53 protein-coding genes, 1 tRNA gene and 1 pseudogene (1 of these 55 cut by a window edge) are annotated in these 56,233 nt (G+C 73.0%); 26 read left to right on the top strand and 29 right to left on the bottom strand.

Annotated features, from left to right (window positions below):
- The 6 genes and pseudogenes from ACSNN7_RS12345 to ACSNN7_RS12320 all read right to left on the bottom strand — a co-directional run.
- Positions 1-613: the 5' portion of an LCP family protein gene (locus ACSNN7_RS12345; RefSeq protein WP_436680875.1), read on the bottom strand. 596 nt of this gene lie to the left of the window's left edge; 613 of the gene's 1,209 nt are visible here — the first part of the coding sequence; the start codon lies at positions 611-613; the stop codon falls past the left edge of the window.
- Between the two features lie 294 nt (positions 614-907).
- On the bottom strand, positions 908-2,137 hold the full coding sequence (locus ACSNN7_RS12340; protein WP_436680874.1) for an LCP family protein: 1,230 nt from the start codon (positions 2,135-2,137) through the stop codon (positions 908-910).
- A 78-nt stretch (positions 2,138-2,215) separates the two neighbouring features.
- Entirely contained in the window at positions 2,216-3,190 is a 975-nt protein-coding gene (locus ACSNN7_RS12335) for a UDP-glucuronic acid decarboxylase family protein (RefSeq protein ID WP_436680873.1), read from the bottom strand.
- Positions 3,191-3,304: 114 nt separating this feature from the next.
- Entirely contained in the window at positions 3,305-4,978 is a 1,674-nt protein-coding gene (locus ACSNN7_RS12330) for a solute symporter family protein (protein ID WP_436680872.1), read from the bottom strand.
- Positions 4,956-5,327, bottom strand: coding sequence for a DUF485 domain-containing protein (locus ACSNN7_RS12325; RefSeq protein WP_250793961.1), 372 nt, complete (start codon positions 5,325-5,327; stop codon positions 4,956-4,958). The genes ACSNN7_RS12330 and ACSNN7_RS12325 overlap by 23 nt, the downstream gene beginning before the upstream one ends.
- A gap of 174 nt (positions 5,328-5,501) precedes the next feature.
- Positions 5,502-6,044: pseudogene (locus tag ACSNN7_RS12320) on the bottom strand (flavin reductase family protein); the annotation flags it as partial.
- Positions 6,045-6,223: 179 nt separating this feature from the next.
- Here ACSNN7_RS12320 and ACSNN7_RS12315 point away from each other — a divergent pair.
- A complete protein-coding gene (locus tag ACSNN7_RS12315) occupies positions 6,224-6,478 on the top strand; it encodes a hypothetical protein (RefSeq protein WP_436680871.1) in 255 nt (84 codons plus the stop codon).
- A gap of 36 nt (positions 6,479-6,514) precedes the next feature.
- On the opposite strand, the gene ACSNN7_RS12310 is transcribed toward ACSNN7_RS12315, so the two are convergent.
- Both ACSNN7_RS12310 and ACSNN7_RS12305 read right to left on the bottom strand, forming a co-directional pair.
- Positions 6,515-8,203 carry an ABC transporter permease gene (locus ACSNN7_RS12310; RefSeq protein ID WP_436680870.1) on the bottom strand — a complete coding sequence of 563 codons (1,689 nt, stop codon included), beginning with the start codon at positions 8,201-8,203 and terminating at the stop codon, positions 6,515-6,517.
- Positions 8,188-8,952, bottom strand: coding sequence for an ABC transporter ATP-binding protein (locus tag ACSNN7_RS12305; RefSeq protein WP_436680869.1), 765 nt, complete (start codon positions 8,950-8,952; stop codon positions 8,188-8,190). The genes ACSNN7_RS12310 and ACSNN7_RS12305 overlap by 16 nt, the downstream gene beginning before the upstream one ends.
- Positions 8,953-9,094: 142 nt before the next feature.
- Between ACSNN7_RS12305 and ACSNN7_RS12300 the strand changes: the two genes are divergently transcribed.
- Positions 9,095-9,595: a SigE family RNA polymerase sigma factor gene (locus tag ACSNN7_RS12300; RefSeq protein ID WP_436680868.1), complete on the top strand. Its 501-nt coding sequence runs from the start codon at positions 9,095-9,097 to the stop codon at positions 9,593-9,595.
- Positions 9,588-10,454, top strand: a complete 867-nt coding sequence (locus tag ACSNN7_RS12295; RefSeq protein WP_436680867.1) for a hypothetical protein — start codon at positions 9,588-9,590, stop codon at positions 10,452-10,454. Before ACSNN7_RS12300 ends, ACSNN7_RS12295 begins: the two co-directional genes overlap by 8 nt.
- A 34-nt stretch (positions 10,455-10,488) precedes the next feature.
- Here the strand turns inward: ACSNN7_RS12295 and ACSNN7_RS12290 are convergent, their stop codons facing one another.
- Both ACSNN7_RS12290 and ACSNN7_RS12285 read right to left on the bottom strand, forming a co-directional pair.
- Positions 10,489-12,129, bottom strand: a complete 1,641-nt coding sequence (locus ACSNN7_RS12290) for a cation acetate symporter (RefSeq protein ID WP_436680866.1) — start codon at positions 12,127-12,129, stop codon at positions 10,489-10,491.
- 1 nt (position 12,130) lies between these two features.
- Positions 12,131-12,544: a hypothetical protein gene (locus ACSNN7_RS12285; protein WP_436680865.1), complete on the bottom strand. Its 414-nt coding sequence runs from the start codon at positions 12,542-12,544 to the stop codon at positions 12,131-12,133.
- Positions 12,545-12,778: 234 nt separating this feature from the next.
- Here ACSNN7_RS12285 and ACSNN7_RS12280 point away from each other — a divergent pair, with 234 nt between their 5' ends.
- Both ACSNN7_RS12280 and ACSNN7_RS12275 read left to right on the top strand, forming a co-directional pair.
- The gene (locus ACSNN7_RS12280; RefSeq protein WP_436680864.1) at positions 12,779-14,140 is read left to right on the top strand and encodes a hypothetical protein; all 1,362 of its coding nucleotides are present in this window, start codon (positions 12,779-12,781) and stop codon (positions 14,138-14,140) included.
- A gap of 184 nt (positions 14,141-14,324) precedes the next feature.
- A complete protein-coding gene (locus ACSNN7_RS12275) occupies positions 14,325-15,695 on the top strand; it encodes a hypothetical protein (RefSeq protein WP_436680863.1) in 1,371 nt (456 codons plus the stop codon).
- 182 nt (positions 15,696-15,877) lie between these two features.
- Here the strand turns inward: ACSNN7_RS12275 and ACSNN7_RS12270 are convergent, their stop codons facing one another.
- The 5 genes from ACSNN7_RS12270 to ACSNN7_RS12250 all read right to left on the bottom strand — a co-directional run bounded on the left by ACSNN7_RS12270 (position 15,878) and on the right by ACSNN7_RS12250 (position 21,356).
- Positions 15,878-16,534 (bottom strand): DUF5701 family protein, encoded by a 657-nt coding sequence (locus ACSNN7_RS12270; protein WP_436680862.1) that lies wholly within the window; start codon positions 16,532-16,534, stop codon positions 15,878-15,880.
- A gap of 63 nt (positions 16,535-16,597) precedes the next feature.
- Entirely contained in the window at positions 16,598-17,368 is a 771-nt protein-coding gene (locus tag ACSNN7_RS12265) for a LytR/AlgR family response regulator transcription factor (protein WP_436680861.1), read from the bottom strand.
- Entirely contained in the window at positions 17,365-18,588 is a 1,224-nt protein-coding gene (locus ACSNN7_RS12260) for a sensor histidine kinase (protein WP_436680860.1), read from the bottom strand. The genes ACSNN7_RS12265 and ACSNN7_RS12260 overlap by 4 nt, the downstream gene beginning before the upstream one ends.
- A 67-nt stretch (positions 18,589-18,655) precedes the next feature.
- Positions 18,656-20,227: a sugar transferase gene (locus tag ACSNN7_RS12255; RefSeq protein WP_436680880.1), complete on the bottom strand. Its 1,572-nt coding sequence runs from the start codon at positions 20,225-20,227 to the stop codon at positions 18,656-18,658.
- Between the two features lie 268 nt (positions 20,228-20,495).
- Complete coding sequence (locus ACSNN7_RS12250) at positions 20,496-21,356, bottom strand: Fpg/Nei family DNA glycosylase (protein ID WP_436680859.1); 861 nt, start codon at positions 21,354-21,356, stop codon at positions 20,496-20,498.
- Between the two features lie 135 nt (positions 21,357-21,491).
- Between ACSNN7_RS12250 and ACSNN7_RS12245 the strand changes: the two genes are divergently transcribed.
- Positions 21,492-22,748, top strand: coding sequence for a glycosyltransferase (locus ACSNN7_RS12245; protein WP_436680858.1), 1,257 nt, complete (start codon positions 21,492-21,494; stop codon positions 22,746-22,748).
- A gap of 55 nt (positions 22,749-22,803) precedes the next feature.
- Here the strand turns inward: ACSNN7_RS12245 and ACSNN7_RS12240 are convergent, their stop codons facing one another.
- The 4 genes from ACSNN7_RS12240 to ACSNN7_RS12225 form a co-directional block, all read right to left on the bottom strand.
- Positions 22,804-23,526, bottom strand: a complete 723-nt coding sequence (locus ACSNN7_RS12240) for a CDP-alcohol phosphatidyltransferase family protein (RefSeq protein ID WP_436680857.1) — start codon at positions 23,524-23,526, stop codon at positions 22,804-22,806.
- Positions 23,501-24,568, bottom strand: coding sequence for an iron-containing alcohol dehydrogenase family protein (locus ACSNN7_RS12235; RefSeq protein ID WP_436680856.1), 1,068 nt, complete (start codon positions 24,566-24,568; stop codon positions 23,501-23,503). The genes ACSNN7_RS12240 and ACSNN7_RS12235 overlap by 26 nt, the downstream gene beginning before the upstream one ends.
- Positions 24,556-25,287, bottom strand: coding sequence for a sugar phosphate nucleotidyltransferase (locus ACSNN7_RS12230; protein WP_436680855.1), 732 nt, complete (start codon positions 25,285-25,287; stop codon positions 24,556-24,558). Before ACSNN7_RS12230 ends, ACSNN7_RS12235 begins: the two co-directional genes overlap by 13 nt.
- Before the next feature lie 68 nt (positions 25,288-25,355).
- Complete coding sequence (locus ACSNN7_RS12225; RefSeq protein WP_334453596.1) at positions 25,356-26,126, bottom strand: hypothetical protein; 771 nt, start codon at positions 26,124-26,126, stop codon at positions 25,356-25,358.
- 321 nt (positions 26,127-26,447) lie between these two features.
- On the opposite strand from ACSNN7_RS12225, the gene ACSNN7_RS12220 reads away from it, so the two are divergent.
- From ACSNN7_RS12220 to corA, 3 genes are all read left to right on the top strand, one after another.
- On the top strand, positions 26,448-26,837 hold the full coding sequence (locus ACSNN7_RS12220; protein ID WP_436680854.1) for a CBS domain-containing protein: 390 nt from the start codon (positions 26,448-26,450) through the stop codon (positions 26,835-26,837).
- 165 nt (positions 26,838-27,002) lie between these two features.
- On the top strand, positions 27,003-28,097 hold the full coding sequence (locus ACSNN7_RS12215) for a PLP-dependent aminotransferase family protein (RefSeq protein ID WP_334453591.1): 1,095 nt from the start codon (positions 27,003-27,005) through the stop codon (positions 28,095-28,097).
- A gap of 441 nt (positions 28,098-28,538) precedes the next feature.
- Entirely contained in the window at positions 28,539-29,687 is a 1,149-nt protein-coding gene (gene corA, locus ACSNN7_RS12210; protein ID WP_436680853.1) for a magnesium/cobalt transporter CorA, read from the top strand.
- Between the two features lie 115 nt (positions 29,688-29,802).
- Here corA and ACSNN7_RS12205 read toward each other — a convergent pair whose 3' ends face one another.
- On the bottom strand, positions 29,803-30,636 hold the full coding sequence (locus tag ACSNN7_RS12205; RefSeq protein WP_436680852.1) for a hypothetical protein: 834 nt from the start codon (positions 30,634-30,636) through the stop codon (positions 29,803-29,805).
- 84 nt (positions 30,637-30,720) lie between these two features.
- On the opposite strand from ACSNN7_RS12205, the gene ACSNN7_RS12200 reads away from it, so the two are divergent.
- The gene (locus ACSNN7_RS12200; protein WP_334453586.1) at positions 30,721-31,251 is read left to right on the top strand and encodes a peptidylprolyl isomerase; all 531 of its coding nucleotides are present in this window, start codon (positions 30,721-30,723) and stop codon (positions 31,249-31,251) included.
- Positions 31,252-31,278: 27 nt separating this feature from the next.
- Complete coding sequence (locus ACSNN7_RS12195; protein ID WP_436680851.1) at positions 31,279-32,226, top strand: rhomboid family intramembrane serine protease; 948 nt, start codon at positions 31,279-31,281, stop codon at positions 32,224-32,226.
- Between the two features lie 8 nt (positions 32,227-32,234).
- Here ACSNN7_RS12195 and ACSNN7_RS12190 read toward each other — a convergent pair whose 3' ends face one another.
- The gene (locus tag ACSNN7_RS12190) at positions 32,235-32,666 is read right to left on the bottom strand and encodes a PH domain-containing protein (protein WP_436680850.1); all 432 of its coding nucleotides are present in this window, start codon (positions 32,664-32,666) and stop codon (positions 32,235-32,237) included.
- Between the two features lie 102 nt (positions 32,667-32,768).
- On the opposite strand from ACSNN7_RS12190, the gene ACSNN7_RS12185 reads away from it, so the two are divergent.
- The 8 genes from ACSNN7_RS12185 to ACSNN7_RS12150 all read left to right on the top strand — a co-directional run bounded on the left by ACSNN7_RS12185 (position 32,769) and on the right by ACSNN7_RS12150 (position 40,818).
- The gene (locus tag ACSNN7_RS12185; RefSeq protein WP_436680849.1) at positions 32,769-33,941 is read left to right on the top strand and encodes a thiolase family protein; all 1,173 of its coding nucleotides are present in this window, start codon (positions 32,769-32,771) and stop codon (positions 33,939-33,941) included.
- Positions 33,942-34,140: 199 nt separating this feature from the next.
- Positions 34,141-35,139, top strand: a complete 999-nt coding sequence (locus tag ACSNN7_RS12180; RefSeq protein WP_436680848.1) for a phosphotransferase — start codon at positions 34,141-34,143, stop codon at positions 35,137-35,139.
- 155 nt (positions 35,140-35,294) lie between these two features.
- Positions 35,295-36,215 carry a DUF1906 domain-containing protein gene (locus ACSNN7_RS12175; RefSeq protein ID WP_436680847.1) on the top strand — a complete coding sequence of 307 codons (921 nt, stop codon included), beginning with the start codon at positions 35,295-35,297 and terminating at the stop codon, positions 36,213-36,215.
- Between the two features lie 148 nt (positions 36,216-36,363).
- A complete protein-coding gene (locus tag ACSNN7_RS12170) occupies positions 36,364-37,311 on the top strand; it encodes a DUF1906 domain-containing protein (protein WP_436680846.1) in 948 nt (315 codons plus the stop codon).
- A 120-nt stretch (positions 37,312-37,431) separates the two neighbouring features.
- Positions 37,432-37,944 carry a hypothetical protein gene (locus ACSNN7_RS12165; protein ID WP_436680845.1) on the top strand — a complete coding sequence of 171 codons (513 nt, stop codon included), beginning with the start codon at positions 37,432-37,434 and terminating at the stop codon, positions 37,942-37,944.
- A gap of 69 nt (positions 37,945-38,013) precedes the next feature.
- Positions 38,014-38,706: a response regulator gene (locus ACSNN7_RS12160; protein ID WP_436680844.1), complete on the top strand. Its 693-nt coding sequence runs from the start codon at positions 38,014-38,016 to the stop codon at positions 38,704-38,706.
- On the top strand, positions 38,699-40,162 hold the full coding sequence (locus tag ACSNN7_RS12155) for a sensor histidine kinase (protein WP_436680843.1): 1,464 nt from the start codon (positions 38,699-38,701) through the stop codon (positions 40,160-40,162). Before ACSNN7_RS12160 ends, ACSNN7_RS12155 begins: the two co-directional genes overlap by 8 nt.
- A gap of 56 nt (positions 40,163-40,218) precedes the next feature.
- On the top strand, positions 40,219-40,818 hold the full coding sequence (locus ACSNN7_RS12150; RefSeq protein WP_436680842.1) for a hypothetical protein: 600 nt from the start codon (positions 40,219-40,221) through the stop codon (positions 40,816-40,818).
- 46 nt (positions 40,819-40,864) lie between these two features.
- Here ACSNN7_RS12150 and ACSNN7_RS12145 read toward each other — a convergent pair whose 3' ends face one another.
- Together ACSNN7_RS12145 and ACSNN7_RS12140 are read right to left on the bottom strand one after the other, a co-directional pair.
- A complete protein-coding gene (locus tag ACSNN7_RS12145) occupies positions 40,865-42,460 on the bottom strand; it encodes a ricin-type beta-trefoil lectin domain protein (RefSeq protein WP_436680841.1) in 1,596 nt (531 codons plus the stop codon).
- Positions 42,461-42,736: 276 nt separating this feature from the next.
- Complete coding sequence (locus tag ACSNN7_RS12140; RefSeq protein ID WP_436680840.1) at positions 42,737-44,944, bottom strand: hypothetical protein; 2,208 nt, start codon at positions 44,942-44,944, stop codon at positions 42,737-42,739.
- A gap of 123 nt (positions 44,945-45,067) precedes the next feature.
- Here ACSNN7_RS12140 and ACSNN7_RS12135 point away from each other — a divergent pair, with 123 nt between their 5' ends.
- Positions 45,068-45,775 (top strand): glycosyltransferase family 2 protein, encoded by a 708-nt coding sequence (locus tag ACSNN7_RS12135; protein ID WP_334453971.1) that lies wholly within the window; start codon positions 45,068-45,070, stop codon positions 45,773-45,775.
- Here ACSNN7_RS12135 and ACSNN7_RS12130 read toward each other — a convergent pair.
- Both ACSNN7_RS12130 and ACSNN7_RS12125 read right to left on the bottom strand, forming a co-directional pair.
- Entirely contained in the window at positions 45,761-46,654 is an 894-nt protein-coding gene (locus ACSNN7_RS12130; protein WP_436680839.1) for a transketolase family protein, read from the bottom strand. The genes ACSNN7_RS12135 and ACSNN7_RS12130 overlap by 15 nt on opposite strands.
- A 2-nt stretch (positions 46,655-46,656) precedes the next feature.
- Entirely contained in the window at positions 46,657-47,358 is a 702-nt protein-coding gene (locus ACSNN7_RS12125; protein ID WP_436680838.1) for a transketolase, read from the bottom strand.
- A 45-nt stretch (positions 47,359-47,403) separates the two neighbouring features.
- Between ACSNN7_RS12125 and soxR the strand changes: the two genes are divergently transcribed.
- Positions 47,404-47,868 carry a redox-sensitive transcriptional activator SoxR gene (soxR, locus tag ACSNN7_RS12120; RefSeq protein WP_436680837.1) on the top strand — a complete coding sequence of 155 codons (465 nt, stop codon included), beginning with the start codon at positions 47,404-47,406 and terminating at the stop codon, positions 47,866-47,868.
- Here the strand turns inward: soxR and ACSNN7_RS12115 are convergent.
- Complete coding sequence (locus ACSNN7_RS12115; RefSeq protein WP_436680836.1) at positions 47,855-48,832, bottom strand: NAD(P)H-quinone oxidoreductase; 978 nt, start codon at positions 48,830-48,832, stop codon at positions 47,855-47,857. The genes soxR and ACSNN7_RS12115 overlap by 14 nt on opposite strands.
- Positions 48,833-48,841: 9 nt before the next feature.
- Positions 48,842-48,994 (bottom strand): hypothetical protein, encoded by a 153-nt coding sequence (locus ACSNN7_RS12110; RefSeq protein ID WP_436680835.1) that lies wholly within the window; start codon positions 48,992-48,994, stop codon positions 48,842-48,844.
- 95 nt (positions 48,995-49,089) lie between these two features.
- On the opposite strand from ACSNN7_RS12110, the gene ACSNN7_RS12105 reads away from it, so the two are divergent.
- The 3 genes from ACSNN7_RS12105 to ACSNN7_RS12095 all read left to right on the top strand — a co-directional run bounded on the left by ACSNN7_RS12105 (position 49,090) and on the right by ACSNN7_RS12095 (position 50,796).
- A tRNA-Ser gene (locus tag ACSNN7_RS12105) sits at positions 49,090-49,176 on the top strand.
- Between the two features lie 62 nt (positions 49,177-49,238).
- The gene (locus ACSNN7_RS12100) at positions 49,239-50,138 is read left to right on the top strand and encodes a 2-hydroxyacid dehydrogenase (RefSeq protein WP_436680834.1); all 900 of its coding nucleotides are present in this window, start codon (positions 49,239-49,241) and stop codon (positions 50,136-50,138) included.
- Positions 50,139-50,262: 124 nt separating this feature from the next.
- Positions 50,263-50,796, top strand: a complete 534-nt coding sequence (locus ACSNN7_RS12095) for a YbhB/YbcL family Raf kinase inhibitor-like protein (protein ID WP_436680833.1) — start codon at positions 50,263-50,265, stop codon at positions 50,794-50,796.
- 78 nt (positions 50,797-50,874) lie between these two features.
- On the opposite strand, the gene ACSNN7_RS12090 is transcribed toward ACSNN7_RS12095, so the two are convergent.
- Positions 50,875-51,585 carry a class I SAM-dependent methyltransferase gene (locus tag ACSNN7_RS12090; protein ID WP_436680832.1) on the bottom strand — a complete coding sequence of 237 codons (711 nt, stop codon included), beginning with the start codon at positions 51,583-51,585 and terminating at the stop codon, positions 50,875-50,877.
- 209 nt (positions 51,586-51,794) lie between these two features.
- On the opposite strand from ACSNN7_RS12090, the gene ACSNN7_RS12085 reads away from it, so the two are divergent.
- A complete protein-coding gene (locus ACSNN7_RS12085; protein WP_436680830.1) occupies positions 51,795-53,621 on the top strand; it encodes a hypothetical protein in 1,827 nt (608 codons plus the stop codon).
- A gap of 6 nt (positions 53,622-53,627) precedes the next feature.
- On the opposite strand, the gene ACSNN7_RS12080 is transcribed toward ACSNN7_RS12085, so the two are convergent.
- Positions 53,628-54,407 (bottom strand): IucA/IucC family C-terminal-domain containing protein, encoded by a 780-nt coding sequence (locus tag ACSNN7_RS12080; protein ID WP_436680879.1) that lies wholly within the window; start codon positions 54,405-54,407, stop codon positions 53,628-53,630.
- Positions 54,408-54,692: 285 nt separating this feature from the next.
- Here ACSNN7_RS12080 and ACSNN7_RS12075 point away from each other — a divergent pair, with 285 nt between their 5' ends.
- Positions 54,693-56,195 carry a peptide deformylase gene (locus tag ACSNN7_RS12075; RefSeq protein WP_436680829.1) on the top strand — a complete coding sequence of 501 codons (1,503 nt, stop codon included), beginning with the start codon at positions 54,693-54,695 and terminating at the stop codon, positions 56,193-56,195.
- Positions 56,196-56,233 lie beyond the last annotated feature (38 nt).

Below are 56,233 nucleotides of genomic sequence, written 5' to 3'. Positions count from 1 at the left end.
CGGCGCCGTCGAAGCTGATCCCGGTCATGTTCTTGATGGTCTGGGCCATCAGCTGGGCGCCGCCCTCCCAGCCGCCGCCGTTGCGGGCGCCGGCCTGGAACGCCGCGTTGATCTTGTCGGTGCCGCCGCTGTAGCCGCTCTTCTTGAAGGCGGGGATCCGCGCCTCGGTGTCCCGGGGAATCGAGATCATGTACGCCTGGTCGTGGCTGGCCGGGATGTGCAGCACGATGATGCTGTCCGCCCGGACGTCGTCGGCGGCCCACCGCTCGCGGGCGTCGACGCCCAGCAGCAGCATGTCGATCGGGCCGTCCAGGTCGGCGCCGCCCTCGGCGTCGGTCTTGCCGGCCCCGCCCAGCAGGTTCTTCTGGGCGATGTTGCCGGTGGCCTGGCTGATCAGCGCCTTGCTGCCGACGATGGCGATGCCGCTGGTCATCATGAGCACGGCGCCGAAGATCACCGTGAGGCGGGCCCAGAGCGGGTCCTTGCGCTTGGTGCGCTTCTTGGCGCCGCCGGTGCGCTGACCGCCGCGACCGCCCTGGGACGGGATCGTCGACGACCGTGCGTACGGGTCGGCGTCCTGCGAAGTCGGGCGGGGGCTGGTCTGAACCGGCATGCGTGCTCCAGCTCGCGTTGTCGGGGGGCGGGACCACTCTACGTACCGCTTCCCGTCAAGGCGAGATCGTCAGGCGCTCAATTCTCAGATATCCCGACAGTTGCGACGGCATTTCAACCGAACGGATGAGTCAATGCATCTGGTCGGTGGTTGGCGACCGATGTTTGAACCAGACGTGAAAGCACCTCTGATGACGTCCGTCGAAACGTGCCGGCTGCCGCGGTCGCCGTCGGCGGCGCGGCGACCGGCCTCCGCAGGCGGCCGGGAGGCCCGGCCGCCTGCGGAGGAAGCGGGTCAGTTGCCCTTGGTGTCCGGGTCGTTGGCCGCCACCCAGGCCGCCATCGTGTCCGCCGACATGGCCTTGTACATGGCCAGCGCCTTCGTCCGGTCGGAGACCACCACCGACTCACCGTTGATCGTGTCGCTGCCCGTGTTCGGGCTGGTGAGGAAGGTCAGGTTCTCGCCACGCAGGTTGCGGAACTGCACGCCCATGTCGACCAGCGAAAAGCCGTTGTCCACGGTCACCGCGTCGGTGACCGACTGGAGGAACGCGTTCAGCTTCTTCGGATTGGCCAGCGTGCCCGTGCTCGCCGCCTTGTCCATCAGTGCCCGCAGGAACTCCTGCTGGTGGCGCATCCGGGCGAAGTCGCCGTCCGGGAACTGCTTGCGCTGCCGGATCCAGTCCAGCGCCGTGGCGCCGTCCATGTGCATGGTGCCCTTGGTGAACTTCCGGTACGGCTTGTGGATCGAGGTGATGCTCCGCTCCACCTTGAGGTCCACCCCGCCGAGCGCGTCGGTGACCTCCTTGAAGCCGCCGAAGTCGATCGCCATCACGTGGTCGATCCGGACGTCGGTGAAGCACTCCACCGTGCGGACCGCCAGCGGGAGACCGCCGAACGCGAACGCCGCGTTGATCTTCGCGCGCTGCCCGGAGCCGCAGTCCGCGCCGGCGCTCTCCGGGATCGGCACGTACAGGTCACGCGGGACGGAGACCAGGTAGGCGGACTTGTGGTCGGCGGGGATGTGCATGACGATGATCGTGTCGGCCCGCCACTGGCTCTGCTTGTCGACCGGCGCGTCCGGGTCCCGCGAGTCCGAGCCGACCAGCAGGATGTTCAGCGCCCCGTTCACCGCCTTGGCCGGCCGCCCGCCGGTGATCTCCGAGAACGGGTCGGTGCGGGCCAGGCCCTCGTCCAGGTTGTCGGTGTAGACCCACGCGCCCAGACCGCCGAGCAGCGCCAGCACCAGCACCGCCGCCCCGGCCACCAGGCCGATCCGCCCCCAGCGCGGGCGGGGGCCCCGCCGGCCGGGACCAGTCGGGCCACCCGGCCCCGGCGGTGTGCCGGGTCCGCCCGGGCCGCCGGGCGCGCCGGAGCGGGGTCCTTCCTCGTCGTACGACGGGTACCACTGCGCCTCGGACGGCCGGGCGCGCCCGGCGGCCCGGTCGGGACCGGGGACCGCGGCGCGTCCGGCGCTCCGGTGCAGGTACGGAAGCGGGACGCCGGCTGACGATGTGGCGGACATGCGATTCAGCGTACGTAGGCCGGTCGAGCGTTGCCCGAAGGCGATCGCCGCGTGGCGTCCCGGACGCCGGGCGGCAAGCTACCCTAGCCGCGCCCGGAAGTGGTCGATCGTGCGTCGCAGTCCGTCTTCGGGCGCCACGGTCGGCTCGTATCCCAGCAGCTCCCGGGCGAGCGTCAGATCGGGTCGCCGCATCTCCGGGTCGTCCGCGCTGCGGGTGATGTAGGTCACCTCGGAGCTGCTTCCGCACAGTGACACGATGGTCTCGGCGAGTTGCCGCATGCTCATCTCGTGCTCGGTGCCGCAGTTGATCGGCCCGGTCTCCGTCGAGTCGAGCAGCAGCAGGATGCCGCGCACCAGGTCGTCGACGTAGCAGATCGAGCGGGTCTGGTTGCCGGTGCCGTGCACGGTGATCGGCTCGCCGCGCAGCGCCTGGGAGATGAAGGTGGGGATGGCCCGGCCGTCGTCGGGGCGCATCCGCGGGCCGTACGTGTTGAAGATCCGTACGATCGCCGCGTCCAGCCCCTTGCTCCGGTGGTACGCCATGGTGGCCGCCTCGGAGAAGCGCTTCGCCTCGTCGTAGACGGCGCGTACCCCGATCGGGTTGACGTTGCCCCAGTACGTCTCGCGCTGCGGGTGCTCCTTCGGGTCCCCGTACGCCTCCGAGGTGGAGGCCATCAGGAACCGGGCGCCGTCGGCCAGCGCGCGCTCCAGCAGGTGCAGCGTGCCCACCGAGCCGACCCGGAGGATCTCCACCGGCAGCTTCTCGAAGTCCGTCGGGCTGGCCGGGGAGGCCATGTGCAGGATGGCGTCGAACCGCTCCGCCAGCGCCGGGTGGGCCGGCAGCCCGTCGGAGATGTCGGCCTCGACCAGGGTGAAGGACGGGTTGTCCAGCAGGTGGGCGACGTTCTCCTTCGACCCGGTGACGAAGTTGTCCAGCGCGACCACCGTGCAGCCACGGGCGATCAGCGCGTCCACCAGGTGCGACGGTACGAAACCGGCGCCGCCGGTGACGAGGATGCGGTGACCGGGTCCGAAGCGCGCAGCAACCTTCATGCGCGTCAGCCTACCGACCGTCCCGCCCCCGCACCCTCGGCCGCACCCCAGGCACGACGGAGGGGCCCTGTCCCGCAGGGCCCCTCCGGTGCGCCGGGGTCGGCGCGTCGTGACTCAGTGGGCGCCGGCGCCGGTGAGGGCGCGGACCTCCAGCTCGGCGTACTTCTCTTCGTTGCGCTCCTTGGAGATGACGGTGCCGAGCCAGCCGCACAGGAAGCCGAACGGGATCGACAGGATGCCCGGGTTGGACAGCGGGAACCACTGCCAGTCCTGGTCGGGGAACATCGAGGTCGGTGCCCCGGAGACCACCGGCGAGAAGAACACCAGGAACACGGCGGCCAGCAGCCCGCCGTAGATGGCCCAGACCGCTCCCGAGGTGTTGAACCGCTTCCAGAAGAGGCTGTAGAGGATCGCCGGCAGGTTGCCCGACGCGGCCACCGCGAAGGCCAGCGCCACCAGGAAGGCCACGTTCAGGCTCTGCGCGAAGATCGAGAGCACGATCGAGACCGCGCCGATGACCAGGGCGGAGACGCGCGCGACGGTCACCTCCTGCCGTTCCGAGGCCTGGCCCCGCTTCAGCACGTTGGCGTAGAAGTCGTGCGCCAGGCTGGAAGAGGAGGCCAGGGTCAGCCCGGCGACCACGGCGAGGATGGTGGCGAAGGCGACCGCCGCGATGATCGCCAGCAGGGTGGCCCCGCCGAGGTCGCCGCCGAGGAAGTCGATGCCGAGCGCCTCGGCGAGCTGCGGCGCCGCCGTGTTGCCCGCCTTGTCCTGGGCGGTGATCGCCTGACTGCCGACCAGCGCCGCGGCACCGAAGCCGAGCCCCAGGGTGAGCAGATAGAAGGTGCCGATGATGCCGATCGCCCAGAGCACGCTCTTGCGGGCCGCCTTGGCGGTCGGGACCGTGTAGAAGCGGATCAGGATGTGCGGCAGGCCGGCCGTGCCGAGCACCAGCGCGATGCCGAGCGACAGCAGGTCGACCTTGTTGTAGAACGTCTGGGTCGAGTTGCCGGCCACCTCGACGCCGTAGCGCAGCCCGGGTTCGAGGAAGGCGCTGCCCTTGCCGGAGGAGGCCGCGGCGTCACCGAGCAGCGACGACAGGTTGAACTTGTACTTCGCCAGCACCAGCAGGGTCATCACCAGCGCGCCGCCCATCAGCAGGAACGCCTTGACGATCTGCACGTAGGTGGTGCCCTTCATGCCGCCCACGGTGACGTAGATGATCATCAAGGCGCCGACCATGATGATGGTGGCGACCTTGGCGGTGTCCGCGTCCATGCCGAGGAAGGTCGTCCCCGGCTTGATGCCGAGCAGCAGCGCGACCAGCGCGCCCGCGCCCACCATCTGGGCCAGCAGGTAGAAGATCGACACCGTGATGGTGGAGACCGCCGCCGCGGTACGCACCGGACGCTGCCGCATCCGGAAGGCCAGCACGTCGGCCATCGTGTACCGGCCGGAGTTGCGCAGCAGTTCGGCCACCAGCAGCAGGGCCACCAGCCAGGCGACCAGGAAGCCGATGGAGTAGAGGAAGCCGTCGTAGCCGTAGAGGGCGATGATGCCGGCGATGCCGAGGAACGAGGCGGCCGACATGTAGTCACCGCCGATCGCCATGCCGTTCTGGAAGCCGGAGAAGGACCGGCCGCCGGCGTAGAAGTCGGTGGCGGTCTTGGTCTGCCGGCTGGCCCAGATGGTGATGGCCAGGGTTACCGCCACGAAGACCAGGAAGAGCGTGATGGTGAGGTTGCGGGCGGTGGTGCTGCCCGCCTCAGCCGCGAGGACCGTGTTCACGGGTCACCTCCCCGATCTCGGCGCGGATCCGGTCGGCGACCGGGTCGATCTTTCGGTCGGCGTACCGGGAGTAGAGCCAGGCGATCAGGAAGGTGGAGACGAACTGGAGCAGGCCGAAGACGAGGGCGACGTTGATGTTGCTGCCGAAGAGCTTCGTGCCCATGAAGTCCCGCGCGTACGCGGAAAGGATGACGTAGAGCGCGTACCACAGGAAGAACGCGACGGTCATCGGGAAGACGAAGCCGCGCAACGCGCGACGCAACCCGGCGAACTCGTCCGACCGTTGTACGGCGAGGTACCGCTCCGCCGCCGACTCGGCGGGCGCGGACGCGGGTGTGTCCGTGGACATCTGTGGATCACCACCTTCACAGGCGTGGGGAGTTTCGCGCACCGTAGAGAGCGCGCTTCCCACCACGGAAGGCCGAGATCGGGCCCGGTCGGCGGCTGCGCCGAACGGTCTACCGGCTGCGCCGAGTGACGCACGTCACTCCGACGAGCGGTAGGTCGGATGGCGGGCGGGCGGTCAGGTCAGCCCGTGGTACCGGCCCCGGTAGTGCAGCAGCGGCATGGTCTCCTCGGTCAGGTCGACCGCCTCGATGGTGGCCTCGACCAGCAGGCCCCAGCCGTACTCCCGGGCGGCGTCGAGCCGGCAACCGGCCCACCCGCCGGCGTCGGCGGGGACCGGGCCGTAGGGGGTGTCGAGCCACTCGCCGGTGGCGAAGAGCCCGCCCGGGGAGGGAAAGAGCCCGGCGAACCGGTCGGCGAGCTGCCGGTGCGGCGGCCCCAGCGGCGCCACCGCGAACCGCCCGGCCTCCTCCACCGCCGCCCACAGGTCCGACTCCGGGTCGACCAGTCCGAGCAGCCGGTCCGGCTCGCCCTCGGCGACCAGCGTGGACGAGACGGTCAGCCCCGCCGGACCCGGCGCCGTCCAGAGCGTCACCGGCGCCGCCAGCCGACCCCGCAACCGGCGTACGGGCGAGCGCTCCCCGACGGGCACGGCGAACGGATCGGTGTGGTGGATCTCGGCACCCGGCTCATGATTCACGTGAAACATTGTGCCGCTGCGGGGGTCAGCGCCGGGCGCGTCCTTGCGTGTCGGACGCTGGAGATGCCTGTCGCAACGAGCGACATGACTCAGAGGCATATTTATGACTCTGAGGCATCACGCTCACGGTCGTGTCCGCCTTCCCGACGCGACACGCCACGGGAACGGCACCCTCGCCCGGACGGCCTATCGTGCCGGGCATGGCCTTCGTGACGCCGCCGCAGCTCGCCCAGTCCCGTTCCATCGGCGCCGACTCGATCCTGCGGGGCGAGGTCGATCTGCGTGCCTATCCGTTCCGGCACCTGGCCGTCTCGGCCCGTCCCGGGTTCATGGGCAACCCAGTCACCCAGCTCATGGAGGCCGTCGAGCACCTGTCGAACTACGGCTGGGAGCTGGTCAACGTCGCCACCGTCACGGGCAGCCACTACCTCTTCGCCTTCATGCGCCGGGTCTGACCCCCGCATGATCCACCCGGTTTGCGGCGGCTCAGCTCAGCGGCGCGGGGTGACGGTGGCGAGCAGCTCCGGCGTCCGCCGGTCCAGCACGTCCCCGGCCAGGTACGAGCCGAGCAGCGCCGCCCCCAGCCCGTACGCCGCGCCGAGCGGCAGGGCCAGCCAGAGCCAGGCGTCCCCGAGCAGCGCCGCGGCCACCACCATCGGGATCGCGGCGGCCGCCGAGGCGACCATGGACAGCAGGGTGAGGAAGCTCTTCGCCACCCCCGCCCCGGTGTTCATCGCGAACGGGTTGCTCGTCTCCGGCAGCGAGTACGCGCCGAGCACCGACACGAACCCGTTGATCGCCAGCCCGGCCCCGTACGCGGCGAGCAGCGCGCCGGCGGCCACGCCGATCCAGCCCGGCTCGCCCATCACCAGGGCGATCAGCACCGACACCACACCGAGCATCGGCACCACGTACACCGAGAAGGCCGTCATCCGGGCGCGCAGCTCCAGCCGCCCAGGCACCCCGGCCACCACGTTCGCCGCGTACGCGCTGCCGTCGAAGCCGAACTGGTTGGCCAGCGTCACCGAGGCGAGCACCCCGACGAAGAGCATCGAGAGGCTGAGCAGGACCGGCGACGAGTTGCCGGCGGTGAGGTCCGGACCCTCCTCGGCGGCGAACTGCGGACCGCCGAGGTTCACCATCACCGGCACGAAGACCCCCACCACCGCGACGCTGATCAGGTTGGCCCGGCGCCGGGCGTCCCGCCACCAGTAACGGGCCTCCCGGGCGACCAGCGCGCCGAACCGGTCCCGGCCGGTCCAGGCCAGCACCCGGGGGAAGAGTTGCGCGACGGGTCCGCCCGCCGGCCCGCGCCGGCTCTTCGCGGGGGCGGCGCTAGCCGCGCCGACCATCGCCGACTCCAGCGACCGCGACCACCAGAGCAGCAGCAGACCGACGGTCACCGCCGTGATCAGCAACTTCACCGGTACGGCCCAGGCCCGTCCCTCGGCCACGTCCACGCCGACCGTCCAGGGTGCGCCGAACGGCGTCCAGCCCACCACCTCGGCCACCCCGGTGAGCCGGTCCCAGTCGGCCTCCCGGACCGCTGCCAGCACCGCGATCTGCAACGGCCCGAGCAGGGCGGCGACCACCGCGAGCAGCACGGCGGCCAGGTCGCGTACCCGGCGGGACCGCAGCATGGTGGCGAACGCGCTGGTCACCGCGCGGCTGGCGGCGACGCAGAGCAGCAGCCCCGCGACCACCCCGACGGCCGCGACCAGCCCGGCCGCCCAGCCGCCCAGCGCGGCGGCGGTGACGACCAGCCCGGAGACGGCGAGCAGCACCGCGAGCACCGGGACGCTGACCAGCGCCGCCGCGAACAGCCCGGCGACCAGGGTGCGGCGGGGCAGCGGCAGCAGCGCGAACCGGGCCGGGTCGAGGGTCTCGTCCACCCCGAAGAAGACCAGCGGCAGCAGCAGCCAGCCGAGCACCAGCAGGCCGCCGCCGAACGCGGCGGTCAGCAGCGCGTACCGTGGCTCGCCGGCGAAGCCCGGGGCGGCGAGCGCCAGGAAGCCGCCGGCGGCGAACCAGAGGCCGACCAGGACACCGGCGACGAACATCGCGATCCGCCAGCCCTGGCCCCGGAAGTTGTTGCCCATCACCCGCAGCTTGAGCCGGACGAAGTGCCGGGCGGAGACCCGCCGGACCGGCTCGGCCGCAACGGTCACCGGGACAGCCACGACAGCTCCTCGCCGGTCGCGGTGCGGCCACCGACCACCTCGACGAAGACCTCCTCCAGGGACCGCTCCCCGCGTACCTCGTCCAGCGTGCCGACCCGCTTGATGGTGCCCTCGGCGAGGATCGCCACGTGCGAGCAGAGCCGCTCGACGACCTCCATCACGTGGCTGGAGAAGACCACGGTGCCGCCGCCGGTGACGTACCGCTGCAGGATGTCGCGGATCAGCGCGCCCGAGACCGGGTCGACCGCCTCGAACGGCTCGTCCAGCACCAGCAGCCGAGGGCCGTGCAGCAGCGCACAGGCCAGGCCGATCTTCTTCTTCATGCCCGCCGAGTAGTCGACCACCAGGGTCCGGCCCGCGTCGGTGAGCGCCAGCACGTCCAGCAGCTCCGCGGCACGCTGGTCGACCACCGCCGGGTCCATCCCGCGCAGCAGACCGTGGTACGCCAGCAGCTCCGCCCCGCTGAGCCGGTCGAAGAGCCGTACCCCGTCCGGCATCACGCCGAGCAGCCGCTTCGCGCGCACCGGGTCGGCCCACACGTCGTGCCCGAGCACCCAGGCCTGGCCGTGGTCGGGCCGCAGCAGCCCAACGGCCATCGACAGGGTGGTGGTCTTGCCGGCGCCGTTCGGGCCGAGCAGCCCGTAGAAGGAGCCGGCCGGTACGGCCAGGTCGACCCCGGCCACCGCCACCTTGCCGTCGAACTGCTTCGCCAGGCCGCGCAGCGCCAGCGCGGGGTGCCCACCAGTCATGGGTCCGACCGTATCCGGGCCGGACCAGCCCATCGTCCGGCCGCAGGATGATCCCCGGTCATCCCCGCGACGTATCCGCGCCGGACGCAACCGGTCGACTGGCCGGCGGGTGACAGGAGCAGGACCGGGACGGGGAGGAACTGTGGACACAGACGACGGGTTCGAGGAGTTCTATCGGACCACCAGACACCGGGTCGTCACGGTGCTGTACGCGCTCGGCGGCGACCTGGCCGAGGCCCAGGACGCCGCGCAGGAGGCGTACGTGCGGGCCTGGCAGCGCTGGGACCGGATCAGCGGGTACGGCGACCCGGAGGCGTGGGTCCGCACCGTCGGCTACCGCCTGCTGGTCAACCGGTGGCGCAAGATCCGCAACGGGTTGACCGCCTACCGGCGGCACGGCCCCGACCCCGCCGTCGCACCACCGTCGGAGAACACCGTCGCGCTGGTGAGCGCGCTGCGCCGGCTGCCGGCCGAGCAGCGCCAGGCGATCGTCCTGCACCACCTGGCCGACCTGTCGATCGCCGAGATCGCCGCCCAGACCGACGCGCCCACCGGCACCGTCAAGGCCCGCCTCGCCCGGGGCCGCCGCACCCTGGCTGACCTGCTCGACACCACCCTCCCCGAGGAGGTTCGCAATGCCTGACCCGCTCTTCGCCGACCTGTACCGCGACACCGAACACCTGAGCTGGTCGCCCACCGAGCAGGTGCGGCGGCGCGGCCGGCAGCGCACCCGCCGTACCCGGATCGCGGCGTGCCTGGCGAGCGTGGTGGCCGTCGCCGTGGTGGCCGGTGGCGTGGCCGCCCTGGCCGGCGGCCCGGACGCCGCTCCGCTGCCGGTGACGCCGGGCACCGGTTCGCCCACCCCGACGTCCACGCCCACACCCACGCCGTCGATCACCCCGGGCCCGAACCGGTCGCCGAGCGCCCCGGCCCGCCCCGACGACGCGTCGTCCCGCCCGCCGCAGACCAGCTCCCGGCCGACCATCGCCTCCGCCGACCCGGCGATCCCGACGGCGGCGCTGCTGCAGAACGGTGACGGCCCGGCCGGCTACCGGGTGGCCGGCAGCGACATCGACGGTGACTGGAACCTCGCCTTCAGCGCCGCCGGTTGTGCCCGGGCGGACCACCCGCTGTTCCGGCTGGACGCCCGCGCGGAGCGGGGCCGCCGCCTGTCGGGCGGTCCCGACCGGATGGTGTTGCAGCGCGTCGAGCGCCTCTCCCCCCGCGACGCCGACCGCTACATCGGCCTGGTGCGGGACCGGGTCGCCTCGTGCGGCGGGGAGAACGTGACGCTGACCGTGGTCGCCGGCGGCTTCGCCGGCGAGGAGTCCGTGCTGGTCCGCGCCAGGTATGCCGGCGGCGGCGAGGCGCTGCACCTCTTCGTCCGCCAGGGCGACCTGGTCAGCGAGCTGTGGCAGAAGGGGCTGACCGGCCCGGCGGCGAGCCGGGAACTCGGCCGCGACGCCGCCCGTCGGCTCTGCGCCGGCACCGACGGCTGCTGACCCACCAGGGACGCACCGCCCCTCTGGTCAGGCGTCAGAGGCGGAGCGCCTCCGGGGCGTGCAGCCGGAGCATGGTGGCCCCGACGTCGGCCGGTGCCCGGCGGCGGGTCGCCATCGAGACGGCGACCATCACGGTGAAGGCGAGCGGCACCGTCCAGGCGGCCGGCTGCGCGATGAGCGTGGCCGGCCAGCCGGACAGCGGTGGCCCGAGCACGGTGACCAGGACGGCCGCGACGGCAGCACCGCCGCCGGCCAGCACGCCGGCCGCCGCGCCCAGGTCGGTCAGCCCGCGCCACCAGATGCCGAGCACCAGCAGCGGGCAGAAGCTGGACGCGGCGACCGCGAAGGCCAGCCCGACCACCTGGGAGACGTCCAGCCCGGAGACGTTGAGCGCGAGCACCGCCGGCACCCCGCCGGCGATCACCGTGGCCAGCCGGAAGCCGCGCACCGAGCCGCGCCCGAGCACGTCGGTCGAGATCACCCCGGCGACGCTGGTGAGCAGCCCCGACGAGGTGGAGAGGAAGGCCGCGAACGCGCCGGCCGACACCAGCGCGGCGAGCAGCCGGCTGGTCACCCCGTCACCGAGCGCCGCCCCGGGCAGCAGCACCACCACCGCGTCGGTCTGCCCGCTGACCAGCAGCTGCGGGGTGTAGATCCGGCCGAGCACGCCGTAGAGGGTGGGCAGCAGGTAGAAGACGCCGACGAGGGCGAGCACCACCAGGGTGGTGCGCCGGGCGGCCGCGCCGTCCGGGTTGGTGTAGAAGCGGACCAGCACGTGCGGCAGCCCCATGGTGCCCAGGAACGTGGCCAGGATCAGCGAGTACGTCGCGAAGAGGCCCCGGTCGTCGTCGCCGGCGGCGCTGGGCAGCAGCCAGTCCGCCGCGCCGGTGGCCACGCCGGACACCTCGGGCACCGGCTCGCCGGCGGCGAAGTCGAGGCGGTCGCCGGGGCGTACCTCGAGGATGGTGCCGTCGGCGAAGGTGAGGGCCGCGCGGTGCTCGACCACGACGGTGGTCGCGGTCCGGAACGCCGGCCCGTCGGGCGGGGTCACCGCCGGGCGGGCGTCGGCCTGCCACTGCAACGCCAGGAAGATCGCCGGTACGGCCAGCGCGGTCAGCTTCAACCAGTACTGGAAGGCCTGGACGAAGGTGATCGCCCGCATCCCGCCGAATGCCACGTTCGTGGTCACCACGGCGGCGACCAGCAGCGCCCCCACCGGGTACGGCGAACCGGCGACCGTGGCCAGGGTCAGCCCCGCGCCCTGCAACTGGGGCACCAGGTAGAGCCAGCCGATGAAGATCACGAAGACGGTGGCCAGGGTGCGCAGCCGACGCGAGCCGAGCCGCAGCTCGCAGAAGTCGGGCAGGGTGAACGCGCCGGAGCGGCGCAGCGGCGCGGCCACGAAGAGCAGCAGGGCGAGGTAACCGGCGGCGAAGCCCACCGGGTACCAGAGCACGTCCACGCCGTACTTGAGGATCAGCCCGGCCACGCCGAGGAAGCTCGCGGCCGACAGGTACTCCCCGCCGATCGCGGCGGCGTTCCACGTCGGACTCACCGCGCGTGAGGCGACCAGGAAGTCGGAGGTGGTGCGGGCCAGCCGCAGCCCGTAGAAGCCGATGCCGAGGGTGACCAGGGTGACCGCCACGATGGCCGGGACGACGTAGGCGTTGCCCATCTCAGCGCTCCGGCCGCTGGACCAGGTCGGTGAAGTCCTGCTCGTTGCGTTCGGCCAGCCGCACGTACGCCCAGCCGATCGCGATCAGGAAGGGGAAGGAGGCCACCCCGAGCAGCAGCCACGGCAGGTTGACGCCGAGGACGGTGACCCGCCCGACGGCCGGCGCGATCGCGAACAACCAGGGCAGGCCGCCGAGCCCGATCAGCACCACCAGGCTCATCCGCAGCGCGAGCGCCAGTTGTGCCCGGACCAGGCCCCGGACCAGCGCCTCGCCGACCTGGGTCTGCTGGGCCAGCTCGGCGCGGGTGCGTTCGGCCCGGTTGTCCCGGCGGGACACCTCTGCCAGCACGATCCGCGCCCGCCGGGGTGGCGGTGGCACCCGGGGGGCCGGTACGGGGTCGTCGGCGGCGGTCACCTGGGCAGTCTCGCCTGCTGGACGTGGATGTCAAGAGCCGTCCACCGGGGCTGTGGACAACCTGTGGAGAACGCTTCACCCCTGTGGACAACGCGCGAGTCGAACATTAAGACGGCATTAAGTCTCCATACGTTCACCGCTTGTGTCGTGTCGAGGTATGTCCTTGCCGGTATTGATCCCGCCCCCTACGCTGAGGCGGCAATTCCCTGTTTCCTCTTCTTCCACGGGGTTTCTATGCGCAAATTCCGCACTCTGCTCGGCGCGACTCTCGCCGGCGCATGTGCAATCACGGCGGTCCCGGGCGTCGCCTCCGCCGCTCCCGCCGCGCCGCAGTCGTCGGCCGCGCTGGCCGGCGAGGCCACCGGCACCTACTACCCGCTCGCTCCGGCCCGTCTGATGGACACCCGCGCGGGCCTCGGTGCGCCGAAGGCGAAGATCGGCGCCCAGTCCAAGGTCGACCTCCAGGTCACCGGCCGCGGCGGTGTGCCCAGCACGGGTGTCGGATCCGTCGTGCTGAACGTGACCATCACCGGTGCGACGGCGAACAGCTTCGTCACCACCTATCCCGCCGGCGAGCCCCTGCCGAACGCCTCCTCCGTCAACTTCGCGAAGGGCTGGCTGGGCTCGAACAGCGTCACCGTCAAGGTCGGCGCGGGCGGCAAGATCTCCGTCTACAACCGCAACGGCGCCACCGACGTGGTCGTCGACGTCGTCGGCTGGTACGCGGACGACACCTCCGCCGCAGTTGCCGGCGGCCAGTACCACCCGTTCTACCCCTCCCGGATGTTCGACACCCGCGAGCCCGGTGAGGGCAAGCTGCCCGCCGGCGCGTGGATCGACTACGCCATCGACTTCGGCGAGGAGAACCAGAACCTGCGCTCGCTGGTGCTCAACGTCACCGTGGCGGCACCGGAGAAGGCCGGTTTCGTGACCGTCTGGTCGGGCTCGGGCAGCCGGCCGACCGCCTCGACGGTCAACTACGGTGCCGGCAAGGTCGTGCCGAACCTGACCTACGTGAAGCCGCGGCCCTGCACCGAGGCCTGGTGCGAGGGTGCTCCGGTCTTCCGGGTCTACACGTCGGCGACCACTCACGTGATCACCGATCTGGTCGGTGCCATGTTCGACACCACCGTCCCGTACGGCCTGCGGTTCCAGCCGATGAGCCCGACCCGGATCGTGGACAGCCGGATCAACCAGGGGATCAGCGGCCCGCTCGGCGCCGGTTCGGTCCGCAAGGTCACCACGCCGGCTGAACTGATCACCGATGCGACGTGGGCGCTGGCGATGAACGTCACCGCCGTGCAGCCGACCAGGAACACCGTCATCACGACGTGGCCGGCCGACTACGCCGACCGTCCCAAGCCGGACGCCAGCAACCTCAACCCGGCGGCGGGCCAGGTGGTCTCCGGTGGCGTGCTCACCGAGATCGGCCCGTACAAGGCGTTCAACGTGCACAACCACAGCGGGAGCGTCAACCTGGTCGCCGACGTGGTGGGCTCGTTCTACCTGCCGGAGGTGACGGCCGCCGCGGGTCGGACCGCGAAGCCGGCCGCGACCAGCCCGCAGGTCGACACGCACAGCCGGCGCCAGCCGTAACGGCACGACGGTAAGGGTGCCCGACCGAAAGTCGAGGCACCCTTACCGTCGGGCGAGCCATTCCGGAACCCTGGCCCCGATACGCGCCCGATAACCCTGTCGGGCACGCGCTCGACGACCTTGCGAGTGTCGATATCCGCTCGTAGTCTGGGCCCGCCCATACTCACTTACCCACGGGGTTTTTATGCGTAAATTCCGCACTCTGCTCGGCGCGACCCTCGCCGGGGCATGTGCACTGGCCGTGGTGCCGGGTACGGCGTCCGCGGCTCCCGCCGCCGCGCCGCAGCAGGCGACGGCGGATCTCGCCGACACGACAGGGGCCTACTACGAGGTCTCCCCGGCCCGTCTGATGGACACCCGCGAGGGCCTCGGCGCGCCGAAGGCGAAGATCGGCCCGCTGGGCAAGGTCGACCTCCAGGTCGCCGGCCGGGGTGGCGTACCGGCCGCCGGTGTCGGCGCCGTCGTGCTGAACGTGACCATCACCGGCCCGACCTCGGACAGCTTCGTCACCGCCTACCCGGCGGGCGAGACCCGGCCCGACGCCTCCTCGATCAACTTCGCCAAGGGCTGGCTGGGCTCCAACAACGTCACCGTGAAGCTCGGTGCGGACGGCAAGGTCTCCGTCTACAACCGCAACGGCTACACCGACGTGGTGGTCGACGTCGTCGGCTTCTACGCCAAGGACAACTCGATGACCAACCGCAACGGTGGTCAGTACGAGTGGTGGGCGCCGGAGCGCTCGTTCGACACCCGCAACGACCCCGAGGGCAAGCCGCCGGCCGGCACCATCCTGGAGTACGCGCTGGACTTCGGTCCGGATCGAAACCCGCACATGCGGACCCTGGTCTTCAACCTCACCGCGGTGGCGCCGGCGAGCGCCGGCTTCCTGACCGCGTGGTCGGGTGCCACCGCCAAGCCGACCGCCTCCACGGTGAACTACGGCGCCGGCAAGAACGTGCCGAACCTGGCGTTCGTGCAGACCACGCCGTGCACCGGCAGCGAGCCGTTCGAGTGGTGCACCCCGGGCTCGCGGAAGTTCAAGGTCTTCACCTCGGCCGCCGCGCACGTCCTGGTCGACATGGTCGGCGCGGTCGACGACGGCTTCTCGGAGAGTGGCATGCGCTTCGCGCCGATGAGCCCGACCCGGATCGTGGACAGCCGCACCAACCTGGGCATCAGCGGTGCCATCCCCGCCAACGGGACCCGTCGCGCCGTGGTTCCGGGCTACACCGACGGCACCGGCGTGGCGGTCATGAACGTGACCGCGGTGAAGCCGACCAACAACACGGTGATCACCGTGTGGCCGGCCGACATCGCGGAGGTCCCGAAGCCGAGCACCAGCAACCTGAACCCCTACGCCAACCAGGTCGTGTCCAACGCCGTGCTGGGCATCGTCGAGCCGACCGGGGCGTTCAACGTGCACAACCTGAGCGGCACCACGCACGTGGTGGCCGACATGGTGGGCAGGTTCTACTACCCGGTCGCCCCGGCGGCCACGCTCGCCGGTGACGCCGGCAAGAGCAAGCCTCAGGTCGTGGGTTCCTCCCACCGCTGAGCACCTGCACCATGAAGGGCGCCCCGGCCGACGGCCGGGGCGCCCTCTCCTTCCGCGGACAGGCGGTGGCCGTGACGCGGGCGGGGGCGTCCCGGCCGTGGCCGGGGCGCCCGCACCCGCGCGAAGAGCAGCCGGGCGCCTGCGGGCCGGTGCGGATGCGGTCCCGCACCGGCCCGCACCCGTCAGTCCAGGCCCATCCGCACGGGGCGGGCGGTGGCGGAGCCGAGCCAGGTGTGCGGGTTGCCGTACCAGCACCAGCCGAGCTTCGGCGCGCCCTGACTGATCCAGAGTGCCGGGACCCGCTTGTCCCCGCAGCGGGAGCCGACCAGCGAGAAGCACCGGTTGCTGGCCAGCGCGGCGGGGAAGTGGGTGATGAAGGCGATCCCCTCGTCGATGGTGAGCGGCAGCCGCTGCTGGGCGGTCATCCGCTCCATCGCGGCGGCCGGAGCCAGGTTGCGGAACTCCTCGCCCCGGTCGACGTCGAAGAGCAGGTACGCCGGCCCGGCCGGGGCCTCCAGCTCCTTGATCGGGTCGAACCTGGGCAGGTCGTCGACGGGGAAGTTCCGGTCGAGGATGCCGGTCTTGCGCTTGCCGGCCAACGTGGTGAGCGCCAGCCGGTCGGTCACCGGGACCAGGTCGCGGGTGGTCACCAGCAGGAACGGCACCCGGGCCTCGGTCGGCGCGGGCAGCCCGGCCGCTCCCGTGGTCGCGGCGTCCCGCAGCGGGGTCACCAGCTCCCGGAAGGCGGCTTCGGAAAGCCCGGCGAGGGCCGGGTAACCCAGGTGGACCAGCCCGTCGAGCTGGCGGTCGAACTCGGTGGCGGGGTCGAACACGGTCACGGTTGGCCTCCCGTTGTCGTATGGCCTACCGTACAGTGTACGGGCAGACGGGATTATTCCCGCTCAGCGATTCCAGTCCTGCTTGGCCGCGCGCACCAGCTTGTCCTTCAACTCCCGGGTGTGCCGGCGGCTCACCGGCAGCTCGGTGGAGTCGATCACCACCACGTACCCGGAGTTGACCAGGCGCAGCTCGGCGATCAGCTTCAGCTGCACCAGGTGTGAGCGGTGGATCCGGACGAAACCGGCGTCGGCCCAGCGCTCCGCGAGCGTCGCCAGCGACACCCGGACCAGGTGCGAGCCGTCGGCGGTGTGCAGCCGGGCGTAGTCGCCCTGCGCCTCCACCCAGCGCACCGCCGACCGGGGCAGCATCCGCGTCGTCCCGGCCAGCTCGATCGGAATGGTCGGATCCTCCTCCGCCCGCGCGAGGGCCGCCGGGTGCGACGGCACCACCCGGGAGCCGATCACCCGGCGCAGCGACTCGGCCAGCCGGTCGGCGCGTACCGGCTTGCGGACGTAGTCGGTGGCGCCCAGGTCGAAGGCGTCCACCGCGCCGTCGTCGTACGCGGTGACGAAGACGATCGCCGGCGGCCGGGCGAACCGCCGCAGCACCCGGGCCAGCTCCATGCCGTCCAGGCCGGGCATCCGGATGTCCAGGAAGACCACGTCGACGTCGGTGTCGCGGAGCACCCGCAGGGCCTCGGTGGCGTCGCCCGCCGTGTGCAGCCGGGCCACCCGGGGATCGGCCCGCAGGTGGTACGCCAGCTCGTCCAGCGCGGGCGGCTCGTCGTCCACCGCCAGCACCCGGAGGAAACCGGTCGCCGCGTTCCCGGTCACGATCCCGCCCGTACGCCGGGATGGAACTTCGGCACCCGCAGGCTCACTTTCGTACCCGAGCCGGGGCCGGTCTCGACGACCAGGCCGAACCGGTCCCCGAAGACCGACCGGAGCCGCTCGTCGACGTTGGAGAGGCCGACGTGCTGGCCTTGGTCGTCGGTCGGGTCGCTGCCGGCGCGGGCCAACTCCGCGATGCCCGCGGTCAGCGTGGCCGGATCCATCCCCACTCCGTCGTCCTCCACCGTGATGTGACACTCCGCGCCCGCGTCCCGGGCCTCGATGCTCACCATGCCGGTGCCGGGCTTGCGGGACAACCCGTGCCGCACGGCGTTCTCCACCAGCGGCTGCAGGCAGAGGAACGGCAGTGTCACCGGCAGCACCTCCGGGGCGATCTGTAACCGCACCTGCAACCGGTCGCCGAACCGGGCCCGCTCGATGGTCAGGTAGCGGTCGATCGAGCGCAGCTCCTCGGCCAGCGTGGTGAACTCGCCGTGCGCCCGGAACGAGTAGCGGGTGAACTCGGCGAACTCCAGGATCAGCTCCCGGGCCCGTCCCGGGTCGGTGCGGACGAACGAGCCGATCGCGGTCAGCGCGTTGTAGATGAAGTGCGGGCTGATCTGGGCGCGCAGCGCGCGGATCTCCGCCCGGGCCAGCCGCTCCCGGGACGAGTCCAGCTCGGCCAGGGCGAGCTGGTTGCCGGCCCAGTGCGCGGTCTCCAGGGTGGCCTGCACCAGCCCCGGGGCGGGCGGGGCGTCGGCGATCGCCACCAGCGCTCCGAGCACCCGGCCCTGCGCGCTCAGCGGCACCACCACCGCCCCGCGTACCGGGCAGTCGACGCGGTCGCAGTGCAGCTCCGACTCGCCCAGCACGGCCGACCGGCCCGCCTCTACCGCCCGCCGGGCCGCCGCGAGCAGCTGGTCGCCGTGGTGCGTGCCGCGCCCGTCGAGGGCGAGCAGCGTGTCCCGGTCGGTGAGCGCCAGCCCGGCCGCCCCCACCAGGGTCCGCAGATGGCGTACGGCCTTGGCCGCGCCCGCCGGGGTCAGCCCGGCGCGCAGCGGCTCGGCGGCCAGGCCGGCGGTGTGCAGGACCTCGTAGGTGGCCCGCTGGGTGGCGGTGGCGATGCCCCGGCGGCCGCGCAGCCGCAGCACCGCCCAGAGCGCGGCGGCGAGCGCCGTGACCAGCGAGACGACGCCGACGACGGCGGAGAGGTTGCCACCCACGCAGCGATCCTTGCCGCTGCGGGCCGCCACGCCAAGCCCCGGCCGGGCCTGGTTCGGCGCCGGACCGCTAGTACGCGCCCTTGCGGGCCAGCACCACGCCGACGGTCCGCCACAGGATGCTCAGGTCGTACGCCAGCGACCAGTTGTCGACGTAGTAGAGGTCCAGCCGGACCGCCTCGTCCCAGGAGAGGTCGGAGCGCCCGGAGACCTGCCACAGCCCGGTCATGCCCGGCCGGACCAGCAGCCGGCGCCGCACGTCGCCCAGGAAGTCGCCGTCGTCGGCGGGCAGCGGACGCGGCCCGACCAGCGACATCTCCCCCCAGAGCACGTTGATCAGCTGGGGCAGCTCGTCCAGCGAGGAGGCGCGCAGGAAGCGGCCCACCGGGAAGACCCGGGGGTCCTGCTTCATCTTGAACAGCATGCCGTCGGTCTCGTTCTGGTCGACCAGCCCGGCCAGCCGGTCCTCCGCGTCGACGTACATGGTGCGGAACTTCCAGACCCGGAAGGTACGGCCCTCGTGGCCCACCCGGGGCTGCCGGAAGAAGACCGGCCCGGGGTCGGAGATCCGGATCGCCAGGGCGATGGCCACGAAGACCGGCGCCAGCAGCAGCAGGCCCAGCCCGGCGGCGGCCCGGTCCATCAGGCTCTTCATCAACAGCGCCGGGCCCGACAGGGTCGGCTCCTCGACGTGCAGCAGTGGCAGGCCCTCGATCGGGCGGATGTGCACCCGCGGGCCGGCGATGTCGGTCAGCTGCGGGGCGACCACCAGGTCGACGCCGGAGCCCTCCAGCTGCCAGGCCAGCCGGCGCAGCTCGCCGGGCTCGGCGCTGGCCGACCCGCAGACCGCGATGGTGTCGCCGCCGACCTCGCGGACCAGGGCGAGGACGTCCCGGCCGGCGTACACCGGAACCGGGGTCTGGATGCCCCGGGCGGCGGCGTACCCGTCGGTGATGTGGATGGCGACCGGCACCAGGCCGGCGCCCGGGTTGCGGGTGACCGCGGTGTAGACCTCCAGGCACTCCGGCAGCGTGCCGACCAGCACCATCCGGTGCCCGGCGTGCCCGGCGCGACGGCGCACCGCGTGCAGCGTGAAGCGGGCGAGCAGCCGGCCGACCAGGACCAGCGTCAACGCCCCGAGCAGGGCGAAACCCACCGTCCAACGGGAGAGGTCGGTCTTCGTCGCGAACGCGAGGAAGGAGACCGTCGCGGCGACCGCGACCCCACCCCGGATCACCCGCTTGAACTCGTCCGGCCCGAGACCCATGTAACGCCGGTCGTAGGCCCGGTTGCCCCAGAGGATGACCAGCCAGCCGAGCGGGAGCAGGACGAACGCCACGGTGTGGAACCAGGTCGGGTCCTTCTCCGCCTCGTAGAAGCCGGCCGCCGCCTGGTCGAAGATCTGGATGGCCAGGAGGCTCGCCAGCGCCGCGGCGGCGAAGTCGAGCAGCAGCAGAGCGACGGTGTACGGCCGGTGCCAGCGCGACACCCGGCGACGGGCCCGCGCCCACGCCGATCGGGGCACGCCGTTGTGCGACGGCGGTGTCGGCGGCTGGATCTCGAAGCTGTCGACGTGCCGCACGAGTTTGCTCCGGCCTGTGTTGGTTACCGGGCGCTGGAGGCTTGTCGTCACCTCACCCATGTCCTCCCGCATGACACGTGCCGCTCACTCGCCGTGAGGGGCCCGAGTCGCCCACCGTTCCAGTCTCCCACGCTGCCAATGGGCCGGACGCTCCCCGGAGGGACATTGCGTCTGGTGTTGCCAGCAGGGATCCGGCCGACTCCACGTCAGTTTTCGAAGCCGGGGACCGAGCCACTATACCGATGGATGGCGGCCCCGGTAGAGGCGCGGACGGGCAGGTTCCACGCGCTGGGGACGATTCCTCTCCGTAATCATCGAGTGCAATTACTCACCGTACGAGGCGGGACAACCGACGGTCAGCGAGTGGCTTGCCGCCGGTCTGGCAGGTCGGGCAGTACTGCAGACTCGAATCGGCGAAGGACACCTCCCGCACGGTGTCGCCACAGACCGGGCAGGGCAGGCCGGTGCGGGCGTGCACCTTCAGCCCGGAGCGCTTCTCGCCCTTCAGCTCCGCCGCCCGCTGGCCCAGCGAGCGGCCGACCGCGTCGCCGAGCACCGCCCGGGTGGCCGTGTGCAGCGCGGCGACCTGGTCGTCGGTGAGCCGGTCGGTGATCGCGAACGGCGAGAGCTTCGCCGCGTGCAGGATCTCGTCGGAGTACGCGTTGCCGACGCCCGCGAGCACCGACTGGTCGGTCAGCACCCCCTTGACCTGCCCCCGCCGGCTGCGCAGCCGTTCACCGAAGGTCGCCAGGTCCGCGCCGAGGGCGTCCGGGCCCAGCTTCGCCACCCCGGGCACCTGCGCCGGGTCGGTCACCAGGTAGACCGCCAGCTTCTTCTGGGTGCCGGCCTCGGTCAGGTCGAAGCCGGAGCCGTCGTCGAGGCGGACCCGCAGGGCGACCGGACCCTTGCCGGGGCGCAGCGGAGCGGTCGACGGAAACGCCTCCCGGTAGTGCAGCCAGCCCGCCCGGGCCAGGTGCACCACCAGGTGCAGGCCGCCGTCGACGACCACGTCGAGGAACTTGCCGTGCCGGCCGGCGTCCACCACCGCCCGGCCCGACAGCGCCGAGGGCGCCGGGTCGTACGTCTTCAGGGCGTTGATCGCGGCGACCTCGACCCGGTCGATCCGCCGCCCCACCGCGCGCTCACGCAGGTAGCCTGCGAGCGCCTCCACCTCCGGTAGTTCGGGCACGTCCCAACGGTAGCCTTCTTTCCCGTGGGCGCGAGGAACGAGCTCACGACTCCCCGCCGTGAGCGCGAGGAGTGAACTCGCGCGCCCCCTGTCGCGAGCAGAGCGCGGCACAGTCGCGAACGAGAGGCGAGCTCCGTGAGAATCGTGGTGGCGCACAACCGGTACCGGGAGGCTCAGCCCTCCGGCGAGAACACCATGGTCGACTCGGAGATCGTCCAGCTCACCGAGGCCGGCGTCGAGGTGCTGCCGTTCATCCGCAGCTCGGACGAGATCCCGTCGATGTCCAAGGCGGCCAAGGCGCTGCTGCCGATCTCCCCGATCTGGGCCCCGCGCGCCCAGGAGGACCTCGGCCGGCTGCTCACCGAGCACCGCCCCGACGTGCTGCACCTGCACAACCCGTACCCGCTGATCTCGCCCTGGGTGGTGCGCACCGCGCACCGGCACGGCGTGCCGGTGGTGCAGACGGTGCACAACTACCGGCAGGTCTGCTCCTCCGGGATCTACTTCCGCGACGGGAAGATCTGCCAGGACTGCAAGGGCCGGGCGCTGGGCGTGCCCGCGATCGTGCACCGCTGCTACCGCAACTCCCGCGCGCAGAGCGCGCTGATGGCGACCACCCTGGCCGTGCACCGGGGCACCTGGCGCTCGGTCGACCGGTTCATCGCGCTGACCTCCGCGATCGCCGACCACCTGCGGGACTACGGCATCCCGGACGAGCGGATCGTGGTCAAGCCCAACGCCGTGCCGGACCCTGGGCGGCCGGCCCCGCTCGGCGACGGATTCCTCTACATGGCCCGGCTCACCCCGGAGAAGGGCCTCGACCTGCTGCTGGAGGCGTGGCGCCGGCACCCGGTCGGCGCGCTGGGCACGCTGCGCGTCGCCGGGGACGGCGAGCTGCGGCCACTGGTCGAGGCCGCCGCCGCGGAACGCCCCGACGTGGTCTACCTGGGCCAGCTGGACCGGGCCGGGGTACGCGCGGCGGTCGAGGCGAGCGCGGTGGTGATCGCCGCCTCCATGTGGCACGACGTCCTGCCGACCGTGATCATCGAGGCGCTGGCCAGTGGCCGGCCGGTGCTCGGCTCGGCGCTCGGCGGCATCCCGTACCTGGTCGGGGCGGACGGCCCCCGCGAACCCGCCGGCACCGGGCCGGCCGAGACCGCCTCCGCCGTCCCCGGCGCGGGCGTCGCGCCACTGCCCGCCGGCGTGGTCACCGGTACCGCCGGTTGGGTGGTGCCGCCGGAGCCCGCCGCGATGGCCGCCGCCCTCCCGGTCGCCCGGGCGAACGCCGCCGCGCTGTCGGCACCGGCCCGCCTCCGCTACGAGCAGACCTTCCACCCCGACGTGGTCACCAAGCGCCTCCTAGACATCTACACCTCCCTCACCCACCCCTGACCCCCCGCGTGCGGCCAGGGAAGGGGCGGTCGCCGGGGGCGGGGAAGGGGGTGGGTCAGCGGAGGGAGGCGCGGGCGGAGAAGGCGATGCTGGCGAGGAGGAAGCCGCCGTTGACGACGGTGAAGGCGATGATCACCCAGAAGGTCAGGGCCGGGGCGACCATCAGCACCAGCGCGGCCACGAAGATCACCGCGCCGTAGTCGCGGATCAGCTTCACCAGGCGTACCGGCAGCGAGGTGGAGGTGACCATGCTGGCGGCGTTCGGGCCGGACTGCATCACCGAGGTCACCAGGTTGACCATCCAGGTGCCGGCGAAGGCCGCCACCAGCCAGGTCGGCGTCTCCGGCCGCTGCGCCACGGCGGTCGCCGACAGGGCGGCCACCAGTGCGATCTGGGCGGCCACGTCGCAGAGCACGTCCACCCGGGCGCCCGCCGCGCTGCCCTGCCCGGTCACCCGGGCGAGCTGACCGTCGGCGCAGTCCAGCGCGTACGCGACCTGCCAGCCGACCAGCGCAACCAGCCCGACCACCCAGGCCGGTACGTCGCCCGCGGCGACCCGGTCGGCGAGCGCCACCACGGTCACCGAGGCGGCCAGGCCGAGCACCAGGTTGGTGATGGTCAGCGCGGTCGGGCGCAGCCCGAGACGCTGGGCGACCAGCGCGAACACCGCGCCCAGCCACTGGCTGACCGATTCGCTGAACAGGCCGCCACCCCGGTTGACCCGGTGGAAGTCGGCGACGGTGGGACGGGGCTCAACCACAGTGGTCGCGGATTGCACCGGCGTAGTCTGCCAGCCGCTCCCGCGTCTCGGAAGGCGACATCGCCAGGTGTTCGAGGATGGTGTAGCGGTCCGGCCGGGTACGCGGCGCGAACTGCACCGCCTCGACGAACTGGTCGTCGGTCAGCCCCACGTCGGCGGGGAGGCGGGGCAGCTGGTGGCGGGCCAGGCAGGCCGACATCTCCGCGAAGCGCCGCCGGTCGCCCCGCAGCCAGGTGCAGAACAGCGCCCCGAGCCCGGCGAGTTCACCGTGCGAGGCGGTGTCGGGGAAGAGCGCGTCGACGGCGTGCATGATCTCGTGGCAGCCACCGCTGGCCGGCCGGCTGGTGCCGCAGACCGCCATCGCCAGGCCGCTGGAGATCAGCGCCTCGGCGAGCACGGTGACGAAGGCGTCGTCGGCCATGTCGCCCGGGTGGTTGAGCACCGCCTCGGCGCCCATCCGGGCCAGCGAGGCGGCCAGCCCGTCCACCGGTTCCCCCCGGACTTGCCGGGCCAGCTCCCAGTCGGCCAGCGCGCTGATGTTGCTCACCGCGTCGCCGATGCCCGCCCGGTTGTGCCGTTCCGGGCCGCTCTCCACGAAGTCCAGGTCGACGATGACCGCGATCGGGATGTGCACCCCGTAGGAGCCCTTGATCCCCTCGCTGATCAGGCTGGCGACCGGGGAGGCGATCCCGTCGTTGGCCAGGCTGGTGGCCACGGTGACCATGGGAAGTCCGCGCCGGGTGGCCGCGTACTTGGCGACGTCTATCGTCTTGCCGCCGCCGATGCCGACGACCGCGTCGTACGAGCGGGCCCGGAGCTTGCCGCCCAGGTCGTCGGCGGAGTCGAGGGTGCCACCGGCGACGGTGAACACGTCCGCCGAGCGCAGCGACGGGCGGATCAACTCGGCGATCTGCTCGCCCTGGCCGGGCCCCACCACCACCGCCACGTCGCCACCGGCGGAGATCCGGCCGTCGGCGAGGATCGCGGCGAGGTCCGCCACCGCCCCCCGCCGCACGTCGATGTGCAGCGGGGTGAGCACCGTACGGGCTAGTAGCGGCACGCGATCTCCCGCGCCCGGGCGAGATCGGCGTGGTTGTCCACCTCGACCCAGGAGACGTCGCCGATCGGCGCCGCCCGCACCTCGCCGCCGCGGTCGGCGAACTCCTGGTAGCCGTCCTCGTAGTAGAGGTTGGGGTCACGCCGCCAGGTCGCCTCCAGGGCGTCGGCGAGCGCGTCGGCCACCTGCGGCTCGATCAGGGTCGCGCCGATGTACTCCCCGTACGCCTCGCCCGGGTCCATCAGCTTGGTGATCCGGGTGAGCTGGCCGGCGGCGTCGAAGGTGGTCTTCATCTCCTCCTCGGCCAGCGCCTTGATCGTGTCGACGGCCAGCAGGATGCCCGGGCCGCGCTCGGCGAGCAGGGTCTTCTCCACGCTCACCGGGTGCACGGTGTCGCCGTTGACCAGCAGCACGCCCCGGGCGAAGTACTCCCGCGCCAGCCAGAGCGAGTACGCGTTGTTCCACTCCTCGGCCTTGTCGTTGTGCACGAGGGTGAGCCGGACGCCGTAGCGCTGCTCCAGCGCCGCCTGCCGCTGGACGACCGCGTCGGCGGCGTACCCGACCACGATGACGATCTCGTTGAGCCCGACCTCGGCGAGGTTGCGCAGCGCGATGTCCAGGATGGTGGTCTCACCGTCCACCGGCACCAGCGCCTTGGGCAGGGTGTCGGTGTACGGGCGCAGTCGGCGCCCCGCACCGGCCGCGAGCACCATCCCGATCATGCGGGGTCCTCCCTCGTACGACTCCAGGTCACCGTGGAGGATAGCCCCGCGTGACGGTGGGCCCGTCGTCAACCGGGCAGGGCGGCCAGGTCGGCCAGCACCGCCAGCCGCTCCTCGGCGGTGAGCGCCGCGTACGGGCCGGCCGCCCGGCGGTCCGTCTCCAGCTCGATCGCCTGCCGTTCGGGCCCCTCGGGCAGCTCGCTGACGCTCGACGCGGTGTGCCCGGCGGCGGTCCAGGCGGCGGCGTGCGCGTCGGCCCGGTGGTAACGCAGCGTGCCGAGCCGGTTCAGCAGGAGCACCCCGGGCGGGGTGCCGTCCGGCTCGTACGGCGGGGCCATGGTGGCGAACGCCGGCCCCGGCTCGGCGTCCGGTTCCCCGGCGAGCAGCAGCGCGTACGCCAGCAGCCGCCCGAACGCCTCGGCCAGCCGCAGCACCCGGTCGTCGTGACCGGCCCACAGCTCCTCGGTGACCTCGCCGTGCACCTGGTAGATCTCGGTGAGGAAGTCGGCGCCACGCTCGGTGGCGGCGAAGCCGCCGTCCGGCCGGCGGACGATCATGCCGTGCGCCACCTGTTTGTCCAGGGCGCGCTGGCAGGTGGCCGGGTCCCGGTAGCGGGTGACGGCGGCGAAGCCCGCCCCGTCGACGGCGCCGCCCGGCGCGGCGAGCCGGGTACGGAACTCGACCAGGAAGCCGGTGGCGGCCGGCCCGCCGTACCGCTGGCTCAGTTCGGCGCCGCCGCCGTCGCGGCCGGCGAGCATGCCCGCGACGAAGGTCCGGTCGACCGCCGGGGCGACCAGCCCGGCGAACCGGTGCGGCGCCAGCTCGACGCCGGAGTTCACGAACGGGTCGACCGCAGCGCGGCGGCGAAGGCGGGCGGGCGGTCGTCCCGCGCGGTGGCGGCGCCCTCGCCCGGTCCCGGATGGCCGTCGATGATGTCCCAGGGTGTGGGAGAAAGGCTCCGCTCGGGAGGCCGGTGCCGGAGCGGGAGGCGGCCGTCGTGGTCGTCGTTCAGGGCGCCTGCGCAGCGGAGAGGGGCGGGGGGCACGCCTCGACAGTAGCGAGCGGGCGCCGCGCGCGCCGATGCCCGGTCTTGTCCCGATCTGCCACGTGGGCCCACCATGTGGGTACCGGGTGCCGCCGTCCCAAAGGGGTGATGCGTGATGCAGGTTCGGGAAGCCATGTCCAACCAGGTGCTCATGGTCGGTCCGGAGCACACGCTCCGGCAGGCCGCTCAGATGATGTCGGCCCGTCGGGTCGGCTCGGCGGTGGTGATCGACCCGGACTCCGAAGGGGTCGGCATCATGACCGAACGGGACGTGCTCAACGCGATCGGGGCCGGGCTGGACTGCGACGTGGAGCGGACCAGAGCGCACGTGAGCTGGGACGTCGTCTACGCCGGTCCGGACTGGACGGTGGAGGAGGCGGCTGCGGCCATGGCCCGGGGCGGGTTCCGCCACCTGGTGGTCCTCGACGGTCGGGAGGTGGCCGGGGTGATCTCCGTACGCGACCTCATGCGGGTCTGGTCGCAGCAGCGACTCGCGGTGGGCTGACCCCGGCCGGGGGTCGTCCGCAGCTGCTGCGGCGGCCCCCTGACCGGCCGGAACTCCGCGCCGACGAGAGTTCCGCTCGCGTCTGCCGGTCGATCATCTGCCCGCATGTTGAACTTGGCGTGTATGCCGGTCGGAGCGGGCGGGACAGGCCCTAGGCTCGTGCGCATGACCGCCGAGCAGCTGATCTCGTTCGCCCGTGGAGCTCCCTCGCTGGACATCGTGGATGTCGAGGGTCTCAAGGCAGCCGCCGTCCGTGCCTTCGACGCCGACCCCGCCGGAATCACGGCGTACGGCACCTCCGTCGGGTACCCGCCCCTGCGGAAGTGGATCGCCGAGAAGCACGGCGTCGAGGCGGATCAGGTGCTGATCACCAACGGCTCGCTCCAGGCGGACGCCTTCCTCTTCGACCACCTGGTGCGCCGGGGCGACGCGGTGGTGGTGGAGCGCCCCACGTACGACCGCACCCTGCTCAACCTGCAGCGGATGGGTGGCGAGATCCACGGCGTGTCGATCCAGCCGGACGGCCTGGACACCGCCGAGCTGCGCAAGCTGCTGGAGTCCGGGGTGCGGCCCCGGCTGGCGCACGTCATCCCGAACTATCAGAACCCGGCCGGCGTGACGCTTTCGCTGGAGAAGCGCCACGAACTGCTCGACCTGGCCGCCGAGTACGAGTTCACGATCTTCGAGGACGACCCGTACGCCGACATCCGGTTCCGGGGCGAGGCCCTGCCGTCGATGCTCTCGCTGGACACCCGCAACGTGGTGGTGCACGCCTCCAGCTTCACCAAGACGGTCTGCCCGGGCGTCCGGGTGGGCTACCTGGTCGGGCCGGCGGACCTGATCGCCGACATCGCCAAGAAGGCGACCAGTCTCTACATCTCGCCCGGCATGGTCTCCGAGGCGATCGTGCACCAGTTCTGCGTCTCGGGGGACATCGAGCGGTCGATCGAGACCGTGTCGACCGCCCTCGGCGAGCGCGCCCGGGTGCTCGCCGAGTCGCTGCGCCGGCACCTTCCCGAGGCCAGCTTCGTGGAGCCGGACGGGGGCTACTTCCTCTGGGTGGAGTTCCCGGCGGACGTGGACGTGGCCCGGCTCGCGCCGGCCGCCGCCGAGCGGGGCGTCGCCGTGGTCAAGGGCAGCGACTTCATGGTCGACGGCGGGCGGCACGCGCTCCGGCTGGCCTTCTCCGCCGTCACCGCGGACCGGATCGACGAGGGTGTCCGCCGGCTCGCGGAGGCCGTGGCGGCTGTCCGGGGCTGATATATCTGTCGGGTTCCCGACAATTTGGCGATGTCGGCCGGCTCGGGGCACCCCCCGGGCCGGCCGGCGGCTCACAATGCTGCGAGCGTCGCTCACCTGCCCATGCGCGCCGGGCCAACCGGCCGCGCCCCGGGTACGCGGGCGACGCCGCTGCGCATCACCCCCGCCCCCACCGGCGTCGGGTGGGCCGTGTCGCCCCTCACCCCCCTGAAACGCGGCGCGGCCCGCCCGGCGCCACCCCCTTGCCGTGATCTTGCTTGCCGGGCGACGTCCGGCCGGGCGGTGTGACCGGTGCGACAGGGCGGGCCGGCACCGCGGCCCGATGATCTCCATCGCGGGGGACGGCAGGTCGGCCGGCGACGGGCGGCCCCACCGGCGACGGGCCGCACGGCCGGCGGGGGCGTAGCCTGCAAGCCGCAGCAGCGTGGGGAGGGGGACGCCATGACGGACCGGGTCCAGCGGGAGCGGTCGACGAACCAGCAGGCCGGGCGGGTGCTCAGCCCTCGTGCCTGGGCGGCGCCGGTGCGCGCGATGTCCCGCATCCTCAACGCCGACGGCACCCCCCGCATCCCGGCGCCGGCGGAGCCGGAACGCAGCGGCGTGGTCGACTGCGGTCTCTACGTCGACGGGGAACGCCGCCCCGGTCAGTGGCACTACGCCGACGCGCTGGAGGCCGCCCGCCGGGAGCGCAACGGCTTCGTCTGGCTCGGGCTGCACGAGCCGGAGCTGGCCGAGATGACCGCCATCGCCGAGACGTACGGCCTGCACGAGCTGGCGGTCGAGGACGCGGTCAAGGCCCAGCAGCGCCCCAAGCTGGAGCGCTTCGGCGAGGTCAGCTTCCTGGTGCTGCGTACGGCCCGCTACTGCGAGCACGCCGAGCTGACCGAGAACTCAGAGGTGGTCGAGACCGGTCAGGTGATGCTCTTCATCGGGCCGAACTTCCTGATCAGCGTCCGGCACGGTGACGCCTGCCGGCTCGCCCCGGTCCGGGCCGACCTGGAGGCCAAGCGGGAGCTGCTGCGGCACGGCCCGTGGGCCGTGGCGTACGCGATCACCGACCGGGTGGTGGACCTCTACCTGGAGGTGGCCGACCAGCTGGAGGACGACCTGGACGTGCTCGAGGCCGACGTCTTCGACCGGCAGAGCACCGGCCGGATCCAGCGGATCTACCAGATGAAGCGCGAGCTGGTGGAGTTCAAGCGGGCGGTCAGCCCGCTGCAACGGCCGCTGCTGACCCTCACCGCGCAGGTCAACCGGGAGGTGCCGGAGGAGGTGCGGCGCTACTTCCGGGACGTGCTGGACCACCTCAGCCGCACCGTCGAGCAGGTCAACTCCTACGACGACCTGCTCAACTCGATCCTTCAGGCGCGCCTGGCGCAGGTCACCGTCGACCAGAACAACGACATGCGCAAGATCGCCGCCTGGGCCGCCATCGCGGCGGTCTGGACCGCGTTCGCCGGGGTCTACGGGATGAACTTCGAGAACATGCCCGAGCTGAAGTGGACGTACGGCTATCCGGGTGTGCTGGCCCTGATGCTCGCCATCTCGCTGGCGCTGTACCGCTGGTTCCGCCGCAACGGCTGGCTCTGACCCCGCCGACCTGCCCGGCCGCTAGCGGCCGACGGTGGCCGGCCGGTGCGTTGGCCGGCCCCGGACACGCCGGTGGCGCGGGAGTCGCCTCCCGCGCCACCGGCGATCAGCCTGCTCAGCGACGGCTGCTGGACTTGGCGCCGTTCTTGCCGAGCGCCTTGCCGAGGTCGTCCGCCGGTCGGCCGGAGACGTCCGTGGCACCTTCGGCGACCGAGGGCACCTTGTCGTTGGGGTGGATCACCGGCTGGGTCCCGGGGGTGGTGGTCGAGGCGCTGTCGCCGCCGGCCACCGCCGAGCTGCCCGCGCCGGTGGGGCCACCGGCCGTGCCGGCGCCGCTGGACATCGTGGACGAATCGGTCACCTTGCCTCCGTTCGCGGACGGCGTCTGCACGACCAGGGTGTCCACCTCGTCGCGGACGGTCTCGACGCCCTGAGTCGGGTCGTACTCGGCCCATTCCTGCTGCTCGCGGCGGCGGCGCATGGCCATCGCGCCGGCCACGCCGGCGACCGCGCCCGCGGCCAGCAGACCGGTCATCATTGACCCGCTCTTCTTCTGCTTCTTCTTCGCGGCCTTCAGGTTCTTGGCCTTCGCCTTCTTGTTCACCGCCGCCTGCTTGGCGGCGGCGGCCTTGCGGCCGGTCACGACCTTGCCCGCCGTCTGCGCCTGGGCGTTACGAACGGCCAGGGCCAGCGGCGCGAGCGCCGCGACCGTCGACGCGAAACCGCTGGACGCCCGGTCCCGCACGATGACGGCGGTCGGCGCGACGACGCCACGGGCCGCCTGGACCCGCGGCCCCACCGTGGCACCGGCACCCTTCGCCGCGTACGTGGCGGCCTGCCTCAGGTGACCGATGCCCTGGTTGAGCTCGGCCTTCGCGAGCTGCCCCTGGGTCTTGCGCCGCCCGATTCCAAACACGGTCCCACCTCCTGGGAGTTGTTCCTTCGTCATCCTCCACCTTCGGATGCCTCCGCACTGCCAGATCGGGCACATGGGAGGATCCGCATGGAACTGACCAACGAGTGAGGAGTACCCGTGGCCGAGGCTGTCTACGCCACCTTGCACACCAACGCTGGCCCGATTCGGCTGGAGCTCTTCGGAAACCACGCTCCGAAGACGGTCCGCAACTTCGTCGACCTGGCGGAGGGCAACAAGGAGTACACCGACCCGCGGACGGGTCAGCCGGGCAGCGGGCCGTACTACGACGGCACCATCTCGCACCGGGTGATCAGCGGCTTCATGATCCAGATGGGCGACCCGACCGGCACCGGCCGGGGCGGCCCGGGTTACAAGTTCGGTGACGAGTTCCACCCGGAGCTGCGCTTCGACCGGCCGTACCTGCTGGCGATGGCGAACGCCGGGCCGGGCACCAACGGCTCGCAGTTCTTCATCACGGTGTCGCCGACCCCGCACCTGAACAACCGGCACACCATCTTCGGCCAGGTCGCCGACGAGCAGTCGGCGAAGGTCGTGGACGCGATCGCGAACACCCCGACCGGCCCCAGCGACCGGCCGCTGCAGGACGTCGTGATCGAGCGGGTCGAGATCGAGCGCACCCCGGCCTGATCGCCCGGGCGAGGTACCTTTGCACGCATGACTGAACGCCCCGGGCCGGCCGGCGACGCCCCCGGTGGGCCGGTGCCGACCACTCCGGTCTGCTACCGCCACCCCGGCCGGGAGACGTACGTCCGCTGCACCCGCTGCGACCGGCCGATCTGTCCGGAGTGCATGCGGGAGGCCTCCGTCGGCCACCAGTGCCCGGAGTGCGTGAACGAAGGACGCCGCAGCGTACGGCCGGCGCGTACCGCCTTCGGTGGCGGTGCCGCCGGCCGGCGCGGCCTCGTCACCCGCACCCTGATCGCGCTGAACGTGCTGGCCATGGTGCTGTCGATCCTCAGCGACCGGGGCGGCGACGCGATGGTCGGCGGCTCCGGCCTCGGCGGGCTGCTCGGTGGCGGCACCCCGCTGACCCAGTGGGGCGCGGTGCTGAGCTACGCCCCCTACGTCGACTTCGGCCCGGCGCACGGCGTCGCGGCCGGCGAGTGGTACCGCCTGGTCACGGCGATGTTCCTGCACTACGGCCTGGTGCACCTGCTGCTGAACATGTGGGCGCTCTGGGTGCTCGGGCGTGACCTGGAGGCGCTGCTCGGGCCGCTGCGCTTTCTCACCCTCTATCTGGTCGCCGGGCTCGGCGGCAACGTCGCGGCCTACCTGTTCAGCGCCCCGCACGCGGCGTCGGCCGGCGCCTCGACGGCGATCTTCGGGCTCTTCGCCGCCGTCTTCGTGATCATGCGGCGGCTCGGCCGGGACACCTCGGCGATCGTGCCGATCCTGGTGATCAACCTGATCTTCACCTTCACCGTGCCGAACATCTCCATCCCGGGGCACCTCGGCGGCCTGGTCACCGGCGCGGCGATGGGCTGGGTGCTGGCGTACGCGCCGCGGATGCGCCGGTCGTTCTTCCAAGCCGCCGGCACCGCCGTGATCCTGGTGGCGCTGCTCGGCCTGGTGCTGGTCCGCACCGTCGCGCTGACCGGCTGAGCCGCTGCTCAGTGGGCGGCCCGCACCGCCCGCAGCGTCTCGGCCACCTCGTCCGGCGGGGCGCCCAGGTCGTACCGGCCGAAGAGGTGCAGCGACTCCCCCGCGTCGATCTCCAGGGTCTCGGTGGAGAGCCCGAGCCGGGTCCGCCGGTCCACCGTGATCGCCTCGACCACCTGCCACGGCAGGTGGCGGCGGCCGGCGTACCCCTGGACGACGGTGACCCCCGCCGGGTCGGCGGCGAGGCGGACCGGGGCGAGCAGGTCGCGCAGCGCCCAGCCGAGCAGACCGGCGGCGACCGCCACGGTCAGCGCCACCTGGACCGGGTCGCCGTCGGAGAGCAGCAGGCCGAGCGCCACCAGCGCGACCGCGCCGACCAGCTTCACCACCGGCAGGGCAGGTGGCACCCGCCACTGGTGGGATGGGGACGATGGAGACTGCACGGGTCCAGCATGCCAGCCGGACGCGGTCCGTTCCCGGGGGCGGACGACAGCGGTCTCCGGAGGACGTAGTATCGACCGCAGCCAGGTTACCGGGGAGTAGACATGAGTGACGCAGTCATCGTTGGCGCGGTACGGACCCCGGTCGGGCGGCGTAAGGGCAGCCTGGCCACCGTGCACCCGGTCGACCTCTCGGCGCACGTGCTGCGCGCCCTCGCCGAGCGCACCGGCATCGAGCCCGGCCAGGTCGACGACGTGGTCTGGGGCTGCGTGTCCCAGGTCGGCGAGCAGTCCTGGAACATCGCCCGCAACGGCGTGCTCGCCGCCGGTTGGCCCGAGTCGGTGCCCGGCACCACCCTGGACCGGCAGTGCGGGTCGAGCCAGCAGGCGCTGCACTTCGCCGCCGCCGCGGTCGCCTCCGGCCAGGCCGACCTGGTGGTCGCCGGTGGCGTCGAGTCGATGACCCGGGTGCCGATGGGCTCCAGCGTGGGCGGCGGGATGCCGTTCAGCGACCAGCTCCGCGACCGTTACCGGGGGGTGGAGGGCTTCGCCGACGACGAGCCGCTGCCGTTCAACCAGGGCGTGGGCGCCGAGCTGATCGCCGCGCGCTGGCGCTTTTCCCGTACCCAGCTCGACGAGTTCGCCCTGGCCAGCCACGAGAAGGCGGCCGCCGCGCAGGACGCCGGCGCGTTCGACCCCGAGCTGGCCCCGGTGGCGCTCGCCGACGGCGGCAAGTTCGCCGCCGACGAGGGCATCCGCCGCGACACCTCGCTGGAGAAGCTCGGCGAGCTGAAGACCCCGTTCCGCGCCGACGGTGTGGTCACCGCCGGGTCCGCGTCGCAGATCTCCGACGGCGCGGCCGCGCTCGCCGTCACCACCAGCGAGTGGGCCAGCCGGCACGGCCTGCGGCCGCTGGCCCGCATCCACACCGCCGTGGTCGCCGCCGACGACCCGGTCACCATGCTCACCGCGCCGATCCCGGCCACCGCGAAGGCGCTGCGCCGCGCGGGGCTGGGCATCGAGGAGATCGGGGTGTACGAGGTGAACGAGGCGTTCGCCCCGGTCCCGCTGGCCTGGCTGGCCGAGACCGAGGCGGACCCGGAGCGGCTCAACCCGCGCGGCGGCGCGATCGCCCTCGGCCACCCGCTCGGCGCCAGCGGCGCCCGGATCATGACGACGATGCTCCAGCACATGCGGGACAACGGCATCCGGTACGGCCTGCAGACCATGTGCGAAGGCGGCGGCATGGCCAACGCCACCATCGTCGAGTTGCTCTGACGCCCCCCGGCCACGCCCCGGCGCCCCGTGGGCGCCGGGTGGCCGACGGGTGGGCGCCGCGGTTTGCGGCGTGTCGGGCTGTCCGGCCGCGCTGACACCCCGACACGCCGCAAGTCGCGTCCGGCTCGGCTACCCGACGCAAGGGGCGCGGCCGGAGTACGCGTGACGGCGTGACCGGCGACGCCCTAGATTCCCCGGCGTGACGGAGACCTCGACGCCCCGGGCCGACTGGGCCGACCCGCACTGGCAGGCGTCCGCCCTGGACTGGGTGGCCGACCAGCTCGGCCGGCAGGGCCGCCGGGTGACCGGCCCGGTGCAACCCCGGGTCCGGCCCTGGTCCCTGGTGTGGCGGGTGCCCACCGACACCGGGGACGTCTGGTTCAAGGCCAACAACCCTGGCACCCGGCACGAGGCGGCGCTCCTGGCCGAGCTGGCCCGGCTCACCCCGGGCCGGGTGCTCGACCCGATCGCCGTGGACGCCGGGCGCGGCTGGTCGCTGCTGCCCGAAGGTGGCCCGAGCCTGCGGGACACCCTCGCCGCCGAGCCGGACCTGACCCGCTGGGAGCGGCTGCTGCCCGGGTACGCCGCGCTCCAGCTCGCCGTCGCGCCGCACGCGCAGCGGCTCCTCTCCCTCGGGGTGCCCGACCACCGCCCGCAGGAGCTGCCGCAGCGGTTCGCGGTGCTGCTGGACGACGAGGAGGCGCTGCTGCTCGGCGCGGAGGGCGGGCTGGACCCGGAGCTGCACGACCGGCTGCGGGCGTACCGGGGGGAGTTCGAGGCGCTCTGCCGGCGGCTGGCCGACGTCGGGGTGCCGCCGAGCATCCAGCACGACGACCTGCACGACGGCAACGTCTTCGTGGCCGCGGACGGGTACCGCTTCTTCGACTGGGGCGACGCCTCCGTCGCCCACCCCTTCGGCACGCTGCTGGTGACGCTCCGCTCGGTGGCGTACGCCGGTGAACTGGCCGCCGACGACCCGGCGCTGCTCCGGCTGCGGGACGCGTATCTGGAGGCGTGGACCGACCGGTACGACCGGGCCGCGCTGCGCGAGGCCGCCGCGCTGGCGATGCGGGTTACCACGGTCAGCCGGGCGCTCTCCTGGCAGCGCGCCCTGGTGACCCCCGACCCGGCCCGCGCCGAGTACGCCGAGGCGGTGCCCGGCTGGCTCGGGGAGCTGTTCGCGCCCCTGCCTGTCTGACCGTCGGCGCCGCCTTCGTGTCCGGCGACGGTCCGAAACGGATGCCGACGGGGTGGACAGCCGCGCGGCGGCCCGGCAGGATTCCCCCGGTCGGTGTCGAGCGCGTGCCTACGCCCGCTCCGCCGGCCGACGACCTTCACCAGAACGGGGAATCCGTGACGATCGCCTCCGCTCCGTCGGGTCTGCGGCGGGCCGCCCGCCGGCTGCTGACCGCCACCGTGGCCGGGATGCTTCTCGCCACCGCGGCGGTCGCCGCACCGAGCGAGCCGGCGCAGGCCGCGGGCTACAACGGACCGCACCCGGGCACCTTCACCGGGCTGGGCTTCGACGCCTGCACCGCGCCGACGGACGCCCAGATGACCGCCTGGCTCCAGTCGCCGTACCGGGCCGTCGGCGTCTACATCGGCGGGGTCAACCGGGGCTGCCCCCAGCCCAACCTGACCCGGGAGTGGGTGGCGAGCCAGCAGGCGAAGGGCTGGCGGCTCTTCCCGCTCTACGTCGGCCTCCAGGCGCCCTGCACGACGTACCTGCGGCGGATCGACCCGGCGCAGGCGGCGGCCCAGGGCCGGGCGGCGGCCGACGACGCGGCGACGAACGCCCACAACCTCGGCATCGTCCTGCAGAGCACCATCATCCTGGACATCGAGTACTACCACGCGGGCGACGCCGCCTGCTCGGCCGCGGTGCTCTCGTTCAGCAGCGCGTGGAGCGCCCGCCTGCACGACCACGGCTACCTCTCCGGTCTCTACACCAGCACCGCCGGGGGCGGTCTCCAGGACCACGTGGCCGCCCACGGGAGGCCGGGACACGTCTCTCCCGACATGGTGGACTTCGCCAACTGGGACGGCGTGAAGACGGTGTCCGACCCCACCATCCCGGCGAGGTACTGGGTGAAGCGGCGGATGAAGCAGTACCAGGGCGACCACGACGAGACGTGGGGCGGCGTCACGATCAACATCGACAGCAACTACCTCGACCTGGAGCTGGCACCGACGCGGTACAAGTCCAGGGTGGTGACGCCGACCCGGCCCACCACCCGGACGGTGCGGCCCGGGTCGGTGCGCTCCACCCGCTGACGCCGGCCCGTCCCGGCGCCCGTCCACCGACGACGCAGTGGACGGAGGCGGGGTGGACAGCCGCGGTGCCGGCCGGGCAGGATTCCCCGGTCGGTGTCGCCCGTCGATGCCCGCTCCGACGACCTCACACACGCAGAACGGGGAACCCGTGACGATCAGCTCCGCTCCGTCGGGTCTGCGGCGGGCCGTCCGCCGGCTGCTGACCGCCGCCGTGGCCGGGATGCTCCTCGCCACCGTCGGGGTGGGCGCCACCGGCCGCCCGGCTCGGGCCGCCGGCTACACCGGGCCGCATCCGGGCACCTTCACCGGGCTGGGCTTCGACACCTGCGCCGCGCCATCCGGCGCGACGATGACGGCCTGGTTGCAGTCGCCGTACCGGGCGATCGGGATCTACATCGGCGGGGTCAATCGGGGCTGTGCGCAGGCCAATCTCACCAAGGAGTGGGTGGCGAGCCAGCAGTCCAAGGGCTGGCGGTTCTTCCCGCTCTACGTCGGCCTCCAGGCGCCCTGCTCGACGTACGAGCGGCGGATCGACCCGGCGCAGGCGGCGGCGCAGGGGCGGGCGGCGGCCGACGACGCGGTGACCAAGGCCCGGGGCCTGGGCCTCCCGCAGCGGAGCACGATCATCCTGGACATGGAGCGCTACCCCTCGGGCAACGCGGCCTGCTCGACCGCGGTGCTGAAGTTCAGCAGCGCGTGGACCGCCCGCCTGCACGACCACGGCTATCTGTCCGGCCTGTACACCAACACCCGCTCCGCCGGTCTCCCGGACCACGTCGCCGCCTACACCCAGCCGGGCCACGTCCGGCCGGACGTCCTGGACTTCGCCAACTGGGACGGCGTGCAGACGACGTCGGACCCGGCCGTCCCGGCGACCCACTGGGCGCCGAAGCGGCGGATGAAGCAGTACCAGGGCGACCACCACGAGACCTGGGGCGGCGTCCGGATCAACATCGACAGCAACTACCTCGACCTCGATCTCGAGGTGCAGATGACCCGGTACCGGTCGGCCACCGTGACGCCGACTCGGCCCACGTCACGCGCGGCCGGGTTCGGTCCGTTCCGGTCGACCAGCAGGACCGTCTCGACCCGCTGACCCGAGCCTTTCTCGCGTCCGTCCGTCTAACGACGGACAGGCGGTGCGACGGGCGACGTGGAACTTCCAAAAGTCGGTAGTGACCCACGTCACCCCAGGTCAAGGCTCGTTGGGCAGGTCATGGACGTCTTCTCCCGAACGTTCCTCCCGGCCGCCGCCGAGACCGGCCTGGCGGTCCAGACCGTGAGCCGGCACATGCCGATCTTCCGGCAGTGCGTCGGCTCCGGCGACGCCACCATCCTGGTCGCCCGGTGCGGCCGACCCGACCGGCCGGTGGCCGGCGAATACCTCCTCCTGCTGACCCACCGCCGGCTGGTGGTCACCCAGCAGACCCGGGTGCTGCACCGGCTCCGCCTGCACCTCAACACCGAGCTGCGCGAGCTGAGCAACGTCACCTGGAGCCCCGACCCGCGCGCCCAGTCCGTCGAGCTGGCCGCCACCGCGATCGACGGGGTCCGCGAGCGGTTCGTCATCCACACCCAGCACCCGAAGCAGGTGTGGCAGCTCGACACGCTGCTCAACCACGCGTTCCGCACCCGGCTGCGCACGCCGAAGGAGCGGGTCGTGGCCACCATCGGCGAGGTGCCCGCCACCGCCGGCGGCCCGACGCTGCGCCCTGTACCGGCCCGCTGAAGAGCATCCTTACCTGACCCGAACACGGCCACACCTCGCCGGTGACCGCCCGTCGGTCATCATGGGCCGGTGACCGCCGACGCCCCGCAACGCGGGCTGGTCCTCGTGGTGGAGGACGAGCCGGCCATCGCCGACCTGGTCCGGCTCTACCTGAGCCGGGACGGCTTCGGCGTACACCTGGAACGGGACGGCACGGCCGGCCTGGCCGCCGCCCGCCGGCTGCGTCCGGTGGCCTGCGTGCTGGACATCGCCCTGCCGGGCCTGGCCGGTACCGAGATCTGCCGCCGGCTGCGGGAGGCGGGCGACTGGACGCCGGTCATCTTCCTCACCGCCCGCGACGACGAGGTCGACCGGATCGTCGGGCTGGAACTCGGCGCGGACGACTACGTCACCAAGCCGTTCAGCCCCCGGGAACTCGTCGCCCGGGTCCGCGCGGTGCTGCGCCGCTCGGCCGGCGCGCCGGAGGGGGCCGAGCGCGCCCGGACGGTCGGCGCGGTCACCCTCGACCCGGCCCGCCGCACGGTCACCGCGCAGGGTGCCCCGGTCCAGCTCACCTCCACCGAATTCGACCTGCTCGCCCACCTGATGGCCCGCCCGGGTCGGGTCTTCACCCGGGAGGAACTGCTGGCCGGGGTCTGGGGGTACGCGGCGCACGCCGGCACCCGGACCGTCGACGTGCACGTGGCGCAGGTCCGGGCCAAGCTCGGCGCGGCCAGCGTGATCCGTACCCACCGCGGCGTCGGGTACGCGGCCGATGGCTGACCCCGGCCGGCCGCACGAGCCCACCGTCGCGCTGCCCGTGCTCGGGCCCCGGCCCGCACCCGCGCCCCCGCGTCGCCGCTTCACCGACACCCTCACCGCCCGCGCGGTCCTGGTCACCTGCGCGGTGGCGCTGGTCTCCGTGCTGGTCACCGCTCTGGTCGCGGTCCCCCTGGCGGTACGCGGGGCGGAGCGCCGCGACCAGGCGGCGCTCGCCGCCCAGGCCCGCCTCGCCGCGGACGTGCTGCGGGTCCGCCCGGTACGGCAGCGCGACGCCGCCGGCGACCGGCTGATCCGCCAGCTCCGCCAGCAGGAGATCGAGGTGTACGTCGTGCGCGCCGGCACGGCCGACCGCGCCGGGCTGCCCAGGCAGGTGTTGAACCGGATCTCCGCCGGCAAGGACGTCTCCGGCCGCCGGCTGGTGGACGGCCGGCGCGCCCTGGTCGAGGGGCGGGCCCTGCCCGACGGGGACGGTGTGGTGCTGACCCGGGCCACCAGCAGCGGCCCCTGGCGGGAGGTGCTGCGCAGTCTCTGGCTGCCGCTGCTCGCCGGGCTGGCCGCCGGGGTCGCCGCCGGGCTGCTCCTCGCCCGTCGGCTGGCCCGGCCGATCCGGCACGCCGCCGACGCCGCCGCCCGGCTGCGCGCCGGTGACCGGGCGGTACGCGTACCGGTGGAGCCGCCGGACGAGGTCGCCGACCTGGCGTACGCGCTGAACGGCCTGGCCGCCGCGCTCGCCACCAGCGAGGGGCGGCAACGGGAGTTCCTGCTCTCCGTCTCGCACGAGCTGCGCACCCCGCTGACCGCGATCCGGGGCTGGGCCGAGGCGCTGGCCGACGGGGTGATCGACGCGGACGAGGCGCCCGGCACCGGGCGGACCATGCTCGCCGAGGCGGAGCACCTGGACCGGCTGGTCAGCGACCTGCTGGCGCTGGCCCGGCTGGAGGCGGCGGACTTCCCGCTGGAACCGGTCCCGGTCGACCTCACCCGGCTGGCCGCCGACGCCGAACGCACCTGGTCGGACCGGTGCGCGGCGGTCGGGGTGCCGTTCCGGCTGGAGACGCCGTCGACCCCGGTCCCGGCGTACACCGATCCGGGGCGGATCCGGCAGGTAGTGGACGGGCTGCTGGAGAACGCGCTGCGGGTCGTACCCCCGGGGGCGCCGGTGGTGCTCGCGGTCCGGCCGGCCGGCGCGGACCCGGCCGCCGGTGGGGTGCTGGAGGTCCGGGACGGCGGACCCGGCTTCACCGACGACGACCTGGCGGTGGCCTTCGAGCGCGGGGCGCTGCACCAGCGCTACCGGGGGGTGCGCAAGGTGGGCAGCGGGCTCGGGCTGGCGCTCGCCGCCGGCCTGGTGCGCCGGCTCGGCGGGGAGATCGTCGCCGGGCACGCCGCCGAGGGCGGGGCGGCGTTCACCGTCCGGCTGCCCGCCCATCCTTACCTGACCCGAACATCGGCCTGACCCGCCGCCCATCGAGCCGCGCGACGCTGGCAGCACCACCGACGAGAGGGAGTGTCATGGCACGTCAGGGATTCGCCGTCGTCACCACGTCGCTGCTCGCAGCGGTCGCACTCGGCCTCACCGGCTGCGGGCCGGCCCCGGTCGCCGAGGGCGCGGCGCAGCAGGCCGCGGTCGACGTCGCCGCGGCGATGGGCGTGGAGGGCCAGGCGCTCGCCGCCCTGGGGTTCGACCCCGCCGAGCTGGAACTGGTGTCCGCTCCCACGCCGTCGGCCTCCGGGTCGGCCGAGCCGGAGGCCGGCCCGAAGGGCAAGCGCGGTGAGCGGGCCGAGGAGTGGCGCAAGCGGCGCCAGGCCCGGGTGCTGCTGCGGAAGAACACCCTGCACGGTGAGGCCGTCGTGCAGACCAAGGACGGCGGTACGAAGACCGTCGTGGTGCAGCGCGGCGAGGTCACCGCGGTCGACGGCGACTCGATGACCGTGAAGTCCACCGACGGCTTCACCCTGACCTGGACGTTCGGCGACAAGCTCCGGGTGGTCGAGCGGCGCACGACGATCCAGTCGAGCGACGTCGAGGTCGGTACGAAGATCGGCGTGGCGGGTGCCAAGGACGGCGAGAACACGGTCGCGCGGCTGATCGTGGTCCCGGCCAAGCAGTAGTGACCCGGACGGAGCCGGCGCGGGGGACCGCGCCGGCTCCGCACGTTCAGTAGACCCGGGACCCGATGAAGTCGTCGTGCCCGTACCCGACCGGGTTGGCGAACGACCGGGACTCGAAGGACCACTGCTGGCGGCTGCTGGTGGAGCAACCGGCCAGCCGCAGTCGCGGCGTGCCCAGCCACGGGTTGTCGAACGCCACGCAGAGGTTGGTCGCGCCGGCCGGCTTGAGCTGGTTGCCGGCGAAGACGAACTTCTGGTTGGCGCCGCCGTGGCAGTCATGGATGTTGATTGCGGTGCCGTCGGTCAGCGAGCCGCCCGCCACGTCCAGGCAGCGGTCGTGGGACAGCTCCGAGTGCAGCGACTGGCGGGCCGGGTCGTACCAGAAGCCCTGGTTACGACCGCCGTGGCAGGCGTACGACTGCTGGACGGTGCCGTTGCGCGAGTCGTAGCCGCGGCCGTCCACGCATTTCCCGGTGGCGGCGTTGCGCAGCTGCTTGAACTCCAGCAGCCCCGGCTGGAGCACGCCGGCCCCGGTGCTGGCCGGGTCGAAGCAGGTGGCCCGCTGCAGGCCCGCGTTCCAGAAGTGGGTGATGCACTGGGCAAACATGCCGTGCCCGCGGATGTTCGGGTGGAACGACTGCCGCGCCGCGTTCTCGTCCCAGATCCCGACCTCGATGTAGAGGCCGCGGACCGAGGTGTTGTCGGTGCAGACCTCGTGGCCGTGGAAGAGCCGGCTGGCGTCGAGGTAGCGGGTGCCGGTGTTGGTGGCCGCCGCCCGCAGCGCCGACTCGAACAGCGGCACCGCCTTGTTCCGCGCAAACGCGGCGTCGGCCAGGTAGAGCAGGCAGCCGCCGGCGTACCAGCCGGGGAAGTTCGGGTTGTCCTCCACGTCCGGGCTGCCCGGGCTCGGGTACGACATCAGCACCAGCTCGTAGTCCGACCCCAGGTAGCCGGCGTCGGTCATGGTCCGCCGGATGTCGGTGAGCGCGTCCTCGACGGCCCGCCGGCTGCCGTCGGTACGGATGGTCCACTGGTCGGTGTAGGTCGGGTAGCAGGGGCCCTGGAAGAAGACCCGGCGGATGGTGCAGTCGGTGGCCACCGGACCGAACTGGATGGTGCCGTCGCCGTTCGCGCCGACCACCACCCAGATCAACCTGATGTGCGTGTTGCGCGCCTTGATGGCCAGGTGGTCGCCCTGGTTGAGCTCGTTGTGCTGGGTGGGCCCGCCCCGGATCAGGTTCCACGGCGTGGCACCGGAGCAGGCGATGTTGTACTTCTCGTCGGCGGCGATGCCGGTGCGGAACACCGCCTGGTCGTACGAGCGGTCGCACCAGTTGCCCTTCTGGTGGGTGCCGGGCACGTAGTTGCCCACACCCTCACCGGAGATCTCGCTGTCGCCCATGGTGATCAGGGCGGTGCGGCGCTGCTCCAGCGGGCGGATCGCCGGTGCGCCGTAGAGCGCGGTGGCCTCGGCGGCGCGGATCGCCTCGAGGTTCGTCGGGAGCGGCTGGACGGTCGGGCGGTCGGCGGCGGCTGCGGGGGTGGCCGGCCCGAGGAGCAGGGGCAGGACGAGCGCGGCGGCGGAGACGACGGTCAGTGCCCGTCGGATCCCCGGTGCGCGCCTGGTGGGGGTGCCAAGCATCGACGCACTCCTTTCGGCTCGATCGTGGGATGTCGATCGAGTTACCGGACGGTAACGCGCTTGATGGATGGATGTGAATATGTCTCGGAAAGGTTTCCGCCATCTGCGCGGCCCGGACGCCGACCCCGACTTGCGGCGTGTCGGGGTGTCCGGGCGCCGGGATTCCCCGACACGCCGCAAAGCGCGGCGGCGGCGAGGTGGCTCGGCGGCGGCCGCGGGGTCGGGCGGGGTCGGGCGAGGGCGGCGGTGAGTGCGGTGCCGGGTGGGGCGGGCCGGTCAGCGGCCGGGCGGCAGGGCGTAGCCGACGTAGTCGCGGAACTCCAGCGTCCAGCCGGCCGGCACCAGCTTCCTGCACGCCGTACGGCTACCGGTGCAGACGATCGCGTCCATCGTGGCCGGGTCCGCGGGCGGCCGTTCCGGCAGCACCGACTGCAACGCCACCAGCTCCGGCGAACGGCCCTGCTCGTCACGCAGCAGCAGCCACCACGGGTACTCCCAGTTGTCGTTCTGCTGCACCAGGCCGATCCGGCGGGCGTCGCCGGCCCGTACCGCCGCGGCGGCCCAGCGGAACTCCTCCGCCCACTGCGGCCGACGCAGGAACCGGGTGTCCCACTCGGCGGTGGTGAAGACCGAACCGGCACCGACCAGCCGGCGCGGGAAGCCGTACGACAGGGCCAGCACCCCGGCCAGCGCGGAGGCGGCCAGCATGCTCAGCACCAGTCCGATCGCCACCGACCGGCGTCCGGGCACGAGCCGCCGCCGGAACAGCGCGTCCAGCCAGAGCCCGGCCAGCGGCACGGCGGCCACCAGCGCGTAGAGCAGCAACCGGTTGCCCCACGGCTGCCACTTGATCGTCGCGGTGTGCAGCCCGACGGCCACCACCACCGCCAGCGCGTACGCCCGCAGCGCCACCGGCGCGGTCGCGCTGATCCGGGCCGGGCGGGCCAGCGCGAACACCGCACCCAGCAACGCCAGCGAGCCGGCCAGCGGGAACGCCACCCGGTCCTCGTCCGGGTACCAGGCCGGCACCGGGAACACCTCCCGGCCGAAGGTGATCGCCCGGTCCTGCGGGTCGACGCCGATCGCCCGGGACCCGTCGCTGATCGCCGCGGCGGTGCCGGCGCGCAGCGGCCCGAGCGGGGTGTCGAAGGCGGTGTGGCCGATCCGCAGCGCGTTGACCAGGATCGACGGCGGGTCGTGCCGTTCCATCGGGATGGACTCGCGCAGCCGTGGCGGGCCGAGCGGGTGACCGAACTCGACGGTGACCCGGGCCAGGAACGGGCCGACCACCGCCGCCGCGACCAGCAGCACCAGCAGCGACCCGGCGACCGTCCGCGCCACACCGGCAGCGCCACGACGCTCCCCAGCGGACCCCGCACCGGCCGAGGACGAGCCCGGGTCCAGCTCCGTCGACGCCGGGCGGAAGGCCAGGCGGAGCTGGGCGATCCCCCAGAGCACCAGCAGCGGCCCCACCGCGAGCAGTCCGCTGGTCTTGGTCAGCGCGGTCAGGCCGGTGGCGGCGCCGAGTGCCAGCAGGCTGCCGAGGTCGGCGCGCCGGCGCAGCCCGTCCAGCGCCAGCGTCCCGGCGCAGCCGGCCCAGGCGGCGGCCACCAGGTCGGTCTGGGTGCTGGTCGCCTGGAGGACCACCATCGGCGTGGTGGCGAGCAGGAACGCGGTGAGCAGTTGGGCCCGCCGCCCCCCGCCGAGCTGCGCGACGACCCGGGTGGCCGCCACCAGGCAGCCCAGCGCGGCGGCCCACTGCACCAGGTTGTGCAGCGCGTCGCCGCCGGTGAGCAGGCGCAGGTGCAGGAGCAGGTACTCCGCGCCGGGCGGGATCGTCACCTGCCGGTGGATCGCGGTGGGCCAGAAGTCGAGGCTGCCCTGGGCGACCCAGTGCTCCACCTTGGGCAGGTGGTAGGTCTGCGAGTCGAAGTTGTTGGGCTCGGCGAGCAGCGCGACGAGCAGCTCCACCAGCAGCACCCCGCCGATCGTGCCGGCCAGCAGCCGCTCGCCCCGGCTCGCCGTACGCCGGAAGTCGGTCAGCCGGGCCCGCCAGCCGGCCAGGGCCGACGCGAGGCCGCCCGGCGCGGACGCCGGCCCGGGCTCCGCGTCGCCGGACGGACCGGCCGGGGAGACCGGCGTGGCGGCACCCGGACCGGTCGCCGCCCCGACCAGCGTGCCGGTCCGGGCGGCGGGCACCGCCACGGTGGACGCCATCGCCGCGCGGTGCTGCCGCCGGCGGGCGGCGACCACGGCGGCGGCGAGGAAGAGCAGCCAGGCTCCGGCGACGGCCGGCAGGGTGAGCGCACGCAACGCGCCCAGCAGTTCCACGGTGAGTACGGCGAAGACGCCGGTCAGCAGCGCGGCGCGGACCACGGCCAGCCGCAGCGGTGCGACCGCCGGGCGGCGGGGCCACAGCACCGACGTGAGCACGACGAATGCGGCGACGGGCGCCACTACGACCATCCAGCCGGCTGCCGACATGGGCGGAAGTTAACACCATGTTCGGCGTGGGTGGGTGCCCGCTCCCGGTGGTGGCGGCCTGACTGGCGCTGAGCTGCCAGGCTAGGCTAGGGCCGACTTACTGTCGCCACCGTGGAGATCCCCGTGAAGCTCTCGATCCTCATGCCGGTCTACAACGAGGAAGAACGCATCGCGGATGCCCTCAAGCAGGCATTGGCGGTCGATTACCCGTGCGAGATCGAGCTGGTCGTGGTCGACGACGGCAGCCGGGACGGCACCGGTGAAATCCTGGGCCGGGCCGACGACGCCCGGCTGCGGGTCATCACCCACCAGCGCAACGCCGGCAAGGGCGCGGCCATCAAGACGGCGGTGGACAACGCCGAGGGTGAGTACATGGTCATCCTCGACGCGGACCTGGAGTACGACCCGCAGGACATCCCTCGCCTGCTCGACCCGGTCCTCGACGGACGCGCCACGGTGGTCTACGGCAATCGCACCTTCGGCAGCCACAGCGCCTACAGCTTCTGGTACGTGATGGGCAACAAGGGCGTCACCATGGCCGCCAACGTGCTCTTCAACTCCTACATCGGCGACCTGGAGACCTGCTTCAAGCTGATGCCGGTCGAGCTGTACCGCTCCCTGGAGATCCGCTCCCGCGGCTTCGGCATGGAGGCGGAGGTGACCGGCAAGCTGCTGCGCCAGCGCATCCGCCCGTACGAGGTGCCGATCAGCTACCGGGCGCGCGGTCGCGAGGAGGGCAAGAAGATCACCTGGAAGGACGGCGTCGAGGCGCTCTGGATCCTCGGCCGGGAGCGCACCCGCCGCCGTCCCGCCGGCTCAGCGAAGCGCTGACGGCACCCGCAGGAAGCCGTCCACCGAGCGGCGCAGCCCGTCGGCGTCCAGCCCGTGCCAGCGGGTGTGGTCCTCCGCCGTGCCGTAGCGCCGCAGCTCCGACCGGCCCACGCCGAGGCTGAGCAGCCGGTGCGGGCGGTCGGCCAGCGCCTCCGACACCACCCGGGCCGAGGTGCCGGCCAGGTAGGGCTCGACCAGGATCACCTCCGTGCCGGCCAGCGCCCGCAGACCGGCGGTGTCGAACGGCCGCGGCCGGTGGGTGTAGGCCACCGTGACCGGCAGGTCGGCCACCGCCGCGAGGGCCGCGTCCAGCACCGGCCCGACGGCCACCAGCAGTGCCGCGCCCGGCCCGGCGTCCCGCACCACCCGCAGCGCACCGTCCCCGGCGTACGGGCGGCTGTTGCGCTGCGTGGAGAGTCGCAGGTATGCCGAGTCCTGCCCGCACACCACGCTGCGCAGCAGCTCCGGCACCTCCTCGGGGTGCCCGGGCACATGCACGGTCCAGCCGTGCAGCGTGTCGAGCAGGCTGACGTCCGCCGGGCTGAGGTGTGTCCGGCCGGCCGCCGCCCGGTCGTACGACGCCCCGACGCTGACCAGCACCGCGCCCACGCCCTGATGGTCGAGGTCCAGCTTGATCTGCTCGTACGCCCGCTCGACGAGGAACGGGGCGTAGCTGTGCACGATCGGGCGCTGCCCGGTCAGCGCGAGCCCACCCGCCACGCCCATCATCAGCTGCTCCCGGATGCCGACGTTTACCACGCGGCCGGGGTACCGGCGCGCGGCCGGGGCGAACGCGTCGGCCGAGATGTCCGCCAGCACGATCGTCGTACGCGGATCCGCCAGCAACTCGGTGGCGCCGGCGATGAAGGTCTCCCGCATGCTCACTCCCCGTTCTCTACGACCGCGACGACGACGTGCGGCCGGTGCTCCTCGTGCCCGGTGAGGGCGGCGTGCAGGGCGTCGTGGTCGCGCCCGTCGACGGTGGCGGCGCTCCATCCGTTGACGGTGAACCGGCCGGCCACCCCGCCCGGCCAGCCGTGGCTGGCGGAGCGGTTGTCCACCACGATCGCGGTCAGGCCGGCCAGCCCGGTCGCCCCGGCGTACGCGATCGCCTCGTGGTTGGAGCCCTCGTCCAGTTCGGCGTCGCCGAGCAGGACGTACACCCGGGGGTCGGTCCGGCCCTGGGCGCGCAGTCCGAGCGCGGTGCCCACGCCCAGCCCGAGCCCGTGGCCGAGGGAGCCGGAGCCGATCTCCACGCCGGGGACCAGCAGCCGGTCCGGGTGGTCTCCGAGGCGGCTGTCCGGGCCGCCCTGGTCGTCGAGCCAGTCGGCCGGTACGAAGCCCTTCGCGGCGAGCACCGCGTAGTAGCCGGCGACGGCGTGTCCCTTGGAGAGCAGGAAGCGGTCGCGCTCCGGGTCGGCCACGGTCTGCGGGGTGATCCGCAGGACCCGGTCGTAGAGCACCCAGAGCACGTCGATCGTGGAGTACACGTTGGGGCCGAACTCGCGGCCGGCGCGCAGCCGTTCCAGCGGCGCGGCGACCGGCCCCGGCACGGGTGGGGCGGTGGCGGTGGTGATGGTCATGCGGCTAGCCTGCAAGTTGAAGTCAACTTCAACTCAAGGCGACTGATGCACGAATCACTCACCATCGGGCAGCTCTCCACCCGCAGCGGCGTTGCCCCGTCCGCGCTGCGCTACTACGAGCGGCTCGGCCTGATCCGCGCCGAGCGCACCGGCGGCAACCAGCGCCGCTACCCGCGCACCGAACTGCGCCGGGTGGCGTTCATCCGGATCGCCCAGCAGGTCGGCATCTCGCTGGACGAGATCCGCGAGGCGCTGGACTCGCTGCCCGCCTCCCGCAACCCCACCCCCGACGACTGGGCCGCGCTGTCCCGGGTCTGGCGGGAGCGGCTCGACGAGAAGATCCGGCTGCTCGGCAAGCTCCGCGACGACCTGGACGGCTGCATCGGCTGCGGTTGCCTGTCGTTGCAGCGCTGTGCCCTCTACAACCCGGGCGACTCGCTCGCCGGTGAGGGGCCGGGCGCCCGGCTGGTGCTGCCCCGCCCGGGAGGCGACCCGGTCACGCCGTCGTGAGCAGCACCTTGCCCACGTGCTCGTTCGACTCGACCAGCCGGTGGGCCTGCGCCGCCTCGGCCATCGGCAGCCGCCGGTCCACGATCGGCCGGATAGTGCCGGCCTCCACCAGCGGCCAGACCTGCTCCCGGACGCCCCGCACGATGTCCGCCTTGTCGTCCAGCGGGCGGGAGCGCAGCGCGGTGGCGGACACCGAGGCCCGCTTGGCCAGCAGCGCGCCCAGGTCCAGCTCGGCCTTGCGGCCGCCCTGCATGCCGATCACCACCAGCCGGCCGCCGTCGGCCAGCGCCGCCACGTTCCGGCTCAGGTAGGAGGCGCCCATGATGTCGAGGACGACGTCCGCGCCCCGGCCGTCGGTGACCCGGCGGACCTCCTCGACGAAGTCCTGCTCCCGGTAGTCGACGGTGTGCGCGGCGCCCAGCTCCCGCAGCCGGTCGTGCTTGGCCGGGCGGGCGGTCGCCACCACGGTCGCGCCGAGCGCCACCCCGAGCTGGACGGCGAAGGTGCCGATCCCGCTGCCGCCGCCGTGCACCAGCAGCGTCTCGCCCCTGCCGAGCCGGGCCAGCCGCACCACGTTCGACCAGACCGTGCAGGCCACCTCCGGCAGCGCCGCCGCATCCACCAGCTCCACGCCGGCCGGCACCGGCAGCAGCTGCCCGGCCGGCACGGCCACCCGCTCCGCGTACCCGCCGCCGGCCAGCAGCGCGCAGACCTCCTGGCCGACCTCCCACCCGGTCACGCCGGGGCCGACGGCGCTGATCACGCCGGAGCACTCCAGACCCGGGTACGCGGGCGCGCCCGGCGGCGGCGGGTAGTGCCCCTGCCGTTGCAGCAGGTCGGCCCGGTTCACCGCGCTGGCCCGCACGTCGACGACCACCTCGCCCGGGCCGGGCTCCGGGTCGGGCACCTCCGCCCAGACGAGCGCCTCGGGTCCGCCGGGTTCCGGAATCGTGATCGCGTGCATGGCCCAGTCTTACCCGATCCGCCCCTCGCCGGCCGCCCGGGCCAGGATCTCGTCCACCGTCTGCGCCGAGCGGGGCGGCCGTCGGTCCAGCTCCCGGCCACTGTGGACGTGACCGCCGGTCATGATCCCGGTGATCAGCACGATCGTCGGTGTGTCCCACACCGGGACATCCTCGCAATAGGGGTGGGAGGTCGGTTCCGGCGTGCGGCGTCCGTGGCAGACTAGGCACCGGCCGGGCACCCGAGGGTGACGGTCCAGGAGGGTTCGCCTAGTGGCCGATGGCGCTGGTCTTGAAAACCGGTAGGGCGGCAACGTCCTCGTGGGTTCGAATCCCACACCCTCCGCCCTGGGAACCGTCGCGCGTGCGGGCACGGTCGGCTCGACCCGATCCAGCATGATTGTCGGCGTGCGCTACCTGATCCCTCACCCCGACGCAGTGGCCGAGCTCGGCGACCCGGATGTCGCGTTGTACGACGGCACTCAGCCCCTGCCCGACGATCTGGACGACGTCGAGTTCTACGCGGTTCCGTACGGAATCATCGATCCGCGCTTCTGCGAGCCGATCGCCCGGATGCCCCGGCTGAGAGTGGTGCAGACCGTGACCGCCGGCTACGACCATGTCCTGCCGTACCTGCGGCCCGGCCTGACGCTGGCCAACGGCCGGGGCGTGCACGACGCGGCCACCGCCGAGCTGGCCGTGGCGCTCACCCTTGCCGCCCGGCGGCGGCTGCCGGACTTCGTCCGGGCGGGGGGTGAGGGCCGCTGGGCCTCGGGCTGGTCGGCCGGGCTGGCCGACGCCCGGGTGCTGATCGTCGGGTACGGCTCGATCGGCGCCGCGATCGAGCGCCGGCTCGCCGGGTTCGAGGTGGAGATCAGCCGGGTGGCACGCAGCGCCCGCCCCGGCGTACGGCCGATCACCGACGTTCCGGAGATGTTGCCACGAGCGGATGTCGTCATCCTCGCCACGCCGCTGACCCCGGAGACCGAGGGTCTGGTGAACAAGGAGTTCCTCGCCGGGATGGCCGACGGCGCCCTGCTGGTGAACGTGTCACGGGGGCGGGTGGTGGACACCGAGGCGCTGCTCGCCGAGCTCAGCGCGGGCCGGCTGCACGCTGCCCTGGACGTCACCGAACCCGAGCCGCTGCCCGCCGACCACCCGCTGTGGTCCGCGCCGAACGTCCTGATCAGCCCGCACGTCGGCGGCCTGACCGCCGCGTTGGCGCCGCGGGCCCGCCGGCTGCTGGTCGACCAGGTCCGGCGGTACGCGGCGGGCGAGCCGCTGGCGAACGTCGTGGTCGGGCCGTAGCTCCGGGTGCCGCGTGTCGTGTGGCAGGGGGTGCGATCCGGACGCGGTGGCGCTTTCGGTTCGTTCCGGCCCGACGGCGGGGTAAGAAGGGCGCAGGACATCATGCGCACCGGAAGGACCCCCGATGACCCTGGAACGACCGATCGCCCCGGACCCGTACGAGCTGCTGCCGACCGTGTCGTCGTTCAACCTGACCAGTGACGACGTGCACAACGGCGAGCCGATGGACGCGCGGTACGCGCACGGCAGCGCCGGCGGCGAGAACGTCTCCCCGCACCTGGCCTGGTCGGACTTCCCGGCCGAGACGAAGAGCTTCGTGGTGACCTGCTTCGACCCGGACGCCCCGACCGGTAGCGGCTTCTGGCACTGGGTGCTGGTCAACCTGCCGGCCTCGGTGACCGAGCTGCCCACCGCGGCGAAGGAGGCCGACCTCGGCGGCGCGTTCAGCGTCCGGAACGACTACGGCGACACCGGCTACGGCGGCGCCGCCCCGCCGCCCGGGGACCGCCCGCACCGGTACGTCTTCGCGGTGCACGCGCTGGACGTCGAGCGTCTCGACGTAGGCCCGACGGCCAGCCCCGCCTACGTCGGCTTCAACCTGGCCTTCCACACCCTCGCCCGGGCGGTCATCCGCCCGACGTACCAGATCAAGGAGTGACCCGGGCGCGCCGCGCGCCCTGACGCTGCCGGCGGTGGCCTCCCCCTGATGAGTGGGAGGCCACCTGCACGGGCGGGGTCAGGCGGGGACGCGGGCGACGGCGAAGACGGACTGGCCGAACGGGGGGCGGATCCGCTGCTCGGCGGCCTTGGTCGCGGGCAGCACCAGGCTGTCGTAGACCTTCACCATCGGGCCCTCCTTCGGCATCAGCCGGAAGACCTTTGTGGCCATGAAGTACCCGATCAGGCCGAGCGCGTTGGCGTAGTGCATGGTCTCGACCGTCAGCCCGGCCTCGGTCATGGCCGCGGCGAGCGTCTTTTTCGTGTAGCGGCGCACGTGCCCGGTGGCGATGTCGGCCGGGCCCATCGCGAACTGGAAGGCCGGCACGATGATGATCACCGCGCCGCCGGGGCGGACCAGGTCGCGCATGCTGCGCAGCGCGCCCACGTGGTCCTCGATGTGCTCCAGCACGTTGTACGAGACGGCCGCGCTGTAGTCGCCGCGCTCGGGGTGCGGCAGCAGCATCTGCCGTACCTCGATGCCGGGCTGGTCGGCGAGGCGCTCCTTGAGCTGGACCAGCCGGTCCGGGTCGGCCTCGGTGGCGGTGAAGCGGGGGACGTGCCGCGCCCACTCCAGCGCGTAGTCGCCGAGCCCGCTGCCGATCTCGATGGGGTTGTCACCGAGGTGGGGCACGGCCAGCTCGACGAACCATCTCCGGTGGTTGACCGCCGTCGCGAGGCCCTCCAGGACCTCCGACTGGACGCGCTGATCCCCAGTGATTTCTGCCATGCGTCGATTCCTCACGATATGACTCGACCCGCGCCTGGACCGACAGAGTGAATCATCCGCGTCAAGTGGCGGAGGAAACGGGGCACCGTGGTGGCCGAAATGCGGTCGGGGAGGGCACGTGATCGGGGGTCGGCGAACCCGGCACATAGTACGCAGTCCACCGAAACATGTCACGTCAGCGCCATACGCCAACTACGCTCCGAATTGTCATGACTACTCCCGAATCGGACCCCGGGGCCGAGCGATCCGCCGTCGGGGGCGCCGAGGTCGGCGACGACGACGGGGTGCGCCGGCGGGAGGGGTGGCGGTGGGACGTCGCCGCGGTGCTCAGCTTCCTGCTGCTGGCCTTCTGGGTGACCCTGCGGCTCTGGACGCGCCCCGGTGGTGCGCTGCGGGACAACCCGTCCGACCAGTCGCAGTTCGAGTGGATGATGGCCCACGGGGCCCGGGTCGTGACCGAATTCGCCTATCCGTTCACGTCGGACCGGATGAACGTGCCCGACGGCGTGAACTTGATGGCCAATACTTCCGTATTGTCCATTTCATTGCCAATGACGCCCGTCACCGTGCTCTTCGGGCCGCAGTGGTCGTTTCTGCTCTTCCTCACCCTCGGAATGGCCGCCACCGGGACCGCCTGGTACTTCTTCCTCTCCCGGGTGGTGACCCGGTCCCGGGGCCCGGCGTGGGTCGGCGCCGCGTTCTGCGCGTTCGGCCCGGCCATGGTGTCGCACGCCAACGCGCACCCGAACATCGTGTCGCAGTTCGTCGTCCCGCTGATCGCCTGGCGGACCCTGCGGCTCGCCGAGCCTGGCCGGTGGCTGCGCAACGGCGTCCTGCTGGGCCTGCTGATCGTCTGGCAGGCCTTCCTCAATCTCGAGATCCTGCTGATGACCGCGATCGCGCTCGGCGTGATCGTCGGCGCGCTCGCCGTCGGCCGGCCCGAACTGCGCCGCGCCACGCGCACCTTTCTGGCCGGGCTCGGGGTCGCCGCCGCCTTCTCCGCCGTGCTGCTGGCGTACCCGCTCTACGTGCAGCTCTTCGGTCCCGGCTCGTACCACGGGCTGTCCCGGCTGATCCGGGGCTACCGCACCGACCTGGCGGCCTTCGTGGCGTACTCCCGGGAGTCGCTGGCCGGGGACGCCCGCTCCGCCGCCCCGCTGGCCCGCAACGCCACCGAGGAGAACGCCTTCTTCGGGTGGCCCCTGGTGGTCCTCACGGTCGCCCTAATCTGGTGGCTACGGCGCAGCGCCCTGGTGCTCGGCCTGGCCGTTCTCGCGCTGTTCTTCGCCGTGCTCTCGCTCGGCCGGGAGGTCCAGCTCAACGGCCGGGACACCGGCGTGCCCGCTCCCTGGGCGCTGCTGGAGGAACTGCCGCTGCTGCACTCCGTGGTGCCCACCCGCTGGTCGCTGGCCGTCACGCCGGTCGTCGGGGTGCTGCTCGCGCTCGGTGCGGAACACGCCCGCCGGCTGGCCCGCCGACACCCGGGCGCGCGGACGCAGATCCGCTTCGCCACGGTCACCGTCCTGGTGATGGCCCTGCTGCCGAACCTGCCGACCCCGCTGCCCGTCTTCCGCACCGACCCGACCCCGGCCTTCGTCACCTCCGGCGCCTGGCGCCCGTACGTCACCGGCGGGCGCAGCGTCGTCACCCTGCCGCTGCCCGACAACACGTACGCCGATCCGCTGCGGTGGTCGTCCCGGACCCGGTTGCAGATGCCGATCGCCCGGGGCTACTTCCTCGCGCCGGACACCCGGCCGTGGGCGCCGGAGCCGGACGTCGCCCTGTTCACCGCGCCCTTCCGCCGGACCAGCAACTTCTTCGGCGGCATCGCGCGGACCGGGAGGGTCCCGCCGATCAACCGGCAGGACCGGGCCGCGGCGGTGGAGGATCTGCGCTACTGGCGGGCGGGGGTGGTGGTCCTGGGCCCGCACCGCAACGCCGACGCGCTGCGCTGGGCGATGAACGAGCTGACCGGGATCACGCCCACCTGGACCGGCGGGGTGTGGCTCTGGGACGTCCGCGCGCTGACCGGCTAGCCGCGATCAGGACGGGCGTACGCAGCAGCCCTGACAGAGCTTGGGCTTCGGCAGGGTGAAGGCCAGGCAGCAGGTCCGGCGCTGCACCGTCGGCTCGCCCGTCGGACCGGGCACCAGCTCCACCAGGTCGGCCAGGTCGAGCGCGTCGAGCAGGGTGGAGATGCTGCGGACCGAGGAGCCGGGGAGGGAGTCCGCCGCGCGCAGGATGCCGTGCGCGATGCCGGAGGCGACCGAGCCGAGCAGCGTACGGGCGCCGACCCGGACCTCCGTCTGGATCGCGGCGATCATCGGGGCGAGGTGGGCGTCGAGCAGCGACGCGCGGAGCACGCGGAGCAGCTCCGCCTCGTCGGCGACCACCCGCACCTCGGCGCGCCCGGCCAGCGCCAGCGGGTCGTTCGGCAGGACGGCGACCGTGGTCGAGCCGCGCAGGCCCATGGTGAGCAGCTGGTGGTGATCCTCGAAGTGGATCAGCACGTCGGCCGGGTCGAGCAGCGGCACCCGGCGGGCCGAGGCCCAGCCGAGCACCACCGGCAGCGCGGTCCAGTAGCTGTAGGACTTCCAGGCCAGCGCGGCGCAGGCGTGCGGGGTGCCACCCCAGCGGCGAGCCGCGGCGGCGAGGAACTCGGGGAGGCGGCTGCCGTCGATCAGGCCGGTCGCGGGGCTCCAGCCGGCCTCGTCGGCGACCAGCAGGCCCGGCGCGAGGCCGGGCAGGTGGTCGGTGCCGAACATCGCCCGGAGGGTGGCGGTCACCGGGGCGAGCGGCGGGGCGAGCTCGCGCCCCGGCATCACCGCTGTCACCTGGTCCGTCTCCCTGTCCGAAGTGCGTCCGCTCAGCTAAGGCTAGCCTAACCACACCCCCGGTCTAAAGGAAGCCTCACCAAAGGGGGATCGAGAGGCCCGGGTCACTCCGTCGACAGCGCTGGCGATGGACCGGCCCGGGCTCCGCGTACTACCCCGTGCGCGGGGGAGAAAACGCGCGCGGTGTCAAGCCGAACGTCGGAAATGTGGCAGTTCAGGTGCGGTCGGGGTGGTCGAACGTGAAGACTTGTCGTCCCGGCCCTGAGGAAGCTGATGACGACCTCCCCCCTGGAGCGGGCCGCCGAGTCCTTCGCCGCGGAGCTCGCCCGGCACCGGACGGGGCGAGGACTCTCCAAGAAGCAGCTCGCCACGCTCATGGGCTTCGACCCGTCGTACGTCAGCCACGTCGAGGGGCGCCGGCACCGACCCACCGAGGACTTCGCCCGCCGCGCCGAGGCCGTCCTCGACGCCAGCGGCGCGATCTGGCAACGCTTCCGGGAGTACGACCAGCTCCGTCAGGCCCGCCCGACGGCGCACCGCGAACCGCCGCCCCCCGGCCAGTGGCTGCCCCCGGGCACCGGCCTGGTCGTCGAGCGCGAGACCGCCACCCTCACCCACTCCGACGACGGCTACGACTGCGTGGTGCGCCGCCAACTGCACAACGTCGGCACCGAACCGGTCACCCGCCACCTCGTCCGGGTGGCCGTCGACCGCTACCCCGACGACCCGGGCCGCTCCAACCGGCACCACCGGGAACACCCGCTCACCTTCGCCGAGCTGCGACTGCGGGCGCACCGGGACGACGGCGGCAGCCGCGAGCCGATGCACTGGCGGGCCAAGCACGACCGGGACGCGTACAAGGAGATCTGGCTGCTCTTCGAGAACGGCGACGGACCGTTCCCGCTGCACCCCGGCGAACGGGCCGAGATCGAGTACGCCTACCACGTCGGCCGGGAGAAGTGGGGGCCCTGGTTCCAGCGCGCCGTACGCCTGCCCACCCGGCACCTGGCGGTCCGGCTGGACCTGCCGGCGGCGCTGGACCCCCGGGTGTGGGGGGTGGAGACCTCCCTCTCCGCCGACGAGGGTCCCCTGCGCACCCCCGTCCGCCGGCACGAGCGCGGCGACCGCGCGGTCTTCGACTGGGCCACCGACGACCCTCCGCTCAACTCCCGCTACCGCCTCCAGTGGCGGTTCCGCAGCGACCAGGCCGACCCGGCGCGCACCGCGTCCCCCGGCCGGACCGGTGACCGGCTGCGCGCCCTCGGCGTGCTGCCCCGCGACGCCGACCTGCTGCGCCGCCCCGCCCGGCCGTTCGACCTGCCCGGCGACGAGTCCGCCGCCCGGGAGGTGGTCGACCGGCTCACCGCACTGCTCACCCGCGTCGACGAGCTGCAGCCGTTCAGCGCCGGCATGGGCCTGGCCGCCCCGCAGGTGGGCGTCGACGCGGCGGCGGCCGTGATCCGCCCCGCCGACCGGTCCGCCGCGCCGGTGGTGCTGCTCAACCCCCGGATGGTCGCCGCCAGCCCGGACACCGACGAGCAGTACGAGGGCTGCCTCTCCTTCGCCGACCATCGGGGTCTGGTGCCCCGGCCGCTGCGCATCGACGTGGAACACGCCCGCTGGGACGGCAGCCGGATCATCACCTCGTTCGCGTACGGGATGGCCCGGCTGGTGGCGCACGAGATCGACCACCTCCAGGGGCGCCTCTACACCGACCGGATGGCGCCGGGCGTGCCGCTGGTGCCGGTCGAGGAATACCGGGAGACCGGCCCCTGACGGCGTCCGGGGGGCACTGGGGGACGCCGTCAGGGGCC

Origin of the sequence: Micromonospora sp. URMC 105 (genome assembly GCF_051386295.1) — a bacterium.
Lineage (GTDB): Bacteria > Actinomycetota > Actinomycetes > Mycobacteriales > Micromonosporaceae > Micromonospora.
The sequence above is the reverse complement of the archived record's forward strand: the minus strand, read 5'-3'. Positions and strand labels throughout refer to the sequence as shown.

Excerpts from the sequence above, each read along its gene's own strand:
- ACSNN7_RS12340 (WP_436680874.1), bottom strand. The coding sequence starts at position 2,137 with ATGTCCGCCACATCGTCAGCCGGCGTCCCGCTTCCGTACCTGCACCGG.
- ACSNN7_RS12335 (WP_436680873.1), bottom strand. The coding sequence starts at position 3,190 with ATGAAGGTTGCTGCGCGCTTCGGACCCGGTCACCGCATCCTCGTCACC.
- ACSNN7_RS12325 (WP_250793961.1), bottom strand. The coding sequence starts at position 5,327 with ATGTCCACGGACACACCCGCGTCCGCGCCCGCCGAGTCGGCGGCGGAG.
- ACSNN7_RS12315 (WP_436680871.1), top strand. The coding sequence starts at position 6,224 with ATGGCCTTCGTGACGCCGCCGCAGCTCGCCCAGTCCCGTTCCATCGGC.
- ACSNN7_RS12305 (WP_436680869.1), bottom strand. The coding sequence starts at position 8,952 with ATGACTGGTGGGCACCCCGCGCTGGCGCTGCGCGGCCTGGCGAAGCAG.
- ACSNN7_RS12295 (WP_436680867.1), top strand. The coding sequence starts at position 9,588 with ATGCCTGACCCGCTCTTCGCCGACCTGTACCGCGACACCGAACACCTG.
- ACSNN7_RS12290 (WP_436680866.1), bottom strand. The coding sequence starts at position 12,129 with ATGGGCAACGCCTACGTCGTCCCGGCCATCGTGGCGGTCACCCTGGTC.
- ACSNN7_RS12280 (WP_436680864.1), top strand. The coding sequence starts at position 12,779 with ATGCGCAAATTCCGCACTCTGCTCGGCGCGACTCTCGCCGGCGCATGT.
- ACSNN7_RS12275 (WP_436680863.1), top strand. The coding sequence starts at position 14,325 with ATGCGTAAATTCCGCACTCTGCTCGGCGCGACCCTCGCCGGGGCATGT.
- ACSNN7_RS12255 (WP_436680880.1), bottom strand. The coding sequence starts at position 20,227 with ATGGGTGAGGTGACGACAAGCCTCCAGCGCCCGGTAACCAACACAGGC.
- ACSNN7_RS12230 (WP_436680855.1), bottom strand. The coding sequence starts at position 25,287 with ATGATCGGGATGGTGCTCGCGGCCGGTGCGGGGCGCCGACTGCGCCCG.
- ACSNN7_RS12220 (WP_436680854.1), top strand. The coding sequence starts at position 26,448 with ATGCAGGTTCGGGAAGCCATGTCCAACCAGGTGCTCATGGTCGGTCCG.
- ACSNN7_RS12215 (WP_334453591.1), top strand. The coding sequence starts at position 27,003 with ATGACCGCCGAGCAGCTGATCTCGTTCGCCCGTGGAGCTCCCTCGCTG.
- corA (WP_436680853.1), top strand. The coding sequence starts at position 28,539 with ATGACGGACCGGGTCCAGCGGGAGCGGTCGACGAACCAGCAGGCCGGG.
- ACSNN7_RS12205 (WP_436680852.1), bottom strand. The coding sequence starts at position 30,636 with ATGACGAAGGAACAACTCCCAGGAGGTGGGACCGTGTTTGGAATCGGG.
- ACSNN7_RS12195 (WP_436680851.1), top strand. The coding sequence starts at position 31,279 with ATGACTGAACGCCCCGGGCCGGCCGGCGACGCCCCCGGTGGGCCGGTG.
- ACSNN7_RS12185 (WP_436680849.1), top strand. The coding sequence starts at position 32,769 with ATGAGTGACGCAGTCATCGTTGGCGCGGTACGGACCCCGGTCGGGCGG.
- ACSNN7_RS12165 (WP_436680845.1), top strand. The coding sequence starts at position 37,432 with ATGGACGTCTTCTCCCGAACGTTCCTCCCGGCCGCCGCCGAGACCGGC.
- ACSNN7_RS12155 (WP_436680843.1), top strand. The coding sequence starts at position 38,699 with ATGGCTGACCCCGGCCGGCCGCACGAGCCCACCGTCGCGCTGCCCGTG.
- ACSNN7_RS12150 (WP_436680842.1), top strand. The coding sequence starts at position 40,219 with ATGGCACGTCAGGGATTCGCCGTCGTCACCACGTCGCTGCTCGCAGCG.
- ACSNN7_RS12145 (WP_436680841.1), bottom strand. The coding sequence starts at position 42,460 with ATGCTTGGCACCCCCACCAGGCGCGCACCGGGGATCCGACGGGCACTG.
- ACSNN7_RS12140 (WP_436680840.1), bottom strand. The coding sequence starts at position 44,944 with ATGTCGGCAGCCGGCTGGATGGTCGTAGTGGCGCCCGTCGCCGCATTC.
- ACSNN7_RS12130 (WP_436680839.1), bottom strand. The coding sequence starts at position 46,654 with ATGCGGGAGACCTTCATCGCCGGCGCCACCGAGTTGCTGGCGGATCCG.
- ACSNN7_RS12125 (WP_436680838.1), bottom strand. The coding sequence starts at position 47,358 with ATGACCATCACCACCGCCACCGCCCCACCCGTGCCGGGGCCGGTCGCC.
- soxR (WP_436680837.1), top strand. The coding sequence starts at position 47,404 with ATGCACGAATCACTCACCATCGGGCAGCTCTCCACCCGCAGCGGCGTT.
- ACSNN7_RS12115 (WP_436680836.1), bottom strand. The coding sequence starts at position 48,832 with ATGCACGCGATCACGATTCCGGAACCCGGCGGACCCGAGGCGCTCGTC.
- ACSNN7_RS12095 (WP_436680833.1), top strand. The coding sequence starts at position 50,263 with ATGACCCTGGAACGACCGATCGCCCCGGACCCGTACGAGCTGCTGCCG.
- ACSNN7_RS12090 (WP_436680832.1), bottom strand. The coding sequence starts at position 51,585 with ATGGCAGAAATCACTGGGGATCAGCGCGTCCAGTCGGAGGTCCTGGAG.
- ACSNN7_RS12085 (WP_436680830.1), top strand. The coding sequence starts at position 51,795 with ATGACTACTCCCGAATCGGACCCCGGGGCCGAGCGATCCGCCGTCGGG.
- ACSNN7_RS12080 (WP_436680879.1), bottom strand. The coding sequence starts at position 54,407 with ATGCCGGGGCGCGAGCTCGCCCCGCCGCTCGCCCCGGTGACCGCCACC.
- ACSNN7_RS12075 (WP_436680829.1), top strand. The coding sequence starts at position 54,693 with ATGACGACCTCCCCCCTGGAGCGGGCCGCCGAGTCCTTCGCCGCGGAG.